The sequence below is a fragment of the Acinetobacter sp. ANC 5378 genome (assembly GCF_013004315.1).
In the GTDB taxonomy this organism is placed as follows: Bacteria; Pseudomonadota; Gammaproteobacteria; order Pseudomonadales; family Moraxellaceae; genus Acinetobacter.
In genome coordinates this window covers 1-57,671 of sequence record NZ_JABERK010000009.1, presented here as the reverse complement: position 1 = coordinate 57,671, position 57,671 = coordinate 1, and the positions used below count along the sequence as shown (strand labels likewise).

The window sequence follows — 57,671 nt, the reverse complement described above, 5'->3', positions numbered from 1 at the left end:
TCCATGAACATGCAGGCTGTATCATTACCCAGCGTGAAGTGGGCATTGATACCGACTCTTTCGAAGTTGCTTTGAAAAATACCCTGCGTCAAGCACCCGATGTCATCTTAATTGGTGAGATTCGTTCGCGCGAAACCATGGATTATGCAATTGCCTTTGCTGAAACCGGTCACTTGGTATTTGCCACCCTGCATGCCAACAACGCCAACCAGGCCATAGACCGTATTATTCACTTCTTTGATGCGGACCGTCATAACCAATTGTTTATGGATTTATCCCTCAATTTAAAAGCAGTGATTGCGCAGCAACTCATTCCTTCTGTTGATGGTCAGTCGCGTCGCGCTGCGATTGAGATTTTAATCAACTCGCCTTTAATTGCAGACCTGATCCGTAAAGGTGATGTACATGAAATTAAAGAGTTGATGAAGCGTTCACGTGAACTGGGTATGCAAACCTTTGACCAGGCTTTGTTTGACTTGTATAAAGCCAAACAAATTACCTATAAAGATGCATTAAAACATGCCGACTCACCTAACGACCTTCGTTTGCAAATCAAGTTGTCCGAAGAAGGTGGCGATCGCTTATTGCATGCAAGTGCGAACATCACTTTTGATGGCCAAGCTTAAAGGCAAAAAAAACAGGCTTCTTTTGTTATATCTAGTTAAAATTGTATAAAAACTAGAAATGTTAAAAAAACTTTATTTTTAACAGTTATTTATGACATGGTCTGGTTTTTATATGCTTATAAAAGTGTATATAAAAAAACTGACTGGTTTATTGCCAGTCAGTTTTTTTTAAATTTCTGCTAAAACTTTTTGGATAGCTGAAATAAATCCAGTTTTAAACAAAGTATGTCCATTTTCATCTTTAACAGCCCCCATTTGAGTAACTGTCCAACAGCGACTAATGATTTTTGTCTCATTAATAGCATCTTCTAAAGCTTCGATTTCTGTCTTAAGTAAAATACTATCTAAGGCTGGCAAGACTTCAACTCCTTGCTCGGCCTGTGGAGTATAAAGAAATTGATTAGGACGCATATCTACAATTATTTCTGTATTTTGTTTAAGAATACTATTCTCCGCCTTAAGCTTGTTCCTCTCCGCAATAATTTGGCCAAATACAGCTCTCATAGCAGGGTCAGCTAAACGTTTTAAAAGTTCCATATCAGCAGGTACTTTAAATTTTTTAGAGTAATCCTTTGGAATTTTTTTTACAGACCCATTCGCCTTAGTTGCCCAAGCATCAATCAAACGACGAAAATGTTCACCTGATTTATTACGAATACTAACTGTTCCTACGCCCCCATTAGCTTTAGATAATCTTCCAATTGTTGCAATAGAAAAGTCTTTCTTTCCTTCTTCAAATTGCCTTTTCAAAAGGTGATTCAATTTGTCTAATGAGCATTGTGTACGAGGGTTTTTATCTCTTTTAAGATCATCTAAAATCATTTCGATATCAACCAACATTCAAAAAAACTCCTTTTTCTGTTCGATGTGATAATGATTTAATTGAAATACCTTGGGAGAAATTATTTTTTGAGTGATCTAAAACACTCATACCAAAATCAAGCAATTTACTATCCTCCATAAATTGACCGAGTTCTAAATAGTTTGCTACTTGTTTAAAACCATCCAATTTATCTATGGGATTTGCTTGTGTAGCCATTTGGCGAATCATGGCATTTGCAGAAATCAACTGTTGGTATTCATCTAGCATTAATAAATGAGGTGTATAACCTTTACGTAGCATGATGCGACTTAAGTTTAAAGTTCGCTCTTGAATAACAGATGTTTTCTTTAAATCATCAAGCATATCAGGAAAAATTTCAGCATCTTCACATAGTAATGAAAGGTGTAATAACTCAGATGTGGTTTCCATAAGCCCATTTTGAAGCAATGTACTATGATAAAATTAATCCGTTAGGTCAGGTAGCCTAACTTAAATAAACTGTCTCCGACAAACCCGGTACGGTTCAGAGTGTTGTAGCTTAGATCTTGTAATTGAGTTTTTATAATTTATATATTTTTTACTAGTAATATTCATTTTAAATTATCTTTCAAGTAATAAAAAAGATCCCATCAAGGGATCTTTTTTATGATTTTATATATTATTTACTACTAGTAATAACAAAAGAAGCCTGTTTTTTTAACTACTTTCAAGTCAGTGTTATTTTTTACGTAATGCATCTTGGCATTCAGGTGCATCACAATAACCATAAAGATTTAAAGAGTGACCTGTCAAAGTAAAGCCATACTTTTCGGCCACTTCATGTTGCTGAGTCTCAATCACATCATTGGTAAACTCAACGACTTTGTTGCAATTCTGGCAAACAATATGATCATGGTGATCTTCTTGCATGATTTCGAAAACGGAATGATTATTTTCAAAATGATGACGTTGAATAATGCCTGCAGCTTCAAATTGTGTTAACACGCGATACACAGTTGCTAAACCGACATCTTCACCTTGTTCAAGTAAAGTTTTATAAATGTCTTCTGCGCTTAAATGGTGTTGTCTTGAATTTTCTAATAATTCCAATATTTTTATTCGTGGAAGCGTAACTTTAAGTCCAGCTTTGCGTAAATCTTGATTTGAAATAGGCATGTAAAAAGGTCTCTCAACAAATTTAAAGTTGGAATATGCAACAAAGTTTAGATGCAGTATGATCTATCCGTGGATCAAATGCATCATAATTAATTTGGGATAGTGTAGCAAAATGCAAAAAATCATGTTGACGTTATTCGTCACTTCACTGCTCGCAGGCTGTTCGACCTTGGGCGTTTATAAAGTTGATATTCCGCAAGGAACGCCATTAACTCAAGCACAAGCTTCAAAAATTCAGGTCGGTATGAGTCACCAACAAGTGCGCTTCTTGCTCGGTAGCCCTACAGTTTCAGATCCAATGAATCCTTTACGTTGGGACTACATCTACAACTATATACCAGGAACATATGCTAAAAAAGCCAACATTCCTGCAGCTCACGGTCAACATTTAAGAATTTACTTCGATCAAACAGGCACTGTCATAAAGATTGAAGGTTTGGAAACAATTCCAGAATCTCAACCCGGCTTACCAGGATCAAAAGAAGCGATTCTAAATGCGCCACCACTATAGCCGCTTTAAAATAAAAATAAACCCCTCATTGAGGGGTTTTTCTTATCACTTCAATTGTTTAAAGCGATTTCCGCGACAATAAAGTCCAACCGGATTTTCTGCAGCACGTTTTCGGCGAATATCCTTCGGATTAACCGTTAATGCGCGATAAATCTCGACACGATCACCGACTTGTAAGATTTGATTGGGATCTGGCAATCGCACCCCAAAAATCCCCAATGAAAGTGGTTCGGGTAACTGAATTTGTGCCCGAATCCCACTTTGTTCAATCGCATCTAAAGCAGTCATGCCTTGATGAAAAGGAACAGCAATATGAAACTGTTGATCCTGAGCCGCATATGCCACCCAAACCTGTGGTATCTCACTCATTAGAACCATTGTCCAATAATCGCAATCATTGCCAAGATGATCGATACAGGCAGAACCACACGCACTGCAATACGCCACAAGTTATAAAATAGCTCATGGCTAAAATTCATGGACTTGCGTAAATGACTAATTTTCATGATCCAGCCCGCAAAAATGGCATAAATCAAGCAAATCACTAAGCCCCAAAGCATAAGTACCGTATTAAAAATTGGACTCATGGCAGGAATTGCCCAAACCAATACAGCAGCCAAGATGACGATCCATTGAATCGCGATATTCAGTTGACGTTGCAGTAATTGTTCACGTGCCATATTGAGTAAAAGTGCAGATGTACTCACTACAGCAACCACAAATGCAAAAGTTGGAATTTGAGCATTGGCAGCAAAGAAGCCAAAAGCAACCACTGCGAATAATTGCGCAATCCAGATCGGTAAAGCTGTTTTGGTTGCAACATCTTGTTGATTAAGCGTCGGCAAACTACTTTGCCAGTACAAGCCCATCCCTAAACCGCTGGCAACCAGTGCCAATACGGTCGCACTGCCCCACTCGCTAAATTCAACTGGCGTCACTTGCCAAGCAGGCAAAGCCGTTCCCATCACATTCGCTAGAATTAAGGAAGCTAAAACACCCACAACACTTAGGATGACAATAATCATTCGAGGTGCAAATGAAAGTGCAATTGCAACAATCGCCAAGCCAACGAACAATAGATTTGGCGCAATGCCATTGAAGGCAAAATGACCCAACAACTGGCTTGCATTAGACAGCATGCCACCTGCCAAGAAAGGAATAAAGACAACCGCTAACCAACCGACGACGCGCCATTTTTGCGATGCATCTGCATCACGCGTCAAGCTAGACAATGCATTTAACGCTGTGGTTTTTGAGCGCTTCGCCAAGGCAATTTCTAAATAACAGATCGGTAATGCCAAAATAAGCATAGTACCTAACCATAACAACCAAAAATCAAGTTGGCGATCAACTTGAATCCCGACTATCGGTGCTAATGTGGCAATGATGATAAAAGATAAACAAAATGCCATCAGCGGTGATAGCCATCGTGACATAGCATTGTCCTGCATGATGCGTTCCTAAAAAAAGTCTATCGCTATTTTGCCTTTGTCATGGGGGAAAATCAAAAAGAAAAAGCAAACCATCAGGTTTGATGATTTGCCGCGCAAGATTATTATGACTTTTATTTGTTGTTATCTCGTTTATCTTTTTTATGAAAAGAAACGAGCAAACCAGTTTTTACCTTTTTTCTGTTCTTTTTCTTTAATAATACCCATCATATTTTCTTTTACTGCACCCACATAATCTGCATCATCGTGCTGAATATGGTTAATCAGCCATTTTGAAAGCACTTCATGCAATTCACCTTCAATGGCTTGTCCCATTTCAAAACGGTCACGGTATGATTCAATCTTTTTAATAAATAAATCATGTACACGTTTATGCGGTACACGGTATTTATAACCGGCTTCTTCTTGTAAAGACTCTTCAAAAGTAAAATGCGACTGAGTATAATCAATAATATTTTCAAGTATTTGTTTAATACGAGCACGATCCGTATGTTCTGCAACATCATCAATTTCATTGATATAATCAAGAATTCGTTTGTGCTGATCGTCAATCACATCGATACCAGTATTATATTCTGGAACCCATTTCATTTTCATTACGACCACCTATAAAATATATACGATTCATCACATAAACTCATAATATATTGATTTTTAACAAATAAAAATCAACCAAAACAGTTGGTTTTAAACAAAAAACCATATAGAAAACATAAACCAATGATATATAATGATTTTCAATACAAAACCAACCAAAAGAATAAAGTATTTTTTAACCAACATAACCACCAAATAGGATTATTAATGATCAAAAAAATCTTAAATAACGATTAAATTATTAAAAAAAATAAAATGCTTAATTTAAATTTTTAAGTAAAAATAAAATAGCTTGATATAATTTTAATTTTCACAATAAATATATTATAAAATTTTAGTATTATAAAAATACAGTTTAAAGTATATAAATTTTATTATCAGGTTAATCAAAGGAATTAATATTTAAAAACACTTCACCTATAAAGCAAAAATCTATAAAGATATTGAATAGAAAACCTTTATAGATTTACACATATTTAGCTTTTATTGACTAATATTGATCTGCTTTGGTGATTCTTTTTAATTCTGGATTTAATCTTTCACGCTCAAGCCGTTCTACATGGGTCAACTGTTTTCTAATGGGACGCCCATCCTGAAATAAAATCATCTCTCCAGGCTCAAAGGCTGTCCAGACTTCATTTTGCGTTAAAGGCTCTGTGGTAATCACGGCGACTCGATCTTCAGGTGTAGTCACCTGACTGAAATCAACTTCTACATCCAGATCGATCAATTGAGCCGGTTTAAATGGGTATTCTCGTACCAGCCAATGCAATTTGGTGATGGCATAAGTAAATAAAGCCTGTCCATTCGACAAGCAAAAATTAAATGTGCCATGTTCGGCAATTTTGGGCGAAACTTCAGCCAACAGATCAAAAATTTGATCCAACTTCGGTTCATGATAGCCAAATTTATGAACCAGCTGATCGAGTAAAAAACAAAAAGCGCGTTCACTGTCGGTATTTCCCACAGGGGTAAAACGACCGGATAAAGTGGGATCAAAACCATGCAAATCGCCATTATGGGCAAAAATCCACTGACGTCCCCACAGTTCACGACTGAATGGGTGCGAGTTTTCCAGATTAATTTTGCCTTGCGTCGCTTTACGAATATGGGCAATCACATTGCGTGACTTGATCGGATAGTTACGCACCAGTTCAGCAATCGGCGACTCAACTGCCGATTGGTTATCGACAAAAAGGCGGCAAGCTTTATCTTCAAAAAAAGCTATACCAAAACCATCACAATGGTCGGATGTAATGCCGGCACGTTGAGAAAAACCACGAAATGAGAAAGTCACATCCGTTGGTGTAGCACAATTCATTCCGAGCAACTGGCACATAGTCTTTATCAAACAGAAAATACATGATTTTTCTATTTTGCATGACTGGGCAGAACGTTGCAAATCTCAATTTACAATACCCATCACTATTTTATGCATTAGCTCAAGAATGATGCTCAAATACCTAATTTTATTAAAAATTCAATTAAGACAGTCTAAACAAGGCAATAAAAAAAGCCTCACAAGGAGGCTTTTAAAAAATGACTCATTTAATGTTTAGCGCGGTTGGTAATTAAAGTCCCTACACCATGATCTGTGAAGATTTCCAATAAGGTTGCATGTGGAACACGACCATCCACGATATGCGCGCTGACTACCCCACCTTTCACAGCATCCAGTGCACAACCCACTTTAGGAATCATGCCACCATAAATCACACCCGTTTCAATCAAACGATCAACTTCTTGAGTGGTTAAACCTGTCAGCAGATTTTTATTTTCGTCGAGAACGCCAGTAATGTTAGTCAGAAGAATAAGTTTTTCCGCACCTAAAGCTTCAGCCACTTTACCCGCAACTAAATCTGCATTGATGTTGTAAGTATTGCCTTCATCATCTACGCCAAGCGGTGCAATCACAGGAATGAAATCGCTGTTCGTGAACATTTCAAGTACGTCAGTTTTCACACCAACGACTTCACCCACTAGACCCAAATCAATCTGTGTTACTGTGCCGTCTTCAGCCGTTTTTTCCATCAACAGCTTTTGCGCGCGCAGCAAATTACCATCTTTACCGGTTAAACCAATGGCACGACCGCCATGCTTATTGATGAGATTAACGATAGATTTATTTACACTACCGCCTAAAACCATTTCAACCACTTCCATGGTTGCAGGGTCAGTCACACGCATTCCATCAATACGGTCAGATTCACGACCGAGTTGCTTCAAGAATGAGTCCACTTGCGGACCGCCACCATGCACCACGATTGGATTTAAACCGACAGTTTTCAACAATACAATGTCACGTGCGAACGAGCTTTCCAGCTCTGGATCGGTCATTGCGTTGCCACCATATTTCACTACTAGCGTCTTACCCGCAAAACGTTGAATGTACGGCAAAGCTTCAGTCAAAATTTGTGCTTTGTCGATGCCAGTATGCTGATGTGGCATTCGCCTCTCCTTATTGAGCATCTAAAATGTCTTGTGCGATTTTAGGATATCGGTCACTTAACATGGAAACAAATGTGTTTCGAATAGCGTTTAATCTTACAGGATTGTCCGCATCAAAGCGTACTGTAAAATACTCACCTGTATTCGATGCTCGAATAATGCCAAATCCATCTTCAAAATCAAGTCGTACACCATCAATTTTACTTAATTGTGCGCCCAAATCATGACTTTTAACTTCAACATCATGTAATACCGCTGCAGGTTCTTCACTATGGGTACTAATGTAGAGATCTTCAGTACAACTGCGCTCAGGATAAGCCTTCAATATTTGTGATAGGGTTAAATCCGGTTGTTGACTTAAATATTCGAGCACACGTAAGGCTGCATATAAACCATCATCATAGCCAAAACCACGCCCGTCATTAAAAACATAATGACCTGCATATTCTCCGCCAAAGATAGCTTTGCCTTTAGATTGCGACATATATGTCCGCAAAAAAGAACTGCCTGTACGAATCATTTTCGCCTGTCCACCTAAGCGATGAACGGTATTCCTCACCATGGTCGAACATTTCACATCGTAAACAACCTCATGACCTGGATGCATTTTCAAACACATTTCTGAAAATAAAGCCAGTAATCGATCTGCTGAAATAATCATGCCATGTTCATCAATTAACACGAGGCGATCACCATCACCATCCAGTGCAATCCCCATATCAGCTTGCTGTTCAAGCACGGTTTTTCGTAATTCAACAAGATGTTTTTCTTGTGATGGATCAGGCGCATGATCAGGAAAATCACCATTCGCATCACAGCGGATGGGTATAATCTCGCAACCTAATCTGTTTAACACCAATGCAGCACAGCGCCCTGCAGAACCATTTAGACCATCGAGTACCACTTTAAAAGGGCGCTTTAACTGGATATCTTGTAATAATGCCTGCTGATATTCGAGACAATATTGAACCACAACTTCATGCTGAACAGGTTGGATTACTAATTTTTGTAATGGATCAAAAGCATCACGGGCACTTGCACCGACTTGTTGAATCATTTCTGGACAAGGGGGTTCATTTTGGATAATCCACTTAATTCCATTATCTGTTTTAGGATTATGACTTGCCGTAAGCATGATCCCATTACCATCAAATTGACGAGCAATAAAATATAATAATGGTGTCGAACAACAACCGATGATGGCCGCATTCAATCCTTTTTCTTCACATACTTGTCTAATTATTTCTGCATATTCTGGACTGGTTAAACGCGCATCATAACCAATGGCAAGTTGAGTCTGTCCGACCTTGTGATATTGGGCAACCAATCCATAGGCAATCGCTTTTACAATTTCAGGTGTCAAAAGTGACACTTTTCCACGAATATCATAGGCACGAAAAATTTGTGCCGGAAATTTTTTATTTTTAAAATTCATGATGATTTCTTCTACTTAGAGTAGCCCATAAAGTGAAAATCTTATGGAATGCTTAATGAAGTCAGTATTCACAACTAGTGCATCATCTTAAAGGAGGAGATTAACATTTTAAATGCATTTCATATTTTTAAGCAATGGTAAAAAAATCTTACAAATAATTTTCAAAAAAGATGATATTTGATTGAAACATAAATCTTTTATTCAATTTTAAAACCAATACTCTTGAATATTTTTTATTTAAAAACCAGCTCTTTACAAAAATAAAACGAGAGTTTATTTGAAGGTAAAAGTAATCTTTCTAATTTAAATGTTGTAAATCTTGATTTTATGAATGCTTTTATTATTTATAAAGATGATTAAAGTTTCAAATATAAACATACTATAAAATAAAGAATAAAACCTGATAAAAAACAAATATTTAAGTTAATTTATCAGGTTGTAAATTCTTTAAACTCAATCTACAGTTTAGCCTTTACCCGTATGACCAAAACCGCCTGCACCACGTTCAGTTGCAACAAATTCTTCCACTTGTTCAAATTCAGCATGCACTACAGGAACAAGCACATATTGAGCCAAACGCTCACCTGGCTCTAAAGTAAAAGCGGTTTGGCTACGGTTCCAAACTGAGACCATCAACTCACCTTGGTAATCTGAATCGATTAAGCCCACCAGGTTACCAAGCACAATTCCGTGTTTATGACCTAAACCTGAACGCGGTAAAATTAAACCTGCAAAGTTTGTATCTTCAATATAAATCGCCAAACCGGTTTTAACCAATACCGTTTGACCTGGCTCAATTACAGTCGCTTCTTCTACACAAGCACGTAAGTCTAAACCTGCTGAACCCGAAGTCGCATAGGTCGGCAAAGGCCATTGGCTGCCTAAACGTGTATCGAGTACTTTAACTTGAACTTTCATCTGTTCTTTCCTAATTGCATGGTTTAAATAGTGTATTAACGCTTAATCAGCGCACGTAAATTTTCGAGATAATGCTGTGCCTGCAATTTTGGATCAATATTGCCTGCCAATTTTTTCTTGCGACCCAGCCAGTCCAAATCATCTTGAGGCAATTCATCGAGGAAACGACTTGGCGTCATTTGCTTCATTTGCCCCCCATTTTTACGCTGTTCAGCCAGCGTAATGGTTAGGCCTTGGCGTGCGCGAGTGATTCCCACGTACATCAAACGGCGTTCTTCCTCAATGGTTTCTGCGGCAATGGAGTTTTTATGCGGTAATAATTCTTCTTCCAAACCAATCAGATACACATAAGGAAATTCAAGACCTTTTGAAGCATGCAAGGTCAGTAAATTGACCTTATCGGTATCTTCTTCTTCCTTCTGCTGCTCGAGCATATCCAGCAACACCATTTTACGAATCACACTTTCAATGTTTTTCTCATCGACATCTTCAGCACGATTAATCAGACTTTGAATGCTACTGTACAAGACTTCAATGTTATCGATCTTGGTTTTTTCTTGCGCTGGTGTTGCCGCCTGCTCTTTGATGTAATCGATATAGCCAGCTTCAAGCATCATCTGACGAATGATCGGCACAGGCTCGTCATCTTCAAGCAAGTTACGGGTAAAGTTACCAATAAAATCGGCAAATTCTGCCAGTTGTGTGGTGGCCTTTTTTGGCATCACCATGGTCAAGCGCTGATCACCCGCCGCGGTTAATAACGACAAATGATTTTCTTGCGCGAATAATCCCAGCTTTTCTAAAGTCACCGGACCAATCGCACGTTTTGGCGTATTAATAATCCGTAGGAATGCACTGTCATCTTCTGGATTAATGATAATACGCAAATAACTCATGATGTCTTTGATTTCAGCACGGCCAAAGAATGACTGACCACCCGACAACTTGTACGGAATTTGCATTTGGCGCAGCTGTGTTTCTAAAACACGGGCCTGAAAATTACCGCGATATAAAATCGCATAATCTTTCCAGTTTTTACCATTCATCAATTTATGCGTGATGACATCTTTAACCACGCGTTCTGCTTCATCATCATCATTACGACAGGTAATGACACGAATCACTTCACCATGACCTTTATCTGACCAGAGCTTTTTATCAAAAATATGCGGATTGTTACCAATCACCGTATTGGCTGCTTTCAAAATACGACTGGTCGAACGATAATTTTGCTCGAGTTTAATCACTTTTAAATTCGGAAAGTCTTCTTTCAACAAGGCCATGTTTTCTGGCTTTGCACCACGCCATGCATAGATCGACTGGTCATCATCACCTACAGCGGTGAATTGTCCCATCACCCCAACCAGCAGTTTCACCAAAATATACTGTGCAGTATTGGTATCCTGATATTCGTCGACCAACAGATAACGAACACGGTTTTGCCATTTATCCCGAACTTCGGCATTTTCTTGTAATAAACGGGTCGGCATCACGATCAAGTCATCGAAATCCACTGCATTATAGGCACGCAAGTTGCGCTCATACAGTTGATACAAATGTGCAAATTGCACGTCTTCTGCCGTCTCGCAGGTGGTATGAGCTTGCTCGGGTGGAATCAGGTCATTTTTCCAGTCCGAAATCATTTTCATGGCTTTGGCAATCAGTTCTTTACTTTCTGCACCGGACAAATTATCACGATGCATTAAATCCATAAGGATGCGTTTGCAATCATCGGCATCCAAAATTGAAAAATTATTTTTTAATGGAGTATGTTTAATTTCTAAACGAAGTAAATTCAAACCAAAAGTATGGAAGGTCGAAACAGAAAGACCTTTGGCCTCTTCACGAGATAATAATTTTCCGACACGTTCTTTCATTTCACGTGCAGCTTTATTGGTAAAAGTCATGGCGGTAATGCGATGTGCAGGAATGCCACAGTTCTGAACCAAATGTGCGACTTTTCGCGTAATAACGGACGTTTTACCTGAACCTGCCCCTGCAAGTACTAACAAGGGTCCTTGAGTATATTTCATGGCTTCAAGTTGCTTGTCATTGAGCTGACTTGCCGACGACATAGTATTTCCTCGTTTTGATTCGAGCTAGATTATAGTCATCTCAGCCCAACTTTCATAACCTAAAATACAGATTTGACATTCATAAAAAGACCACCCGAAGGTGGTCTTTTCAATTCATCATGGACTTATGAAGAATTATTGAATCGCGTAAATGCTGATTTCTACACGGCGGTTTTGTTCACGGCCTTCAGCTGTCGCATTTGATGCGATTGGGTTCGCTGAACCTTGACCTTGTGCATTAATACGCGTACGTGCGACGCCCTGACCGGCAAGATAGTTGGCTACTGATTGAGCACGCGCTTGAGACAATGGAATGTTGATTGAGTCATTACCAGTGCTGTCTGTATAACCTGTTACAAGAATACCGCTCTTGTTGTCTTCAGTCAGTGTTTGCGCAACTTTGTTCAAAGTTGCGTAGAAGTTAGGTTTAATATTTGATTTGTTGGTATCAAAGGTAATGTTACCCGGCATAATCAGACCAACAGAACCATCTGGATTACGAGTCACGTCTACACCAGTACCGGCCATTTGTTGACGTAATTTTTTCTCTTTATTGTCTAGATATACACCTGTTGCACCGCCTAACACAGCACCGATTGCTGCTGCACGGTTGTTTTGTGCGCTAGTATTTGCATTACCTTTAGAAATACCATAACCAGCAGCTGCACCTACAAGTGCACCAATTGCTGTTTTGTCGTATTCCATACCACCGATGTTATTACCCGTTGTTGAACAACCTGATAACGCCATTGCCCCTACTACTGCTGAAATTGCTAGTGCACGCATTGCATGACTCCTTTTTGTGTTTTATCGTATAGTGGAATGATGAATTAAAAAAAATGGGCATACCATTGATTTTTTGTAAATAATAAAAGCTTTAGTTACATTTTGTAATACTTTATGCTTGTGAGCAAGCTATCTTTGACACAATTTCTACATAGTTGCATGAATAGACTTTTTTATTTCAAATTCTACAATTATATTAAATGGTGAAAAAACATTAGACGACTTCATCTTAGGACCGTTCTTATATGTCATCGCAAATCCAGAAACAATCCATATTAAAAAAAATATCTCGCGGATTAACTGTAGCATCAGTGATGAGCGGAAGTACTTTTTTTCATGGTCCTCCCGTGCTTGCATTGGGATTGACTAAATTAGTCAAAAAATCACGTAAAATTGATGAAACTAATATTCAAATTACCAATAGTTGGCTCGGTGTCAATAATTGGCTGATTGATCATGTGTTACCGCATTTAAAATGGGATATTAGTATTGATGACGATTTAGATCTGAGCATGCAGGGTCGTTACCTGATGACCTGTAATCATCAAAGTTGGGTCGATACCACTGTGAATCAATATTTTGGTTTAACCCGCATGCCCCTGACCCGTTTCTTTACCAAGTGGGAACTGATCTTTATTCCTTTCGTTGGACAAGCCTTTAAAATTTTAGGTTTTCCAATGATGAAACGTCATACCAAAGAACAAATTGCCAAGAATCCGGAGCTTAAAACACGTGATATGGAAGAATCACGCAAAGCCTGTGAACAATTATTGAGTCAACCTTTTACCTTGCTCAACTATTTAGAAGGCACGCGCTTTACTCCAAAAAAGCATGCAGCACAGCAATCACCGTATAAAAATCTACTCAAACCTAAAGCGGGCGGTTTAGCGTTGGCCTTAAATATTTTAGGTGACAAAATTGATGCCTTAGTGGATATGACCATTGTTTATCCGGATGGTGCTCCGGGCTATGGCGATTTTTGGTTGGGGGATGTTAATCGTATTGCAGTCAATCTGCGTAAAATAGAGATTCCAAGCTGGGTATTAGGCGGTAATTACGAAGATGATGCTGAATATCGTGAACACTTTCAGCAATGGGTGCATGAATTATGGACTGAGAAAGATCAACTGATTGAACGCATGAAACAAGACCTGGCTGCAAAAGCATAAATAGCATTTAAGGAAGATAATGAAGCAAGACGACAAAATAGCCAAGCCAACTTTTCATTTCGTGAAAAAAGACACTTGGGGCTGGAAAGTTGCACTGGGCTATGACATTTTTATGATGGTTCTGATCATCATCAACTTGTTCTGCTTAAGTGCCAATGCCATCCTGATGAGTGATTTTGGTGGCTGGTTATTTAGCTTCATTCATCTTCCTGAACTATTGCAGTTTTATCGGATAGAATTGCGTCCTTGGGTGATTATTACCGAAAGTTGGTTTACCAGTTTTCTGGTGATTGAATTGCTGATCCGTTGGGGAATTGCCATCATCGGGCAGTATCATAAACGCTGGTTTTTCTTTCCTTTTATTCATTGGTACGAAATTCTATCCATTATTCCGCAACTGCGTTTTTTGCGTTTATTACGTGCCGGATCCATTGCCTATAACCTGCATGAACATGGCTATAAAGTGATTCCTGACAGTTGGTATAAGCGCGCCAAATTTTATTATCATCTGCTGCTCGAAGAACTGACCAGTCGCATTGTGATTACCGTTTTAGACAGTATAAAACACGAACTTTCAACCAGTACCACGCATAAAAAACTGATTGAAGATTTGGTTGCGCATCACCGTGAAATGTTCGCCACTGCCTTGGCTGATATCTTGCAGGAATCATTGGGCAAAGAGTTACAAGTGCAAAGAATGACCATTGCAAAGAATGTCGGAAGTATTGTCAATCAGGCAATTGAAGATACGCCCGAACTCACACAATTATTACGTTTAATTCCGATTGTCGGTGGACGTATAGAGCAACAGATCCAAAGTATTGGGCAGCGTTTGGGTGAAAATATTACCCAAGGTCTGATTGAACCGTTCGCTCAAAATAATAAAAATAAAGAAAATCTGGCTTATTTAGAAATTTCAAATAAAATCAGTCAAATACAGTTTGAAAATAATACCCATGTTGAAAAACTGGTTGAGTCTGCCGTTTTTGAAAGCTTAGAGGCGATTCGCCAACAGGTTAAAGTAAAACAATGGCAACAAATGCTGGAACAACATGATCAAGTTAAAGAATGATCATCAGATAAAAATATTTAAAACGTCGCTAGAGAAATCATTCAATTTGTTCTAGGATTTGCTCTATTTACAACATCACTTCGACATAAAATAAATGAGTCAGAAGTCTTAAGGAATAATTATGGCTGATATACGGATAAAAGGCAGAATGGTCAATGCGATTCGCATTATCTTAGATACCAATGATCACGATGCAATCCGCCAGCAACTCGCGCCAATGCTACAAAAAGCATTTCCACCGGGTACATTAGTTGTGATTGAAAGTTCAGTTGAACAAGAACTTATTGCCTTAATTCAATTATTGATCAGCCTGGAAGTACAGCCTATGGCGGTGACTGAAGGTTTACTCGCTGATCAAGCTCGCGCAATTCAATTTCCTGTTCTGCCTTCAGACACTAAACCATTGCAACGTATTAAACCGACGAAAGAACAAGTGGTTGAAGTAGAACCTGAAGTTACTGGTGACGAAACTGAAAAATCAGAGGAAGTAGAGGCAAAACCTGCCCGTGTAGTGAGCCATGTGACATCTTATCACGATGAAATTTTGCGCACAGGTCAATGCCTTGTACAAAATCATGGCGATATTATTCTCAATGCAGGAATCAACAGTGGTTCTGAAGTCATTGCTTCAGGAAATATACATATTTATGGTAGCGCCCGTGGTAGAGTCATCGCCGGCGCAGGCGGGAACAGTGCAGCACGTATTTTCTGCCATTCCCTAGAAGCCGAACTGGTATCGATTGCGGGTACATATTGTGTAGCAGATGACATTCCACAGCATGTCCTCAAAAAAGCGGTACATATTTACTTGAATGATCAACAAGAACTTGTCTTTGAAGTTCTCGAGTTTTAATGTATAAATAAACACCATAAGTCCCATATCTAAAAGGGGATTTGAACCATAACAGGAGTGGATTCGGTGGCGAAAATTGTTGTCGTAACATCAGGCAAAGGTGGTGTAGGTAAAACTACGACTAGTGCATCTTTTGCAACAGGTTTAGCCCTTCGCGGCCACAAGACTGTTGTGATCGATTTTGACGTGGGTTTACGTAACCTAGATTTAATTATGGGTTGTGAACGTCGCGTTGTTTATGATTTTGTGAATGTATTAAATAATGAAGCTCGACTTCAACAAGCACTTATTCGCGATAAAGATATTGAGAACTTATATATCCTTCCTGCATCACAAACCCGTGACAAAGATGCCTTGACCGATGAAGGTGTGGCACGTGTAATGGATGAACTTTCGCAAGAATTCGATTACATTATCTGTGACTCACCTGCGGGTATTGAGCGCGGTGCAATCATGGCGATGTACCATGCAGATGAAGCGATCATCGTAACCAATCCTGAAATTTCTTCAGTACGTGACTCTGACCGTATTATTGGGATGCTCGACAGCAAAACCAAAAAAGTAGAACAAAACGAAGGTCGCATCCGTAAGCATTTGTGTATTACACGTTTCAATCCAGAACGTGCCGATAAACAAGAAATGTTAACGATTGATGATATTTCTAAAGATATCTTACGTGTACCTACACTCGGTGTCATTCCTGAGTGTCCAAGTGTTTTACAAGCGTCAAACGAAGGTAAACCTGTAATTCTCTTTACTGAAGAATCGGCGGGTCAGGCTTATGATGACCTTGTAGCACGCTTCTTGGGTGAAGAGCGTCCTTACCGTCATATCTCGGTAAAACCTAAGGGCTGGTTAGCACGATTATTTGGAGCGTAAAAAATGGCAGGATTCTGGAGTAAATTATTCAGCAACGATGATAAACCTTCAAGCGCACGAACTGCTAAAGACCGCTTAAAAGTAATTGTTGCCTCTGAGCAAGGTTTAGGTAAACGCTTAAGCCAAGACAAAATTGACCAAATGAAGAAAGAAATCATGCAGGTGGTCAATCGTTATGTTCGTGGTGTGGATGAACAGCATATTCAAATGTCGGTTCGTTCTGAAGCAAACATCGAAATGTTAGAAATGAATATCAATTTGCCTGAAGAGCGATAATCTGAATTCTGATTAGTCAAGCATATTGAATCAAGGCAAAATATGAGACCGGATTAGCAAAGCACTGCTTTCTCTAGTCCTCCATATTTTGCCTTTTTTATTCAGTTTACCAAGGAGTTTGCGATGGCATTATCTCAGCCAGCAACGTTCAATGAAGAATGGTCAGACGAGCGTGTATTTGCCTATTTAACACAGCTTCCTCCTGCAGGCGTGAATGCCGATTTTCATGTGCTTTATCACGCATTCAAACATATGCGTCCAAATGACTATGAGCGCTTATTGACTCAATTCGTTGCCGATGGTCGTGATATCAATGCAACCAATCCTGAAGGCCAACGTATTCATGATGTGATTGCTGAATATCCTCGCCAACGTGATGGATTTTTAGAAGTTTTGGCTAAGTTTGCATAATTTAAAAAACCATAGCTTATAAATAAAAAAGCCTGTCCGTTTTATTCAAACAGACAGGCTTTTTTATGACAAAATTATATCTGTATGTTAAGAAAGCAACATCATCAGCACAGGAAAAGTCACGGCAAAACATAAGGTTTGCAAGCTAATCACCCCCGCCATCAGTTGGCTATCGCCATGAAAATAGCGCGTTAAAATATAGGAGGCCGATGCCGTTGGCAAAGCAAAGAACACCACCAAAATAATCGTTTCAAACTGATTCAAATTCAGTGCATAACAAATCAAATAAGCCAAACTTGGCATTACGATTAAACGCCCTAAAGTATTCAACAATAATCTTGAATAATCGTATTTCAGTTCTGCAAACTGTAAAGCTGCCCCGACACAAATCAATCCCAAGGGTAGGCTCATACTGGCTAAAATTTTAAACAGTTGTTCCGAGCCAGAAAATAATGACAGTTGCAGCAGATTAAATACAATTCCAATTACACAGCCCAAAATTAGCGGATTTTTTATCAAAGAAAATAGAATCTGCGCAGGTTTTAAGCCCTGCCCTTGTGAAAAAGCCAGCACTGAAATCACATTCACCAAAGGAATCGCCAGTGCAATCATCATGGCAAACATTTGCATGCCCTGAGCGCCAAACAACAAGGACATAATGGATAAACCAATATAGGTATTAAAGCGGATCTGGCTTTGCACATATACGCCAAAACGCGCGATCGGAATATGAAAAAATGTCCGCACCACCCACAATGTTAAAGTACTTATTATAATGATAATAAACAGAGCCAATAACACCTGAGTAATCGTTGCAAGTTCTAATTTTATATAAGCAAGATTATTAAAAAGTAATACCGGAAATAAAATCAAATAATTCAGTTTTTCCGCGCCACGCCAAAAGTCGTCCGTTAAAAACTGTGTCCGTTTAAAGATATACCCCATGGCAATTAAAATAATTAATGGAAACAAGGCCATTACAACATTCATTATCTACCCTTCATCCCTAAATTGTATTTCCACTGCATGAGGTGAATCATCTTTATCATTTTCAATGAATATTCATCTAATGTTAAAAATATAGCTTTTTAACGTCCAGAAAAAGGCCTGCTTATGCAGGCCTTCAACTCAGTGAAAATTTAGACTAAAATGTCACGTTTACCGTTGGCACCCATGCCACTGACAATCCCATTTTCTTCCATCTGGTCAATGATTCGCGCAGCACGGTTATAACCGAGGCTAAACTTACGCTGTAACGACGAGGTGGAAGCTTTACGTGTTTCCAGAACAAAGGACACACATTGATCATACAAGGCATCACGATCCGAACCACCATCACCATCTTCAAAACCACGCGAAGTCGGTTCTTCATCATAAGGCGTTAGAATTTCATCAACATAATTCGGAGCGGCGCGTTCACGCCATGCATCACAGATATTATTGACTTCATCATCGGAAATGAATGCACCATGTACACGTTCAGGCTCAATTTTACCTGGACCAAGGAACAGCATGTCACCATGTCCCAACAGGTCTTCTGCACCACCGGCATCCAAAATGGTACGCGAGTCAATTTTACTGTTTACACGTAAAGCCACACGGGTTGGAATATTGGCTTTAATTAAACCGGTAATCACGTCAACCGATGGACGTTGTGTCGCAAGCAGTAAATGAATACCCGCAGCACGTGATTTTTGTGCCAAACGGGTAATCATTTCTTCAGCTTTTTTACCCACCTGCATGATCATGTCAGCAAATTCGTCGGCAACAATCACAATCGAAGGTAACGGCGTCAAGCGTGGCGCACGCTCTCCTACAACCGAGTCACTCGCTTTCCACGTTGGATCTATCAAGTCTTCACCATTGGCAATCGCTTCATCGACCTTGCGGTTATAGTCACTCAATTTACGAATTTTCAAATAAGACATCAGCTTATAGCGACGTTCCATTTCATTGACACACCAATTCAATGCATTGACTGCATCTTTCATGTCCGTCACGACTGGCGTAAGCAAATGAGGAATATCGTTATAGTTGGCAAGTTCCAGCTGTTTCGGGTCAATTAAAATTAGACGTAATTGATCTGGCGTATATTTCAACAACATCGATAAAATCATCGAGTTCACTGCCACTGACTTACCTGAACCAGTTGTCCCTGCGACCAGCATATGCGGTGCTTTACCCAAGTCAGCAATGACCGGATTACCCGAAATATCTTTACCCATCGCCATCGAAAGAATGCTATTTGGATCGGTAAAAGCAGGAATGGTTAACAACTCGATCAGACGCACCATTTCACGTGTGCTATTCGGCACTTCAATCCCTATATACGGTTTACCCGGAATCACTTCGACCACACGCACCGATGCCATCGACATTGAACGCGCCAAGTCACGTGAAATATTAGTCACTTTAGAGGCTTTAACACCTGGTGCCAAATCCAGCTCAAAACGCGTTACGACCGGCCCCGGTTGTGCTTCAATGACTTTGGCTTTGACGTTAAACTCTTGCAGTTTAATTTCGAGTAGTTCTGATAAACGGGCTAACTGTTCAGCAGTAAAGTTTACTTTTTTATTTGGATCGACTTTATCCAGTAAATCCAGTCCTGGTAGTGGTGACAAATCTTTACGACGTGCAGCCACTTGCATCGCCAGTGACATTGGACGACCTGATGCATCGGTTAATGGTGCATCAAAATCGAAATCATCTTCAATAGATTCATCAACTTCGACTGGTTTGCCTGCAGTTTCCTGCCAAACTTCACGAAACACATCTTTATTTGATGCAATTAAAGCTTTTTCATCTTCTGAAATAATCGGTTGCTGAATCTGGGTTTTTATTGCGCCACTGACAAATGCGGATGATTGTGCATAACTGCTCGTAGTACGCACAGGAGCAGGCTCTTCCACCTCATCAATTAGCAAATCATCCACCAACAGATCATCGAGTCCATCAAACTCGTCATCTAAAGCCGAATTCTTAGGTGTCGTATGTATCGATGGTGAAGCTGCCATTGCAGATGATGCGATTACAATTTTTTCTTCAACAGGTGATGGTGCTTGTTCAGTCTCTACATGATTAAATGGGGTATGCACATCCGTGGCTGTTTTGCCATTTGGAACTGCAGCAAGCAATTCATCAAAGATTTCGTCATCATCCCAATCCAGATTTTGTTTAGAAGTCTGGGGAGTCGTTGCTACAGGTTGCTCATCAACAAAGGCTTTAAAATGATCATGCGACGTATGCAGATCAGATTCTTCTGCAGCTTTTAATAAAGCGTCAATATCTTGTTTATGTTTTTGATTTTCATCTGAGTTTAAGGCACGCCAAACTTCACCTGTCGCTACTGCACGTCGAGTATTTTCTTCTAGGCGATGGGCTTTTTCTAAGACCTGTTCAAATTCAGCTTCATCTTCGGCATCAATAATCTGCTGCTGTGCATAGTGTTCTTCTTTTTCCACCATGTCATTGAACAAGCGCTCTGCAGCCTGATCTCGCACTACAGGCGATACATCTTGAACTTCACGATGTTCTGGAGCGGGTGATACGCTTTCTACTACAGCTTTTTGTTTAGTACTCGCAACGGTTTTTTTGACTTCAGGCGTTGTACGATCAAATGCAGACTCGGTTTCCGGGACATTTTTATAAAACAAGTCTTGTAAATAAGCAGGTGTGGCTTTGAGTGTAACCCAGGTTTTATTCCACTTCACACCAAATGACAGGGTAAATAAAACCACCCAAAATACAACAAGAAAAACGGTTGCGCCATAAATGGTTAAAATTTGAGACAGACTTTCACCCAATTCATAACCAATAATACCGCCGGATGCATTGTCTAGAGTATCGGCAGGAACTTGCCAAAACAAATACAATAAACTCGCTGTCGCCAGTAAAATAAAGAACTGTGCAGCATAGCGGAAAGGCTTATTCAAAAAGCTATACGGCCACCAGACTTGAATCGCCTCAACGAATAAAAAGATTGGAATGAGTAAACTTGCCCAGCCTAAAAAACCGAACAGTAAATCAGCGATCCATGCCCCTGCAACACCACTGGCATTTGAAACCTGTTGAGTATCACTGGAAATATGCATCCAGCCTGGATCAAAAGGCGTATAAGTCACTGTTGCAAGGAATAAATAAATTCCAAAAGAGACTAAAAATAATGTCATTATTAAGCGCTGTGCATAAGCACTCGACACCGCAGTCATATACTGTCCTGTAACCAATTTTTCATTCATGTTTTTGTAAGAAACTAAGACAAAATAGTTTCGCAATTAAACTCGATATTATGCACCTGTTCCAAGGAAAAAGATGCAATATTATGTAGAGGCTGTTGATACAAATCCTATGAATTGAGTATCTAGCACAGTATCCTTATTGTATATAGCTCAAATCGATTTCAATGATTAATAATATCGACATCGAACTCACACAACTGTTATCGAGTTTCACGTATAATTTCACAAATTTCTAAATAAAAAAAGGATGCCGCGAATGAGCGCTCGTCACTCACGTTTGATTATTCTAGGTTCAGGCCCTGCTGGTTATAGCGCAGCTGTATATGCTGCACGTGCCAACTTAAAGCCAACGCTAATTGCCGGTTTACAATTGGGTGGTCAATTGACCACGACAACTGAAGTCGACAACTGGCCGGGTGACCCTGAAGGTCTAACAGGTCCTGCACTCATGGAACGTATGCAAGCGCATGCTGAACGCTTTGGTACTGACATTGTCTATGACCATATCAACGAAGTTGATTTAAGCGTTCGTCCATTCGTTCTAAAAGGCGATATGGAAGAGTTCACTTGTGATGCATTAATCATTGCAACAGGTGCAACTGCCCAATACTTAGGTCTTGAATCTGAAGCTGCATTCATGGGTCAAGGTGTTAGCGCATGTGCAACCTGTGACGGTTTCTTCTACAAGAACCAAAAAGTTATGGTTGTCGGCGGTGGTAATACTGCGGTTGAAGAAGCACTTTACCTATCCAATATTGCTTCACACGTGACTTTGGTTCACCGTCGTGATTCATTACGTTCTGAAAAAATTCTGCAAGATCATCTTTTCGAGAAAGAGAAAGAAGGTAAAATCAGCATCATCTGGAATCATCAAGTGGATGAAGTTCTCGGTGACAGCAAGTCAGGTGTAACTGCAGTTCGTCTGCAATCGACTCAAGATAGCTCTAAACAAGATGTAGAAGTCACCGGCTTATTTGTTGCGATTGGTCACAAACCGAATAGCGGCATGTTTGAAGGTCAGTTGAACCTACGTGATGGCTATATTCAGGTTCAAAGCGGTACTGCCGGCAATGCAACTGCTGCATCTGTTCCGGGTGTATTTGCTGCAGGTGATATCGCGGATAGTGTTTACCGTCAAGCGATTACTTCGGCAGGTTCAGGCTGTATGGCAGCCCTTGATGCTGAAAAATATCTTGATGCTTTAGGTGGATAATTTTCTCTAAACAAAAAAAACCGTCCTTGTTTGGGCGGTTTTTTTTGTATGATAAAAATCATAAATGCTTATCGCTCGTTGCTCTTCTCGTTCAGGCTGAATCCCATGCATCCATTAGCACCCTCAGAATTCATTTTCCCCGATCCCATCGAAGCTGATCCCGATGATCAGGGGCTGATTTGCATAGGTGCCGACCTCTCCCCTTCTACGCTTTTTGAAGCCTATACCCACGGTCTGTTTCCATGGTTTAGTGAGGGGGAACCTATCTGTTGGTGGAGTCCTGAACCGCGTTGCATTATTCGCCCCCAAGATTACCACCCGAGTAAATCTTTAGTGCGCAATATGAAAAAGTTTGATTATAAAATCACGATTAATCATGCTTTTGAACAAGTGATTCGTTCCTGCTCCCTACCTCGGAGTTATGCAGAAGATACCTGGATTTCTGAAGATATTATTGATGGATATTGCCAATTATTTGATGCAGGATATGGATATAGCATTGAAGTTTGGGATGAAGGTAAAATTGTCGGTGGTTTGTATGGCGTGACCATTGGACATGGCTGTTTTGGTGAGTCGATGTTTAGCACCCAAACCGATGTTTCAAAAATGGCTTTTTATACCTTAATGCTACTTGGACAGGAAAATCATCTACCTTGGGTGGACTGTCAATTGGTTAATGATCACCTTTTAAGCTTGGGTGCTTGTACACTTTCTCGCCAAGCGTATCTTAATTCGTTACAAGATGTTGTGAAACAGCCCTCAATAGATTGGAAAAAATATCAAGAGGGTGTATTTTCAAGTAAAACAATAGCGCAACACGCACGATTAATTGAATGAAAATAACAGAGGGATCTTGCCATGAATTCATATCACCCAAAGTCCCTATTGAATGATTTACAGTATTATATTACGCCGCCGCATAGCTGTAGTTACCTAGAAAATAAATCAGCGCGGATGGTCTTTTTAGATCCTGCCCATCGAATTGATGTGGTCAGTTTATCTGAACTTTCTCGTCTCGGTTTTCGTCGCAGTGGCGATTTTGTTTACCGTCCTGAATGTCATTTGTGCCGCCAATGCCTATCCTGTCGTGTCCCCGTCACTGAATTTCATATGAACAGTACGCAGAAAAAGGCCTGGAAACGTAATCAGGACCTGACTGTTAAAATCACGCGCACTGCGGATGCATCTGACATTCATTATGCTTTGTATGAACGCTATATCAATGAACGTCATGCCGATGGCGATATGTTCCCACCGAGCTTAGATCAATTCGAAAAATTTTTAGTGCATAGCTGCACCGACAGTTTTTTCTTGGAATTCTGGAAAGACGACAAGCTGATTAGCGTTTCGAGTTGTGATCCTTTAGATGATGGGGTTTCTGCAGTTTATACTTTTTTTGATCCTGATGAAAATCGACGTTCACTAGGCGTATTCGCGGTACTTAAGCAAATTGAACATGCTAAAGCTTTAGCTTTACCTTATGTTTATTTAGGCTATTGGGTGCCCCATTCCAATAAAATGAATTATAAATCTCAATATGTACCTTTAGAGCTATTGATTGATGGGCAATGGCGACGTTTAAACCGCCTGCTCACTCCAGAAGAAATTCAACAATTGGGAAACTCCCTGATGACCACCTTGCCCTCTGGATGGAATAACCCAATTATCAAATAACATTACTTATGATTTAAAAAGTTGTGAAAAATCATCACTGCATGATTTCACCATAATAATGGCATGCTCGCGAGAGCCGTCTGGCTTTGGATAATAATTTTTACGTAAATCAATTTGATGAAAACCGGCTTTTTCATAGAGTGCAATTGCAGCTTGATTGCTTTCCCGCACTTCCAAGAAAATTTGCAGCGGATTATTTTTCAATTGCGCAATTGAATCTTCAAGAAGTTGATAACCTAAGCCTTTACCCTGCTGACTCGGATCAATTGCCATCAGTAGTAGATTGGCTTCATCTAACACCGGTTGCAAGATACAAAAACCCACCACCTGTCCTTGCTGCTCAATCACGGTACTCAGATAATAATCAATTGATTCCTCAAACTGCTTTGCCGTCCATGGATGGCTTTGTACTAATTTTTCAATGTTCGCGACTGTTTGTACATCCGCTTTTTGCATCAAACGAATCATCTTCGTTCATCTTTTAAATAACAGAAGCTTCGCATTATAGGAACTTTAGATAAAAAATCGAGTAAAAAAAAAGGGCAATCTGGATTGCCCAAAGAGTCAAGGCATCTTAAAAACCTAATTTAGCTTTCCAAGTCTCTAGCAAACTGACGGTATCTAAATCATTTGGATGAAAACCCGGTTTAAAATAAGCCAACATTTCCTTACCCATACCCGTAATAATCCCTTTGGATGGGCTATAGGCATACTCATAAATGCTTTTGATTGAGTCAAAATTCAACTGTTGATCTTGTCGCAATAGACGCAATAAGAAATAATTTTGTACAAAGAACAACGTTGTCATAGCAGTCACAAGTGAACTGGTACGTAACAGATAAGACTTTAAGCCTTTACCAAATACGCCTTCAAATACATCATAAGCTACCGCTTTATGCTCGTTTTCTTCAATAGCATGCCATAACCACATGGTTTTCATGGTTTCATCTTGCATCAATTCCTGAATATTCTGATTGGTCAGCAATTGTGATGCAATGGTCGCTGTAAAATGCTCAAGTGCGGTGGTTGCGGTTAAATCGACCATTTCCTGGGTAATGCCAAACGGTTTACCGACGAATGCAAATACTTTACGTGCAGTTTGAATCACGGTGTCAGTATATTTATCCAGCGTATCAACATCATGTCCATAACGTTGTGCAGCTGCATTAAAACCCACATGCTCTTGAGTATGCATGGCTTCTTGCCCAATAAAAGCACTAATTTCTTTTTGTAATTCCTGATTTTCTTTAATCGCTGGATGATTGCGAACGACCCGAACACTATCAATAAAAAACTTTTCACCCGCTGGAAACAAAGCAGAAAGCGCAGTCATAAAATGCGTCAATCCCACTGAATCATTCATCCAGTATTCTGGCACGTTATTGAAATCGAAATTCATTCGACGAACAGGAAAGCTTGCCCCTGCTCGATTGGTGATATTGACCTTAGCATTCATGACTCTTACTCCTATCTAGCAAAATGATGCTGCTACATTCACTTATGTTTGTTTTTCTTCATTCTTATATTACGTATTTAAAAACTTGCTATAAGTGCAGATAAGGTCAGGAAAATATCAGTTAAGGACATGAGGAGAAAAAAATAATGATAAGTAAAATTATTTTTTTCTACGCAAGGTAATAAAACACTGTTTTATTTCGACGCAAGAGAAATAAATAATAACAATGCTTTTTCGATGCCAGAGAAAAGAACAATAAGTAAAATCATTTTTTCGATGCAAGGGAATAAAGCACTGCTTTATTTCGACGTAAGAGAAAAAGATAATGAGTGCAATCATTTTTATGACACAGGAAACCCATATAAAAAATCATCATGCATAAAAAAAGCGCTCCAAAGGAGCGCTTTTTTCAAACAATCAATACTTATGCAGTTACTTTAGCAACAACACCAGCACCAACTGTACGACCACCTTCACGGATCGCAAAACGTAGACCTGGGTCCATTGCGATTGGGTGGATCAATTCTACTGACATTTCAACGTTGTCACCAGGCATAACCATTTCCACGCCTTCTTGTAATTGGATTGCGCCAGTTACGTCAGTTGTACGGAAATAGAATTGTGGACGGTAACCGTTAAGGAATGGAGTATGACGACCACCCTCTTCTTTAGAAAGTACGTATACTTCTGCGTCGAATTTAGTATGCGGCTTGATTGTACCTGGTTTAGCAAGTACTTGACCACGTTGAACGTCTTCACGTTTAGTACCACGTAGAAGAACACCACAGTTCTCGCCAGCACGACCTTCGTCAAGCAATTTACGGAACATTTCTACGCCAGTTACAGTTGTTTTAACTGTATCTTTAATACCAACAATTTCAACTTCTTCGCCAACTTTAACGATACCCGCTTCAACACGGCCTGTTACTACAGTACCACGACCTGAAATTGAGAATACGTCTTCGATTGGCATCAAGAATGCTTTGTCGATCGCACGTTCTGGTTCAGGAATGTAAGAATCAAGTGCAGCAACCAATTCGATTACAGCAGATTCGCCATACTGACCTTGGTCACCATTAAGTGCAGCAAGCGCTGAACCACGGATGATTGGAGTGTCATCACCTGGGAAGTCATAAGTAGAAAGAAGTTCACGAACTTCCATTTCTACCAATTCAAGCAATTCTTCGTCATCAACAAGGTCACACTTGTTAAGGAATACAAGAATGTAAGGTACACCAACCTGACGAGAAAGAAGGATGTGTTCACGAGTCTGTGGCATAGGACCATCAGTCGCAGCACATACAAGGATCGCGCCGTCCATTTGAGCAGCACCAGTGATCATGTTTTTAACATAATCGGCGTGACCTGGACAGTCTACGTGTGCGTAGTGACGAGTTGGAGAATCGTATTCTACGTGTGAAGTATTAATGGTAATACCACGTGCTTTTTCTTCTGGTGCAGAGTCAATTGCTGCGTAATCTTTCGCTTCACCGCCGTAAGTTTTTGCACAGATTGTTGCAATTGCAGCAGTTAAAGTTGTTTTACCATGGTCGACGTGACCAATTGTACCCACGTTTACGTGTGGTTTATTACGTTCGAACTTAGCCTTAGCCATGAGATCTTCCTTTTTAAACTGCTTATGGAGGGAAAACTCCATAAGCGATTTTGGTTTTTAACTATGAATTAGTTTGGGGCTTATAGTAATCGAAAGATTACTCGTCGTCACCTTTTTTACCGCCAGACTGGAACTTAGTAATGATGCCTTCAGCCACGTTACGTGGAGTTTCAGCATATTTAGCAAATTCCATAGAGTAAGTCGCACGACCTTGAGACATAGAACGCATAGAAGTTGCGTAACCAAACATCTCAGCCAATGGAACTTCAGCGCGAATTGCTTTAGTACCACCAGGAAGATCGTCCATACCCTGAACCATACCACGACGACGGTTTAAGTCACCCATGATATCGCCCATGTAGTCTTCTGGAGTTTCTACTTCAACTTTCATGATTGGTTCAAGAAGGATAGGATCCGCTTTCATGAAACCATCACGGAAGGCATAAGAACCCGCCATTTTGAACGATAATTCGTCAGAATCGACATCATGGTAAGAACCATCGAATAATGTCGCTTTGATACCCACAACAGGGTAACCAGCCAATACACCATTCTTCATACGTTCTTGAATACCTTTATCAACCGCACCGAAGAATTCTTTAGGTACAACACCACCTACAACTTCTTCAACGAATTGGTATTCTTTACCAGCTTCTTCAACATCCATAGGTTCTAAACGAACATATACATGACCGAATTTACCTTTACCACCTGTTTGACGTACGAATTTACCTTCTTGCTCAACAGATTTTTTAATCGTTTCGCGGTAAGCAACCATTGGTTTACCAATGTTCGCTTCAACGTTAAATTCACGTTTCATACGGTCAACAAGGATGTCAAGGTGAAGCTCACCCATACCTGCAATAATCGTTTGACCAGATTCTTCGTCTGTGCGAACACGGAACGATGGATCTTCTTTAGCCAAACGACCAAGTGCGATAGACATTTTCTCTTGGTCAGCTTTAGTCTTAGGCTCTACAGCTAAAGAAATTACTGGCTCAGGGAATTCCATACGCTCTAGAGTAATGATGTTTTTCTCATCACAAAGAGTATCACCAGTAGTAACGTCTTTAAGACCTACACATGCAGCGATATCACCCGCGCGGATTTCTTCAACGTCTTGACGTTCGTTCGCGTGCATTTGCACGATACGACCAATACGTTCACGTTTAGATTTCACTGGGTTGTATACTGGATCGCCTTGTTTAAGCACACCAGAATAAACACGTACGAAAGTTAAGTTACCTACGAACTTGTCATTCATGATTTTGAATGCAAGCGCAGAGAACGGTGCTTCGTCAGATGCTTCACGAATCGCTTTAGTTTCAGCTTTGTCGTCAAGAATACCTTCGATAGGCTTAACTTCAGTCGGCGATGGTAAGAAATCAATAACAGCATCCAACATACGTTGAACACCTTTGTTTTTGAATGCTGTACCACAAAGCATTGGTTGGATTTCACAAGCCAAAGTTTGAGCACGAATACCAGCAACGATTTGTTCTTTAGTCAAATCGCCATTGTTCAGGTATTCATCCATCAATTCTTCAGATGCTTCAGCCGCAGCTTCAACCAAGTTTGTACGCCACTCTTCAGCAGTTGCTTGAAGTTCAGCCGGGATTTCACCGTATTCAAACTGCATACCTTGAGAAGCTTCATCCCAAATGATCTGTTTCATTTCGATCAAGTCGATAACGCCAGTGAAGTTTTCTTCAGCGCCAACAGGGATTACAACTGGTACAGGGTGTGCACCAAGACGTGTTTTCATTTGTTCAACAACACGGAAGAAGTTTGCACCAGTACGGTCCATCTTGTTCACGAATGCTAAACGAGGCACTTTATATTTGTTTGCTTGACGCCATACAGTTTCTGACTGAGGTTGTACACCACCTACAGCACAGTAAACCATACATGCACCGTCAAGAACACGCATAGAACGCTCAACTTCGATTGTGAAGTCAACGTGTCCCGGGGTATCAATTACGTTGATACGGTGTTCTGGGAACTGCTTAGCCATACCAGACCAGAAACAAGTTGTAGCAGCTGAAGTGATGGTAATACCACGTTCTTGCTCTTGTTCCATCCAGTCCATTGTTGCTGCACCATCATGTACTTCACCAATTTTGTGAGATACACCTGTGTAGAACAAAATACGTTCTGAAGTCGTGGTTTTACCAGCATCAATATGAGCAGAAATACCAATGTTACGATAACGAGAAATTGGGGTTTGACGAGCCATGATTTCTTGCATTCCTAAATTTGTTGTTTAAAACAGGACGCTTTAAGCTGCTAAGCAGCTTAAAGCGTTTTGAAGACAGATCAGTGAAAACCGACCTGTCATCATCCTGATTAAGGTCTTTAAACCTATTAGAAACGGTAGTGAGAGAATGCTTTGTTGGCTTCAGCCATACGATGCACATCTTCACGTTTCTTAATCGCTGAACCTTTACCTTCAGCTGCATCAAGCAACTCACCAGCAAGACGTAAAGCCATAGTTTTTTCAGAACGCTTAGCAGCAGCGTCTACTAACCAGCGCATAGCTAAGGCAGTACGACGGGATGGGCGTACTTCCATAGGCACTTGATAAGTAGCACCACCAACACGGCGTGCTTTTACTTCGACCATAGGACGAACTTTTTCAAGAGTAGTCTCGAAAAATTCAACTGGGTCTACTTTAGATTTTTCTTGAACGCGGTCTAAAGCACCGTAAACGATACTTTCAGCAATAGATTTTTTACCATCTTGCATTACGTGGTTCATGAATTTAGCGATTGTTTGGCTGCCGAACTTAGGATCCGGAAGGATTTCACGGGCAGCGACTACGCGACGTCTTGGCATTTTAATACACCTATAAATATGACACTTCAGGTTTATCCAGCATGAGTACAAAGTGTCATGTACTGTTCGCTGGCCTTACTACACGTCGCTTGAATTTCACAAAATTAAATGCAGAAATCAGACAAGCGAGACGATAAAGGATTGCGGTTCTACGTTCTTAAGAAACTAATCTCGAAAGATTATTTCTTAGGACGTTTAGTACCGTATTTAGAACGAGACTGGTTACGATCTTTAACACCAGCGCAGTCTAAAGAACCACGAACGGTATGGTAACGTACACCTGGTAAGTCTTTAACACGACCACCACGGATAAGAACAACACTGTGCTCTTGTAGGTTATGGCCTTCACCACCGATGTAGCTTGATACTTCAAAACCTGAAGTTAAGCGAACACGGCAAACTTTACGCATTGCTGAGTTAGGTTTTTTAGGTGTAGTAGTGTAAACACGTGTACAAACACCACGACGTTGTGGACAAGCCTTCAACGCAGGAACTTTTGATTTTTCAATCAAAGTCGTACGACCCTTACGGATCAACTGATTTGTTGTTGCCATTTGGCAATTCTCCCGTTAATAAAAAGCCTCAAAAAAATACTACTTTTCGAGGGCAGACAATTGTAAGCGAAGATAGAAAAATGGTCAATATTCGAGACAATATCAAATATTAACCATTTCCTTATATTTAGGGCGTTTGAAAGCATTTGCTAAGCTGGGGTTTACCTTTTAGGATTTCTTTTTTGTAACTTTTTTATTTATAGGCGCAGATTCCTGATTTTCTTTAGATTCTGCAGTAGAAGGCTGAGCAACAATTTGCCCATTCACCGCCTGCTCTTCCTGTGAATATTCATCCAATTCAGATTCATCCGGGGTGATTGCCGGTTTTTGTGGCTCAACCTGTTCATGTGGTTCAACCATTTGCCCAGCTAAATATCCCAAGCCCTGTTCAACTCGTTCATCCTTTCGGTTTTCATCAACTTTAGGCGCTTCTATTTTCTTTTTGATTGTGACATTAGAGATGGTTTTATTATCAGGGACTTGAATATCCTGATCCAGTTTAATTTCACCCGGTTTCACATCCACTTTAGATAAATGTTCTAATAATTTGGGAGTTGCTTGAGCCAATAAAGCCAAAGATTTTTCATAAGCCGCAATCGGGGATAACTCTACCCCTTGATGTTGTTGCAAGTAACTTCGGGCGTGGGAAAAGATTTGTTGCGCTTTCTGGTTAACGTCTTCAACCAGTTTCCAACTATACGCCGCACCAATACCCGCTCCTGCGACTGGTGTCAATTTACTGATGATGGAAATTTTGGGAATATGATTCAACCAATCCCATTTCATTTCACCATTTTCATTACTTAACCACTTTTTAAGCACTGTAACATCGTTACTTGAACCCAACATTTCTTGAAACTGACTCATATCTTGTGTTTTCAACATACTGGAGAATGCTTTTAGCGCCAGCAATACACTCTGTTTTTCCGCAATCTGGCCTAAATCAATTTGTTTAAACACAAACTGAACAATATCTTGTTCTGTTTCTTTATTCAGCTCAAAACCATATGCACGTCCAACCTGATAAATCATGCGCAAGGACATAATCAAAGACAACGGCACATCAATCGCCGAACCCACCACGCCTGTCGCACCGGTTACAGCACCCTGTATAGAAGCAATCCATTTATTCTGTTCTGCCAAGGCTTGGCTAATTCGCTTTGACCGATCTACGTCTTGGGTCAGTTCTTGTAAATCTTTTGCACCTGCCTGATCAAGCACGGCATCAACTGAACTTATATTTGAGGTAAATTGATTTAACTGCTCAAAAAAATAATCTGATAATTTATCTGAAAATTGCGGGGAAACGAAATTGGCAACCCGAGTCACTTTACCATACTGATGACCGAGTAATTGTTTCGATACACCGGGTAAATACTCGCGTAGCATTTGTTGAGGATTATCATATTTTTGGGCTTTAAAAACATTTGATTGACCAGCACTCCCATCCATCACTTGCCCATTTCTTGATGGCTGCATGGCCCTAGTCACAGCATTCGGAGCGGCATGATTCAGCACACCCATTCCAGCTGCACTGATCTTTTTAGCCACTCCAAAGGCATTTGAGAAGAATCCATGTGAATGTTTATTATTGATATCAGTCATTCTTTACCCTCATTTTCAATTCTTACAATTGTTGATAAATACTAGGCACAGTCTAAGTTTATCTCAATATTAATGTGTATCTTTTAGTTAATTAAACCGGGTAATTTTCACAAATACACACAGAGGGAAATAGGCATAATATTTGCCATAAGAATTCAAAAATCTTTCTGCTATTATGAATGTAATTGAAATACATGAGTAAGGCACTGGGTTTTGCTTAAGGCAAACAATTCATTCAGCTGCATTTGCTCAAACCACTACCATATAAGGGATCTGTAGATGAAACGTGTTGTAATCACTGGCATGGGCATTAACTCATGTATTGGTAATTCTTTAGAAGAAGTAACAAATTCTTTGCAAAACGGTATTTCTGGAACACGTTTTAACCCAACTTATGCTGAACTCAACTTTAAAAGTCACGTAAGTGCAGCAGCAGAACAAAACTTTGACAATATCGACCGTAAACTAAAACGCTTTATGGGCGTTTGTGCGATGTATGCATACAACTCAGCCCTTGCTGCAGTCGAACATGCGGGTTTACAGGTTGAAGATTTAGCGGGCAACCCACGTTACGGTATTACCGGTGGTTCAGGTGGTGGTTCAACTGCTTCTGTTATTGAAATGAACGAATTATTGCAAACCAAAGGCGCACGTAAAGTTGGCCCTTTCTTTGTTCCTCGTAACATGACCAACACGATTACAGCAAACGTTGGCGTTGCATTCAAATTACAAGGTGTGGCGCATACCATTACCAGCGCATGTGCAACATCTGCTGATGCGATTGGTTATGCTTACAACCTGATCCAGTTGGGCAAACAGGATTTAATGCTTGCTGGTGGCGGTGAAGAAGATCACTGGTCACAAAGCTTGTTGTTTGATGCCATGGGTGCACTTTGCTCTAAATACAATGACACGCCTGAAACAGCTTCTCGCCCATATTCTGCTGACCGTGACGGTTTTGTGATTGCGGGTGGTGGCGGTTTCGTGGTGCTTGAATCACTTGAACATGCACAAGCTCGTGGCGCGAACATCTTAGCTGAAGTTGTTGGTTATGCTGCAAACAGTGATGGTGCAGACATGGTTGCGCCAAGTGGTGAAGGTGCAACACGCTGTGTGCTTATGGCTTTAGAAGAAGCAAAACAGCACGGTGTAGATAAAATTGACTATGTAAACACACATGGTACATCTACCCCTGCGGGTGACGTGACTGAACTTAAAGCGATGGAACGTGCATTCGGTGAAGGTCAAGTTCCTCCATTAAGTTCAACCAAGTCGATGACCGGTCACAGCTTAGGTGCAGCGGGTGTACAAGAAGCCATTTATTCAGTATTGATGATGCAAAATGACTTTATTGCGCCAAACATCAACGTGACTGAACTGGATGAAGGCGCAAAACCATTTGATATCGTGCTTGAAAAACGTGACACAAAATTGAATACTGTGATGAGTAACAGTTTCGGTTTTGGCGGTGTAAATGCCTGTCTTGTTTTCAAAAAATGGGAAGGCTAAGCTAAGAATTGTTGATCATTCGGAAACGGATGATCAACTTCTGCCACACTGCCCTTAAAAGGGTGAATAGATGGATGCTCCTTCTAATGCTTTCTTGTGGGTAAAAGCATTACATATTATTGCTGTAGTTTGCTGGTTCGCCGCTTTGTTCTACTTGCCACGTTTATATGTTTATCATGCGATGAGTGAGGATGCCACAAGTCATCAACGTTTCCAGATTATGGAACGCAAGTTGTATCGCGGCATCATGTGGCCGGCAATGCTTGCCACCCTTATCACGGCGCACTTCTTGGTAGATTGGGGTGATGCAACTCGGCATTACCATGAAGCACTCTGGTTTTACCTGAAAGTTGGATTGGTCGGTTTACTGGTGATTTACCATTTAGTCTGTGGTTATTACCGTAAAAAACTGATGTTCGATGCACATTACAAATCACACAAGTTTTGGCGTTACTTTAATGAAATGCCCACGCTGATTCTATTTGCAGTGGTCATTTTAGTGGTGGTTAAACCTACCTTCTAATCCAAATGAAAAAAATAAAAATCCCCGATCAGTCGGGGATTTTTATGTCCGAGATTCTAGATTTTTACACAGCTATCCTGTTTTAGATTTAACTCAGGCAATTTATGTTTGGGATATGGCAGTTCTATACACAACTTCCCCTCTTTCTGAAAATAACGTTACTTATATCTTGAAGCTTTAATTGCTTTATTTTCACTCAAACTTAAATATAATATATTAAAAATCAAAATACTATAAAAAATGAAATTCAGCTCACTTATATACAGCAAAAAGAGATTATTCTGGAAAATTCAGAACGTATTCTTTTTCTTAGTAAAAGAAAAACAAGATCATGAAAAATAAAAGGTCAGCTATGCAAGAATTTCCATCAGCAGAACTTAAAACAGCGACGATGCCAGAAAATCAAAAATTGTATTTGGATGCCGTCAAAAACTTTAAAAAATTGCATGACCCAAAGATCAAGTTTTATCAAAAAATTAAATCTATCTTTCATTGGGTTATTGCTATTGGAGCTCTTTATATTTTGTGGAATTCTAATGATCCACAAAGGAATATTTTTTTGCTCTTCCTTTTGTTATTCACCTTAAATGAAATTAAAGGCTTACGAATTTGGCTATATGTTCGAAAAACAAGAAACCTATATGGTGAAAAATATCTAAAAACATTCGGTAAGATCACTCAAGTTTCAAAATATGATGCAAAGTTAAAACAGCTTGAAATTGAGTTTGAGTTTTATGGTTTAGAAAATCAGTCCCATAAAAAGAAATTTAATATTGCCTATCCCGATTTCTTAAGTTTTCAACCCCTAGATATTAAATCTGAATTACTCGTAGGCCAATCGGTTGAAGTGTGTCTTACTCCTGATTTTGCATTACTGCTACAAATACGGGCTTATCATAAAAATCCTGATGAACTACCAATTCTAACTCATCACTTTCATAATCATCCGCTATGGCAACGGCATGAAAACTACCTATTACACCCAAGTTATTTTTATCCTGAATCTATGTTGTCGATTTATTTTTTCCGCGATGAATATACAGGGGATTTTCAGCTTGTATTTAAAGGTTTAGATCAAGACTTTAGTGTCTATTCAACTTCACCGAATTTGGAACAAATCGAAAATTATATTTTCGCATCCTATTCAGATTTCTTTATGAAACATGATGGATTGCAGCCTGCTTACAATAAATACCGACAGCTAAAGTTTAGCAATGAACCAACCCATGTTGAACTCTGGAAGACTCCAACCACCCCAATATCGAATCAAGAGATTCAGGCATTTATAAACCAGAATAAAAGACGTGCATTGTTATGGATGATTTCTTGTTTGCTTATCATCCTTTTATCATCTATCACAGTTTCAGTCTTCGCTAGTCTTAGCTTATCTCTTCTCTGCCTTGGTATATATTCAATTTATTTTGAATATGCTTCTCATCAAAGTAAGTTTTATCAGCGATGCGTACCCCAGCTTTAATCAATTGAATAATTCTTTCGTTTTTTTAGAAAATAGATGGAGGAAGATTCACAAATCATTCTGATCACAATAAAAAATCCCCGATCAGTCGGGGATTTTTTATTGTTAAAGCTTTATGCCTCTACACTTTCTACACTACGCTTTCGTATACGTGGCAAATACAATACACGATAAGTCACCGCCAGAATTAACAGCCACAATGGACTGATCGTCAGGGCACGCAAGGTATCGGCTTCCAGACTTAAAATAATCAAAGTAAAGAACAAGAATATTAGTACCACATAGGACATCCAGATTCCGCCCGGCATTTTAAAGGTTGACTTGGCATGCAGCTCCGGACGCAGTTTACGGTAACGGATATAGCACACCATGATGATGCTCCAGATACTGATAAACAAAATCACGCACAGCGAACTTGCTAAAGTAAAAGCCTCAACCGTATTCGGCACAAAGTATTGCAGTGCTGCACCCGCCATAATAAAGGCACAAGAGAACAATAAACCTTTTGCAGGCACGGCACGCTTGGACAACTGCGCCAACTTTTGGGGTGCCTGCCCTTCTCGAGCCAAACCGAACAGCATGCGCGATGTTGAAAACACACCACTATTCATGGATGACATGACCGATGACAGCACCACCAGATTCATGATAATGGCTGCTACACCAATGCCTGCATGCATAAACAGCGACACAAACGGGCTTTGATCCGCAGGAATCTGGTTCCACGGTGTTACTGACATCACGATGAATAGCGACAAAACATAGAACAAAATAATCCGGGTGGGAATGGCGTTGATTGCTTTAGGCAGGTTCTTTTCTGGGTCTTGGGTTTCTGCTGCCATGGTTCCAATCAGTTCCACACCCACAAAAGCGAATAAGGCAATCTGAAAACCCGCCAGGAATCCGCTGCCGCCTTGCGGGAACATGCCACCATGTGACCAGACATTGCTAAAGCTGGCAAATGAACCACTTGGTGCATGAAAATGGTTAAACACCATAAAACCACCAATACCAATCAGCCCGAGAATGGCCAAAATCTTGATAAGGGCAAACCAGAATTCAATTTCACCAAACAGACGCACGGCAAGCATATTAATGCCGAGCACCAGCAACACACAGGCCACGCTAATCATGGCCTGTCCGGATGGGGTAAAGGCCATACCTTCAGGCAGCCAGAAGCCTAAATAGTTGATAATGGCGGCCAGATCCGCGATGCCAACCAGTACCCAACCGAGCCAGTACGACCAGCCAATATAGTAGCCTGCACCTGGGCCAATCAGGTCATGCGCCATGTCGATAAAGGATTTGTAATGCAGATTAGACAGTAAAATTTCACCCAATGCTCGCATCAGGAAAAAGAACATGGTACCAATGATCATGTAGATCAATAAAATTGAAGGCCCAGCCAGGGAGATGGTTTTGCCTGAGCCCATAAACAGGCCTGTTCCAATCGCGCCACCAATGGCAATGAGTTGCAGGTGACGGTTGGACAGTTTTCGTTGTAATTCATGCGAGGATGCCTGGGCATCGTCTGCTCGTGGTCTAGTGGTCATAACTGAACATCCTTTTAACATACGATTGCGTGTAAACCATGTGCTTTACATTGCCAGTCATCCCAACCAGCAACATTTACACGCTAGGCAACAAAGCAGTCGCAACCGCTTTGCTGCCATATGGGGAGATTTTTACATTAAGGCTGTGCCGCCGTTACAGCAATTTCAATCAACCAGTCCGGATTGACTAGATCGGCCTGAATGGTGGCACGTGAAGGAGGAGTACAACCTTTCATCCAGTCAATCCAAATGGCATTGACAGTTGAAAAGTCAGCGAGATTTTTAATATAAAGCTGTGCAGACAGCAGCCGGGATTTATCCGTTCCAGCCAAAGCCAGCAGTTCATCAATCGTGGCTAAAATTTCACGGGTTTGGCCGGCCACATCATTATCGGTATTTTTCGGCACCTGTCCAGAAAGATAGACCACCTGATTAAATACCGTCACAGCGCTCATGACATCATTACTGTTGAATTTTTGAATGTTGTCAGCTGACATATACATTTCCTTATATGAATGGTTTGATTTTTGAAGATTTAATCTTGAACAAAATTGACTCTGGCCGTGACTGCACACATCAGCTCATAGCCAATGGTGCCTGAACCTGCTGCGACCTCATCAATACTCAGCACAACGCCTTGGGAGGATTTCCCCCATAACACCACCTCACTACCCACATCCGCATCAGGAATAGTGGTTAAATCGACTGCCAGCATATCCATACTGACGCGGCCGATTAAATGGCTGCGCTGGCCATTCACCAATACTGGCGTTCCAGTTTTGCTCAGACGCTGATAGCCATCGGCATAACCGCAAGCTACGATGCCAATACGCATCTCCTGTTCAGCAACAAACCTCGAGCCATAACCCACGCTATCACCCGCTTTAAGCTGTTGAACAGCAATGATTTCACTGCGTAGGCTCATCGCAGGCTGCAAATTCCAGTCATCAATTGTATGTGCAGGGAAATCGGGAGAACTGCCGTACAGCATGATGCCGCTACGGATCACATCTGAATTTAAATCTGCATGGCGAAGAATGGCAGCACTGTTACATACGGAACGTGCGCCCGGTAAATCATGTGTGATGGCATCGAAGATTTGACACTGATGTTCAATACCAGAACGGCCCAAATGTTCACCATCTGCATCCGAGAAATGCATCATGTGAGTGATGCTTTGAACATTATTCAGTTGAGATAAGCGTTGCCAGATATCACGATAATATTCAGCCACAAAACCTAAACGGTTCATGCCGCTGTTCATTTTTAAATACACATCAAACTGCGCTGCTCTGGGGAATCGGGCCAACCATTCAATTTGATATTGACTATGAAGGGTAAAACTCAAATTCAGCTCATCACAGTCAAACAGGTCTTGCTCGGAAAAAATGCCTTCAAGCAATAAGATGGGTCCTTTCCAGCCTAAGGCACGAATACGTCTGGCTTCGGCAATATCTAACAGTGCAAAACCGTCTGCCTGCTTAAATGCCTCATACACGCGCTCAATGCCGTGACCATAGGCATTGGCTTTCACTACCGCAAAGACCTGGCTTTGCGGCATTTTTTGACGTGCAATAGAGAGATTATGCTGCAGTGACTGGCGATGAATCACTGCAGTTATAGGACGTGGCATGTTTCTTCTTCCTTGAATCTATATGTCCGAATATGTCTTAGGCAGCTGAAGGATAACGCTGTATCGACAAGCCTTCGGTACTGATGCCCGGTTGATGATTCATCACCAAGTCACTGATGAGCTTGCCTGAACCGCAGGCCATGGTCCATCCCAGCGTGCCGTGACCGGTGTTAAGGAACAGGTTTTTGAAACGCGTTGCGCCGATAATCGGGGTAGAGTCCGGTGTCATTGGACGCAAACCGGTCCAGAATGTGGCTTCTGCAAGGTTTCCACCTGGGAATAAATCTTTGGTGACCATTTCCAAAGTTGCACGGCGATCCTGATTCAAGCCATGATTAAAACCACTCAGTTCAGCCATGCCACCGACACGGATACGCTGATCAAAACGGGTAATCGCAATCTTGTAAGTCTCATCCAGCACTGTAGACTGCGGTGCAGATGCAGGGTCGATAATTGGAATGGTGAGTGAATAGCCTTTCACCGGATAAACCGGCAAATTCAGGTTCAGTGGTTTTAAGAAATCACGTGAATAACTGCCAAAGGCCAAAACATAACGGTCTGCGGTGAGGACTTGTCCATTTACCACCACACCTTTGATGTCATCACCTTCAACCACCAGTTTTTCAACGTTTTGGTTGAACTTAAACTCTACACCCAGCTCTTTGGCCAAGTTTGCCAGTGCATTGGTAAATAGGTAGCAGTCGCCGGTTTCATCATTTGGCAAATGCAGGCCACCGACCAGTTTATCTTTGGCAAATTCCAAGGCAGGTTCCACTTTGGCCAGATCATCTTTGAGCAGGAGTTCATGCTCCACACCACATTCTTTTAACACCTGAATGTCACGTTGAACCATGTCCAATTGCGCTTCATTACGAAAAACTTGCAATGTGCCTTTAGAACGGTTTTCATAGTGAATGCCGGTCTCTTTGCGCAGCTCTCTGAGGCAGTCACGGCTATATTCCGCTACCCGGGTCATGCGCTCTTTATTAATTGCATAACTGTGTGGATTGCAGTTCTTCAGCATCTGTGCCATCCAGTTCAGCTGCCACATGCTGCCGTCGATATTAATCGCTAAAGGAGCATGATGCTGGAACATCCACTTGACAGCTTTAAATGGAATACCGGGTGCTGCCCATGGCGTCGAATAACCCGGTGAAACCTGACCTGCATTGGCAAAACTGGTTTCTTCAGCAGGACCCGCTTGACGGTCCAGGACAGTAACGGTTGCTCCCTGTTGTGCGAGGTAATACGCACTTGCAACCCCGATTACACCACTACCTAAGACAATTACACGCATTGCTTATCCCTAACGCATATTAGTTTATTTAACTAGTATATTTTTTGATTGATAGTTTATTTCACTGTTTTAAGCACTATAATCTAGGCAATTTGATAGTTTTGTCGCGAAAAAATTCTAAAAAAAGGAAAATCATAATGCGTAAATTGGATCGTATAGATCAGCAGATTCTAGATATTTTGCAGCGCGATGGACGGATTGCCATCAGCGAATTGGCATCTCGGGTCAACCTGTCCACCACCCCCTGTTCGGAACGGGTCAAACGCCTGGAACGCGATGGCATCATCATGGGCTATTACGCGCGGCTGAACCCGCAACTGGTCGATCGCAACTTGCTGGTATTTTTAGAAATCAAACTATCGGCCAAATCAGGCGATGTGTTTGATCAGGTTGCACGCGATTTGGTGGAAATTCCTGAAGTTTTGGAATGTCATCTGATTTCGGGTGAGTTTGATTATCTGGTAAAAGCACGCTTAAAGGAAATGAGTGCCTATCGACGTCTTTTGGGTGATCTGCTGAAAAAGCTTCCCTCCTCCGCTTCCTCACACAGTTATATTGTCATGGAAGAAGTGAAGGAAAGTTTTTATCTGGACCTACGTTAACAGTCCCAAAAGCTTGATTCAGGGGAGATACTAAAGGAACTAATTGCTTGTATTGAGTGATCAAAAAAATTGAAGCAGATCGGAAAATTTGGCTATCCGTGCTTTAGGTTTTGCCTGAGTAAGCTCTACATCAGAACCATAACCATAGTCCACTGCGATGGTGTCTATACCATTGCTGCGAGCACCAAAAATATCATGCTCACGGTCACCCACCATCACACATTCAGCTGGATCTAACTTTTCCTTTTCAAGGATATAGGCAATCAAATCGCCCTTGTTGGTACGCTCACCATTCAGCTCGCTGCCATAAGCATATGTAAAATATTGCAGCAGATCAAAATGTTCTAAAATCTGCTTGGCATAGATTTGAGGTTTTGCCGTAGCCAAATACAAACGGAAACCTTTTTGCTGCAAGGTTTGCAAAGTTGCAGCTACATCTTCAAAAACATGATTTTCATACAAGCCGGTCACAGCAAAACGTTCCCGATAGCCCATCAAGGCCTGTTCAGCCAAAACATCATCCACCGGCACATTTAAAATTTTCGCCAAAGATGCCTGCAAAGGTGGACCAATAATCCAGTCAATATTGACATCATCGGCAATGGGATGACCAATTTTATTTAAACCGTAACGCGCACTGGTGGTAATACCCAATTTTGGATCAGTTAATGTTCCATCTAAATCAATCAAAATATTTTTAATCACAGACTGACCCTTCAACTTAAATTTTTACTTAACAAATACTATCGAGACTTGGCTCAAAGTTGCCTATACTAACGTAAATTTAGTGATTTAAGGACATCATTGTGCGCCCTACTGTACTTTGCTTTTCTGGTTTAGATCCATCGGGTGGAGCTGGCTTGCAGGCAGATATTGAAGCGATTGGTCAAAGTGGTGCACATGCAGCAATTGCCTGTACTGCCCTCACCATTCAAAACTCGCAACAAGTCTTTGGCTTTGAAGCGACATCAAAAGAATTATTGATGGCTCAGGCCAATGCAGTGGTGGGTGATTTACCGATTAAATGCGTGAAATCAGGCATGTTAGGCACTACAGATAATATTGCAGCTTTAGCAGAATTTTTACGCGAACATCCTGAATATCTCTATGTGCTCGATCCAGTACTGGTTGCCAATAGCGGGGGTTCACTGGGCAATCAAGAAACACTGGTCAAAGCTTTTGTCGAACTGATTCCACTTGCCACAGTTTTGACACCTAATACAGTAGAGCTTCGTGCATTAACCGGTATTGAAGATATTGACCAGGCCACTGCAAAACTCTTTGAAATGGGTGCTCAAGCCGTTTTAGTCAAAGGCGGACATGAAGATACGCCGGACTATATCCGCAATGCTTTATATATGGATGGTAAATTAGTTTCTGAAACCAGATGTCCACGCCTTGAAGGTGAATACCATGGTTCAGGTTGCTCATTGGCCAGTTTTATTGCAGGTCGTTTGGCACAAGGTGATGATTTAAAACAAGCCGTGAATCATGCAGAAACCTGGCTGTTTGGAGTACTTAAAAAAGCAGAAACTCCGGTGCCCAATGGGCAGAAAATTCCTAAGCGCTTCTAAAAAATATTATGTTGATAAACCTGATCATCAACTGACTTTATGTCGTATGAGATCAGGTTTTTTTTTGCACTCATTTTAGTCGCTAAAATCTGGGTTTTATGGTGCTCCTAAAAAATAAAGCATGTATAAATACATGCTTTATGATGCACATCATTTGAAACTAGGCAATCAGTTCTTTGATTTTGGTCGTAGAGCCATTATTTTTGACTGACTCTATGCCTTTCTCACGTGATTGCTCACTTGAATAAAATTGACTGCGACCAATAATCTGATAATTCGCAGCTTTTAAGTTGAAATAAGGCTTACCATTTTTCGCTTGCAGGCGCTCATAACGGCTATCATCTAGACTATTTCTCTGAACCGATTCAATGCCAACCTGTGCAGAAGCTTTTGCCTTATATAATTCACTGCTCAGAATCACTTCCCCATTTCCAGCTTTTAACACAAAGCAATATTGCCCATCATTTACTTGACTAATTTCATACCATCCCGCCATATAAAAACCCCTTTATTATTTTTAAATTTATAAAAACATCTTATTTTTAGTTTTGAAAACATATGGTTGCTTTATAAAATATAAATAATTTTTAGCTTTTTAATGTGGCTGTTTTGTAATCATCAACATCTCTATCTAGATGGAATAAATGTGCGTTTTTTACAAAGGTAAATTTGGCTTAAATTTATGCAATAAAAAATAAAGATCAAGAGAATAAGAGGAGACCTAGTCTCTTGATCACTATTCAGATCTAGATAACTTTCTTAGAATAAGTGGCTTTCTGCATTTCCAAAATTTCCACACAAATCTGTAAGCTCGTTTGGCTTTGTTTGGGCAAATGCTGCTCGAGTGTGGTTAATAACAATTGTGAAATTTCCTGTTGTAATTCCACACTGCGTCCAGTCAATAAAGAGACTTTGGCATGTACATAAGCTTGTGACGCATCCCCAAAACCAATGACATAATCATGCTGGCAAATGGCACGACTTTTCACATCATTCGCAGAGCCTACATATGCGCCTTCTACTAAGGCTTTGTTCAATGCAAGCAGGATAGGTTTGGTTTCCAGATTTTCAATATTGTCTGAATATTCCAGATGGATGTGTGGCATAACAAAAATTCTTTCAGATGATTGCGGTTGTTATACCATGTCATTTACTCAATCATAAAGGCAATGAATCAATGTTTAATCAACAGTGCCGCTGTTTATAAAAGAAAGAATCAGAATGACCACACCCTTTGCATAAAACTGAATCTAGAAATATCTATCCACAAAAATAACGGTTCTCAAACTAATTCTAGCCTGATAAAAAAGCCCTAGCATTTCAGCTAGAGCTTTCTGATTTTTAATCTGTGTGAATTAAGCTTTTTTCACAAATTCAGATTTTAATTTCATTGCACCAAACCCATCAACTTTACAATCAAGATCATGACCATCACTTGAGTCAGGTAATAAACGAATGTTTTTCGCTTTGGTTCCCACTTTAATCACAGATGAAGAACCTTTAATTTTCAAATCTTTAATCAGGGTAACAGTATCGCCATCGGCAAGGACATTGCCATTTGAGTCTTTAATAATCGTTGCTGCTTCAGCGCTGCTTTCGCCCTCTTTCCACTCATAAGAGCATTCTGGACAAATCAGTAAATCGCCATCTTCATAAGCATATTCTGAATTACATTTTGGGCAATTTGGCAAAGACATAAAAAACCTCAAAAACTCTACTATAGCATTTTACGAGTCAATCTCTCGCTTAAACCCCTATTTATTTCATGGAATAAAAGTAGGCAAGATTAATTTTAATTCTCTTCTAAAACCTGTTTGAGTACAATCACATGGTTATAGTCTTTACTTTTTGCAGCGGTAATTAAAGTGACTTGTTCCTGTTTAGCCATCTCTCTAATTTGCTGCAGCATCTTCGCTTGCTCAACAAGTTCCGCTCTATAGCACTGTTGAAAGACCTCCCAATGTTCGGGATCGTGCGCGTACCATTTTCGAAGTTCAGTCGATGGCGTAATTTCCTTGGGCCATAGATCAATTTTAGCCTCTTCCTTTTTGATGCCTCTGGGCCAAAGTCGATCGACTAGAATCCGTTTGCCATCTGAGGGTAAAACTTCAGCATAGGCACGTTTGATTTGAATCTGCATCGCATTCATTGCATTCACTTCTATTGATCCGGTATTTCAGGAGTAACCAATAAAGTGAGCAGTTGCAATGATTCCTGCCATCCCAAATAACAGGCTTCTACTGGTATCACATCTGGTATCCCGGATTGGGTGATATAAACTTCGGTTCCTACAGAAACAGGGTTGAATTGAATAGTGACTTCAATTTGACCCGGTAAGTTCGGATCATCAAATTGGTCGGTATAACGTAACAATTGGTTAGGAATAATTTCATGATAAGTTCCAGCAAACGACTGGCTTGAACTGGTAGAAAAATTACTAAAGGACATTTTATAGGTGCCACCCACTTTCGCATCTAAATGATGAACTTTTGCGGTAAAACCATGCGGTGCCATCCATTTCACCAAGGCATCAGGATCAATAAAGGCTTTAAATACCCGTTCTGGTGGTGCGCTAAATACACGGTGAAGTTTGACAGTATTAGGCATTTCTTGTTCCTTGCTTTTTGTTGTTTTATTTCTTCAGTCTAAGGCTGTTGGTCTATAATTATGTATGGCTTTGGTATGGGTCTGATTATTTTTTTCATAAATGAGCATGTGAAATTCACAATTTTTTTATCATTAAAAAGATACGGATGAACGTGTTTAGCTGACCAACCCGCTTTAGCCTGTATAATTCCAAGCGATAACATTCGTCAGCTTGATAAACCTTGAGTAGGCTCTGCCTGTTGCAACTTTGCAATTTCTTCTAACTTTTGTGCCTGCGCCCTGTCATTACTTAACGTCTGAATTAAATCTTCTGCAAGCTGGTTCAATAAAACCAAATCATCTTCACTCATATGCCGAATCTGTTTATCCAAAATACATAAACTGCCTAATACCAAGCCTTGCTTATTGCGCAAAGGTACACCAGCATAAAACTTGATTTTATTTTTATTCAACTCGGGGTTGTGGCTAAAACGTGGATCTCGGTCTATATCCTCAATAATCAGTGCTTCATTTTGATGAACCAAATGGGTACAAATGGATTCTTCCCGAGGAATGCCCGCTTCTATCGGATTCTGATTTTCATCCGCCAGCGGGCTGGCTGGGGTATTCACCCATATTTCATCGACCAAGGAAATTTGCGCATACTTCACATTAAATGCCTGGCAGGCTTCTTCAATATATTGCTGATAGATTAATAAAGTTTCAGGTTGAAGTAATTGCAATTCGTGCAAAGCAGCCAAACGTTCTGGTTCATTTTCAGCAAGCAATTCACGTGCGGGGTTTTCACCTTGTTGTAGCATCAAGGCATCAATACTCAGCATCAATTCATTCACCGTGGATACTACAGCATCCGGTTGAAAACGGTTTTGAATCTCATCCCGTAGTTCATCGCTGACATTGCCCCATGTGGCAAAAATAATTTTTGTATTCGGCAGGCGTTTGCGGATGCGATGATTCAACAAGCGAATTTGTGCCAAAGGCTGCTGATGAAATATAGAAATGCATATCACCTGAACATCTTCTGATAATGACTCAAACACATCTATTTTTGATTGAATCAATACTTCACTATGACTTTGCGCTGCAATTTTTCTTAGGCTTAAACCATGTGCCAACATGGAAGATGTCAGCACATCAATTTCCCAACGTGCTCCCAGGCACACCACTTGTATTGGATCTCCTGTCTTTGGACTCGGATACTTGTGTTGAAAATCATGATTAAACAACTTCAAGCCTTGATGCATTCTTAAACGATGTTCCGCGCTTGCTTCAGTACTATGCCCTTGTGAAAATAAACGAATGGCTGGGATGGCGACATCATCATAAAAGCTATTTACCTTACGAACCACAACTTCCTCACTGGGCTTTTTCGGTAATTTTTGTTCAATATAATCCTCTGCAACTTCAAGGGCATCATCTACATCATCAGCAACCAAGCGCTGGTAAAACCGTTCCGGTGGCGTGAGTACAGGTTCACTACCAATCAGGATTTTAATAAATCCCAATGCCGGAATATAATTGGACAATACCAATAAACACGCCGTCAATGGGGTTGAGAGAATCAGTCCAGCAGGCCCCCATAGCGTGGTCCAGAATGTCGCCGCAAGAATAATCGCCAAAGTGGAAAGACCGGTACTTTCTCCATATAACCACGGTTCAATCACATTGTTACTAATCAATTCCAGTAACAGAATCAGCCCAATCGTCCAGAGCACCATATTCCAGCCTGGATCGACTGCAAATACCAAGGTAATGGGAAATAAGGCCGAGATCATTGGACCGACATAAGGTAGAAAGCGCATTCCTATCGCTACAATTCCCCACATCATGGCAGCAGGCACGCCAATCAGCCATAAGCCCAATGCCATGGGAAGACCATAAGTCACATTTACCAACAACTGCATCCGCAAATAGGTTCCAATCCGATCTGCGGCCTCATCCAGTGCATCTGTACCGACATTTAAATTACCACCCAGCAATTTCAACAAACGGTCATGCAAATCCTTGCGACTCAGTAAAATCAGCACTACAAACAGAAAAACAATCCCTATTGTCGCTAAGGGATGAAGAATTTTCGCACCCCACTGTATTGCAGTTTCAGTGGTGCTGGATTCCTGCCCCACCACCTCTACCTGTTGCACACCCTCTTTTTTCTCAGTTGGGGTAACCTGCTGTATCGAACTTTCAACCGTATCGATGGTCCTGATAGCACCGTCCCATACACTGGGTCCAGAAGTAAAACTTTTTAGCGAATCGAGTTTTTGTTTAATGGTGTCCTGATATTGCGGCAACTCCTGGCTTAAATTCCCCAGTTGATAACCGAGATAAGTTGCAGCCCCACCCAAGACACTTAAGGCAAATAGCACCACAAGTGCAATCGATGGCAGTTGCGGTAAGCCCCATTTTTTTAAGCGTGATACTAAAGGTTCAAGTAAAAATGCTAGTAGCACCGACAGCGCCAAAGGAATCAGAATATCTTTTCCAAAATACAGGGCTAAAATAATCAGTACAGCAATCACAAATCCCGCCATTACACGTAAAACATGCTTGGTCTGAGCTTCATCATTTACTGGAGGGGATGGAGATTCCGAATTTAGAGTTTTTTCCTTATTCACGTTAATATCCTTATTATTTTTACCCTTCTCTGTATATTTAAGATTTTATGTGCTGAAATTCTACAGAGTTACTGTAAGTAAAATCCTTATTAGCCTCATACCCTTTTCAGTTCAAGCCCATTATGTTTTATTTTTTGCCAAATATTAGGACATTAAAAAACCCTAACCGTTTGCACCGTCAGGGTTTTCTGGTATTTCATTCAACAGGACTTAGTATGACTTCAGCTCTACTAGAATCCAGACACTATTTTTAGATTATTATTCAATCATTTGAATTAACTTTGAAGTTCATCTTCCATGTCTTCATCGTCATAGACATATGCCATACAACCCCAGCCATCGTATTCACCGCCGTGTTGTTCAGCAATTTTAGTGAACCATTCTTCAATATCGACGATGTCTGAATAGTCAGGTTCCATATACACATAAATAGTGATAATCCACTCTAGTGTATCGGCCTCTTCATCTTCAAACAGGCTGATTTTTTGTTCTTCTTTCAGCAAATAAAGCGCACATTTTTCAGCTTGCTCTTGTGTTTGAAAAGCAATCGAAAATTCAATTTCATGCGCTTCCGTCAGATCATCACCATCTTCAGCCATTTGCCAAAGTACGTTACCATTTTCGTCATCTGGGAATTGTTCAAAATCGCGTGTCATGGAGAGTTTCCTTATCATAATCATTTAAATCTATATCATTGTACGCAGATTAGCTCAAGTTTGTTTCAGTTTGGCGATTTAAAAGATCCATTCTCTTGCTCATTCATTAAAGTATATTTTTATTTTATCCACTCAAAACTATACCCTTCATTAGCCTTCCATCATGTGCACTTGCATTTGAGTTTGCTGTTCTTGTTGGTTTTCTTTGAACTCCAAAACCAATGCTGCAAACTTCAATTCTTCTAAACGCAAGCTTAAAAATGACTCATGAATCCGTGCATAACTAAATGCCGCACCATAATGATTGATCAGAATAAAATCATCTTGAAGCGATTGAATAAGCTCACCCAAATTGTCATGCCGTAAGCGTGATAAATATAAGTCAGCTTTACTGTTAAAAACATGGGTCACCAAAGCAATAGCTGAAAGACGGCGCTTTTCTTCAACATAATCACAATCACCAACACTATGATGATCAATGGCATTTTTTATTTTACGACGAACTTCTTCTAAATGAAGTGCTGAATCTATATGGTCATATCAGTCGATCAATTCATCCAAGAGTGTATGAGCAGGAAATAAATACTCAGTGCCATAACCATTAATTTTATGTTCTAGTGCTCGCGAAATGGCGGTTAAATTTTGCTGTTGCATGGCCTGATTATAGAAACCATGTAATTGTTCTCGGGCTTCTATTTCCAGTTTCTGCTTGCTATTTTTTTCATAACTGTCCAGATAATGCCTCACTTTCTCAATATAAGCTTTCATACCCAATAGCAATGACTCTGCTTCAATTTTGGTCGCTTCCACAAAGTTCTCAACTTGGTTTTGTCGTTCGGCTACATACTGTTCAATGTTTAAAATATGTTGAAACTGGCTGAGTTTTTCAACCTTATTCCTTAAAATTCCCGCCTCTGCACGAAGCCTATTTAATTCATGATACAGCTCATCATTTTTTTGTTCATATGCAGCCAAATTTTTTCGTGCGTGATCCAGATTGGCTTGTAAAGACTCCAGATTAGCCCGTTTGTCTTTGACCAGTTTCATTGCACGATAAAGCAGTACTGCTAAAATAATTATTGTTATGACAGCTATGACTGATAGGTAAATCATTATTATTATTCCAAAAGCTCCACTTTCTACACTAGTCATTTTCCGGTCGATTTTCAATCGCCAAAACTAGGGATATTATTTCTATTTGTATCCCATAAACTTGATAAATAAATATAAAAAAAACTATATTTTTCAAATTATTAATTATTTAACAATATTTTAAATTTTCTTATTTTTTATCCCTAACTTCAGCTCGTATAGATGCTGCTCATTCCAACCGATGCACCCTAAATCAATATACACTTCGTATCATGCAGCGTTGTATTTTCATACCTAAATCAAAACGGCACCTTACCTTTAATTTCAACATTCGCCCCCGTGAATGGTTGCTTAAATGCCAAATAACTTGCATGTAAAGCCATACGTTTTAATGGACTTTGGTAGGGTTCTGGGTGATACAACTTATCACCAGTAATCGGATGTCCAATATATTGCATATGCACCCGGAGTTGATGCGAACGTCCAGTAATAGGTGTAAGCAATACACGGGTAATATCCTCAGCTTCAAAATAATTCAAAGCTTGATACAGGGTTTTGGCAGCTTTTCCCAACTCAAAATGCACTATTTGACGCGGACGATTTTCCCAATCGGTTATCAGTGGAACTTCGACACTTCCCTCATCTTCAAGCTTGCCTTGTACCAAAGCGATATAGTTTTTCTTTACCGTCCGCGCCTGGAACATTTTACTCACCGCCACTTCTGCATCACGGTGTTTGGCAAACATCAGAATACCCGAAGTTGCCATATCTAAACGATGGGTGATTTTGGCATGGGGATATTTTTCCAAAACACGCAAATAGGCACTGTCATGGTGTTCAGGCAAACGTCCCGGAACGGACAACAACCCTGCAGGTTTTTCTATTACCACCAGATCTTCATCTTCATAAATGATAGAAAGTGCTTCTTGTGGCGGCATATAAACAAAGTTGTCGTTGATAGGCATGAGGATACAGCGTTGGGGAGAATGGGCGAAAATAACAAGCTCAGATTAGAGTGTCAATTAATATAGGCGAACCTATCGCTTTAATCCGCAAGATAATAATCGACCGTTGAAACCACACGTACTTTTTTCAAATACGGCGTATTGCTGTCCCGATCTTCAATACTAAACAGCCCCTGATTGGCTGATTTAATTTTTCCTAAACTGCTTTTAGAATCTGCGGCGAATTTTTCTGCAACACTGCGTGCATTTTCGGTGGCTTGCTCAATCATGGCAGGTTTGATGTCATTGAGTTTGGTATATAAATATTCGGTTGTTTGCCCAGAATCATCTCCGCCAAAGGCAATACCTTTTTTACCCAAAGCCACCAGGCGACTTTGTGCAGCACGTACTGCATCTATTTTGTGGGTATACACAGTTATGGTTTGATTTGCGGTATAGCGTAGTGCGACATTTTCATTCCCCCCATATTGCTGGGCATATTTATCCGTAATACTTGGTGAAGCTGTGGTAATTTCCTCAGCAGTAAAACCTTCACTTTTTAAAAATGCCTGAATTTGCTGGGTGTTTATTTCCATGCTGTCGTACAACTGCGTCAGGTCTTGACTGGCAGAGCTAAAGCGAATCGGCCAAACCGCAACGTCGGCTTTCACTTCACGTTCAGACAAACCCTTGACCGAAACAATGCGTTCATATTGTTTAATTTTAAGTGCGCTACTGCCTAAAATCCATCCCGCAATAACCATCCCCAAGCAGATAAAAATGCCTAAAATAAGTGCCGGTTTGAGCTGATTCATCTGACTAAACTCCTTTTAGTTATGACTTTAATTTAGATTTTTCAGTTTTTATATGTAATGCAACATTATGAAAATATTGATTAAATTATTGTGATAGTAGTGCATTTTACTTTGTATTTAAGATTTTAAGATGGTTTTTAAATTTTAACTTTTATCCATAAAATATAAAGTAATTAGAGGCACTAAATTAAACAGTAAAATGCCAATTTTATAGACTGCCATCCCTCCATAATGAATTGCATCGAAGGTCGTATCTGACAGATTGAACCATTTCCCATGTACTTGTTTAATCCAGTCACGGGCAAAAATAATCGCCAAAAACCAGATCATTAATATGATGTAATTGATCAGTACGGAAGAAAGTAAAAAACGAAACCAAAAATCGAGATTCATATTGATTCTCTGCGTGGTAGCTTATGATTTCTAAAATAACAGATTTGATATACTGAAATGAGTTGCTGATTTGTATCTACATTTTTCGGTTTAAAATCTATTGTATGATTATGATTTTTAATTTATTTTTATATTTTTATTGTTTTTTATTCGGTAGAGAATTTTTTAGGGTGTTAGGGAAAACATATTGTTTAACTTCAACAATTATAGCTTTGTAAGCGATAACCTTATGCCTATAAACTCGTGATCTATAGCGTCCTAAGCCGAATCGAGACCTTTTGGGTAAGTACTACACTCACGTTATACGCAACTGGTAGCAATCTACTCTTTTCGATCCCTGTCACACCCTTGAGATATAATTTACCAAGTTAGGCTCGGGATTATTTCCCTAAGAAAAGCCAATTTAAATATTTTCTGGAAATTATTTTCTTAAAAATTAATATTTACGAAATATTTAATCATAAGGTTATAAATTATCGCTTTTTATTGCGATTTATTCATATTTTTAGATAATTTTTACTTTCTCAATTTGCATTTCCCCATTCTTCCTTTGGCAGAGTCATACGCTTTATTTTTGTATGTTTAGCAATTGGTACACATGAGAATCTTCATGTTCCCATATACATGCCAATGACCGTTAAGAATTAAAGAAAGTGTCTTGAACTGCACCAGCAATAAACCACCATGCGCTGATGGCGACCATACCACACATCATATTGGCCAGTATTTTATTGCTTTTGCTGAGCTGGGAATTGTAGATTTTTAAGTTAATGAGATAAGCCAGTCCACCCAATCCACCGCCAATTAAGCCGCCAAATAGCACCAAGATAAAAGGCCAACCTGCAATTAAATGCACATATTTTGGTGTTTTTTCAATTTCCATTATTTCGCTGGCTTGTTCCATTTTAATTCTCCCTGCTGCTTTGTTAAATGTATTTTCCCCTTTGCTACGAGCATTTACCCTTGAGTCGATGCTCGCCACTCGGGCGTATTTATCAAGCAATATTTAAGCCATGAAATTGAGTTCTGCTATTTCATATAAAGTTGATGAACATTTTGATTGATATAAGCATTTAAGCCGTCGCCATACTGTGCCAGTTGTTTCATGTTTTCAACATGTTGATAGCCTTCACTGGCATAACTATAAGTATAGATTTTTGATTTTTTCTTGAATTGAACCCGAATAAATTCATTGCCGAGTTCATAATTGGCAACACCAGAGTCATGATTGAGATCAAGATAATGTTGCAACTGAACAGTCCTAAACACTATAAATTTAGGATTTTAGATGGGGGTAATTTGATTAATTCTCAAACAAACATCAGCTATAAATGGCTATGCTTAAGTAACAAAAAAGCCCTATCGAGTAATAGGGCTTTTATCTAAAACAGGGATCTCTGTTTTATGAATGTCGCTTAGGCAATGTTATTTTTAAATTCAGTGCCAAGGCATTTGGTACACGGGGGTAAACGGTCTGTACCAATTTCTAAGTAAACGCGATGTCCGCATTGAACACAAAAATAGAAACCTATTCCGGGTTTTTCGCCAGCAGTAACCATCTTTGTTCTCCATGTGTTTTTAGAAATGGTGCATCCAGTATAACCCTCTTATGATGATTGTCTATTGTCCATTTCGACAGATGATGGTGGCAGATAGGCAAAGAAAATATATACACATCAGATAACTACTTTTTATAAATATTTGCATATAAAAACTGCATATAATGAAAAACAAAAAGACACGACGTTAATATTTCAGCAATTTCATACTTAGACGGTAAATTTTCTATTATGAGCATATTCATTCCGTAATCTTCTTAATCTGCTTAAATTTCCCATCATAGAATCTGGAATTTTTTCCTGTTGTTTAATACTCAAAAACATTAGCAATAAAATACTTAGTTGATGTCCATAAGTAGCATTATTAGTTAAAAATTCTTCAACTTTTTTTACCCTAGCAAACTCTTTTAAAAACTCATCCATTATTCGATATATTATGTTTTCAATCGCAACATTTGCAGGCATAAAAACAGATAAATAATTACCATGTATATATTCTTCAAAAGCCTCCAATAAATTCAATAAAGTATTATCAAAATCATTCGGTACGAACCAACTTACAAGAACACTCACTGTTGTTGTCATCAACTGTTCGCTTTTATCAAAAGGTCTTGGATAAAGTAAAACCTTATTTTTTTTAAATCTTAATGTTGATGTATTACCATGCATTTCTATTGGAAATAAATTACCACCTTGAAGCGTATAATTAATAAATAGAATTCGTGCATTTGATGGAATTCCATAATTTTCGAAATCTAATTTTTTAGGGGTATTAGGCTCTATGACAAAATTAAAAATACTATTTTTACATCCAACATAAATCTAATGCGGCATTCTCCATAAAATTATCAAAGATCCCTTTCTTCACTACATCAAACCAATTAATATTTTTTTGACATGTCGGGCAGTCTGTAGGTTTATGTTGCATAAAATCTACAAAAATCGAAGATTCAAAATTTAGAAAATCGTTGCAATAAACACATGTAACAAATGGTGCAATAAAACCCTGCATTTAAAGGAAACTCAAAAAATCAAAAATGTACATTAAAGTATTTTATTGAATAACATCAATCACTTTAATTCTAATCCCTCCTTTTTAAAAGGAGGGATTTTCCCTTTGCTCCATATATGTCTCAAGGTCAAGGGATGTTTTCTAAACATTCCCTTCTAAAAAATCCTGTGCAAAACGCTGCAACACACCACCTGCTTCATATACATCTCCTTCTTCTTCCGTATCTAAAGACAGGTACAGCCATTTTTTAATTACAGTTTTGCTCAAAATTATGCGCTACTTGGAATCTAAATTTAAAGCAGAGTAAAGCTAAACTTAGTTCCTTCAATTACTTTGGAAATTACAAAATCAGGATTAATTTCCCTGAATTTATTTTCATTGATCAATTTTGCTAAATAATCATCTTCTACCGTAGGATGTAAACCTAAGCACCAAAGTGAACGCCCCGTAGTTGTACTTGAATCTCTAACTTTTTCATATTTTTCAATATCTTTAAGCATATAACGAATACAGTTCGAAGCATTTTCATGTTGCTTTATTTCTAATGGAATTGAGCTTTGTTTATATTTTTGACGAATTAGAAAATCAATTGAGCAGATATCTTTATCTTTAGACATTCTCTTATCTAATTCGTATCTTTTTTCTCTTTCGATCTCAGAAACATTAGGGTGGTTAAATAAAAATAACGCAAACTCAACTTGCAGCCATATTTCCCATCCCTTTATCTGATTGTCTAAAAATTGATTAAGTTTATAAACTATATCTTCTTGTTTAAAAAACTCTTGAGCCAACGTTGTTAAAAATTCTAAATCTTCTTTAAGCATTTTCATTTTAATCTATCTATAAAAAACCCCACTTCACAGTAGGGTTTTTTTCAAACAATATCAATAACTTTTAGAACAAAGTTTAAGCCACTTGCCCTTCTAAAAAGTCCTGTGCAAAGCGTTGTAATACACCACCCGCTTCATATACAGAAACTTCTTCTTCGGTATCTAAACGGCAAGTTACAGGCACTTCAACAATCTGTTCCTTACCATCATCTGTAGCACGTTCAATCACTAAAGTTAAAGTCGAACGTGGCGCAATATTACCAATCACGCTATATAGCTCTGTACCATCTAACTTTAATGTTTTGCGGTCTGTACCCGGTTTAAACTCAAGCGGCAACACGCCCATACCGACCAGGTTGGTACGGTGAATACGCTCAAAGCCTTCAGCAACAATCGCTTCCACACCAGCTAAACGCACACCTTTCGCAGCCCAGTCACGGCTAGAACCCTGACCATAATCCTTACCTGCAATAACAATCAAAGGCTGTTTACGGTTCATGTAAGTTTCAATCGCTTCCCACATACGCATCACTTCGCCTTCAGGCTCTACACGCGCTTTCGAACCTTGCTTCACCGTACCATCTGAACGACGCACCATTTCATTAAACAGTTTCGGGTTTGCCAAGGTCGCACGCTGTGCAGTTAAGTGGTCACCACGATGAGTTGCGTAAGAGTTAAAGTCTTCCTCAGGCACACCCATTTTCGCCAAATATTCACCTGAAGCGCTGTCCAACACAATCGCATTCGATGGAGATAAATGGTCGGTGGTGATGTTGTCACCTAAAATCGCAAGCGGGCGCATATTGCTTAAAGTACGCGGTGCAGCCAATGCCCCTTCCCAATATGGCGGACGGCGAATATAAGTACTTTGCGGACGCCAGTCATACAGTGGGCTTACCGATTTTTCTCGCTCACCCAAATCAAACATTGGAATGTAAACTTTACGGAACTGTTCAGGCTTCACTGATTTTTGAACCAATGCATCAATTTCAGCATCCGATGGCCAGATGTCTTTTAAGTAAATTGGATTACCATCTTTATCATTGCCAAGTGAATCTTTTTCGATGTCAAAACGAATTGTACCGGCAATCGCATAAGCAACCACTAACGGCGGAGATGCCAAGAATGCCTGTTTTGCATAAGGATGGATACGACCATCGAAGTTACGGTTACCTGAAAGTACCGCAGTTGCGTACAAATCACGGTCAATAATTTCTTGCTGAATTTTTGGATCAAGCGCGCCAGACATCCCGTTACAGGTAGTGCAGGCATACGCCACAATACCAAAGCCGAGTTTTTCTAAATCGTGCAATACACCTGCTTCTTCAAGGTAAAGTGCTGCTGTTTTAGAACCCGGTGCAAAAGATGATTTCACCCAAGGCTTACGGGTTAAACCTAGCTCATTGGCTTTACGAGCCAACAAACCTGCTGCAACAGTATTACGCGGATTTGAAGTATTGGTACATGAAGTAATGGCCGCGATAATCACCGCGCCATCCGGCATTAAACCATCGGTACGGTGTTCAACCACACCGGCAATGCCTTTTTCTTTCAGGTCAGCAGTCGATACACGCGCATGCGGATTTGATGGACCTGCAATATTACGGGTCACGGTCGACAAGTCGAAACGTAACACACGTGGATATTCTGCTTGTTTCATGTCCGATGCCCAAAGACCAATTTCTTTGGCATAAGTTTCAACCAGTTTCACCTGATCTGCTTCACGACCGGTTAAGGTGAGATAATCAATGGTGTTCTGGTCAATGTAGAACATCGCAGCCGTTGCGCCATATTCAGGGGTCATGTTGGAAATCGTTGCACGATCACCTACCGACATGCTGTCCGCACCTTCACCAAAGAATTCAAGATACGCACCCACCACACGTTCTTTACGCAAGAATTCAGTTAAAGCCAATACGATATCAGTTGCAGTAATGCCTGCCTGACGCTGACCAACCAGTTCCACACCAATAATGTCCGGCAGACGCATCCACGATGCACGACCCAACATGACATTTTCAGCTTCCAGGCCACCCACACCAATTGAAATCACGCCCAATGCATCGGTATGTGGTGTATGCGAGTCTGTACCCACACAGGTATCCGGGAAGGCAATGCCATCACGGTTCTGAATTACCGGTGACATTTTCTCCAGATTGATCTGGTGCATGATGCCGTTACCGGCTGGAATCACATCAACATTTTCAAACGCCGTCTTGGTCCATTCAATAAAATGGAAACGGTCTTCATTACGGCGGTCTTCAATAGCACGGTTTTTCTCAAACGCATCAGGATCGGAACCGCC

Annotated in this window: 60 protein-coding genes and 1 pseudogene (1 of these 61 running past the window's edge); 16 read left to right on the top strand and 45 right to left on the bottom strand. The window is 40.0% G+C overall.

Translation table 11 applies throughout. The features are described from left to right. Positions 1-626, top strand: partial view of a PilT/PilU family type 4a pilus ATPase gene (locus HLH16_RS02335; RefSeq protein ID WP_171528082.1) — the 3' portion only. It extends 496 nt beyond the left edge of the window; 626 of the gene's 1,122 nt are visible here — the last part of the coding sequence; the start codon falls outside the window, past its left edge; it ends in the stop codon at positions 624-626. 168 nt (positions 627-794) lie between these two features. Here HLH16_RS02335 and gmtX read toward each other — a convergent pair whose 3' ends face one another. The 3 genes from gmtX to fur form a co-directional block, all read right to left on the bottom strand. Beyond that, on the bottom strand, positions 795-1,466 hold the full coding sequence (gmtX, locus tag HLH16_RS02330) for a gamma-mobile-trio protein GmtX (protein ID WP_171528081.1): 672 nt from the start codon (positions 1,464-1,466) through the stop codon (positions 795-797). Beyond that, on the bottom strand, positions 1,456-1,878 hold the full coding sequence (locus HLH16_RS02325) for a hypothetical protein (RefSeq protein WP_171528080.1): 423 nt from the start codon (positions 1,876-1,878) through the stop codon (positions 1,456-1,458). The genes gmtX and HLH16_RS02325 overlap by 11 nt, the downstream gene beginning before the upstream one ends. A gap of 288 nt (positions 1,879-2,166) precedes the next feature. Next, complete coding sequence (gene fur / locus HLH16_RS02320; RefSeq protein ID WP_067723906.1) at positions 2,167-2,604, bottom strand: ferric iron uptake transcriptional regulator; 438 nt, start codon at positions 2,602-2,604, stop codon at positions 2,167-2,169. 112 nt (positions 2,605-2,716) lie between these two features. Between fur and HLH16_RS02315 the strand changes: the two genes are divergently transcribed. Further along, positions 2,717-3,115 (top strand): outer membrane protein assembly factor BamE, encoded by a 399-nt coding sequence (locus HLH16_RS02315; protein WP_171528079.1) that lies wholly within the window; start codon positions 2,717-2,719, stop codon positions 3,113-3,115. A 45-nt stretch (positions 3,116-3,160) separates the two neighbouring features. Here HLH16_RS02315 and HLH16_RS02310 read toward each other — a convergent pair whose 3' ends face one another. The 9 genes from HLH16_RS02310 to HLH16_RS02270 form a co-directional block, all read right to left on the bottom strand. Then, positions 3,161-3,484 (bottom strand): RnfH family protein, encoded by a 324-nt coding sequence (locus tag HLH16_RS02310; protein WP_131291540.1) that lies wholly within the window; start codon positions 3,482-3,484, stop codon positions 3,161-3,163. Continuing rightward, the gene (locus tag HLH16_RS02305; RefSeq protein ID WP_171528078.1) at positions 3,484-4,566 is read right to left on the bottom strand and encodes an SLC5/6 family protein; all 1,083 of its coding nucleotides are present in this window, start codon (positions 4,564-4,566) and stop codon (positions 3,484-3,486) included. The genes HLH16_RS02310 and HLH16_RS02305 overlap by 1 nt, the downstream gene beginning before the upstream one ends. A gap of 141 nt (positions 4,567-4,707) precedes the next feature. After that, positions 4,708-5,163 (bottom strand): bacteriohemerythrin, encoded by a 456-nt coding sequence (locus tag HLH16_RS02300; RefSeq protein WP_131291544.1) that lies wholly within the window; start codon positions 5,161-5,163, stop codon positions 4,708-4,710. Positions 5,164-5,653: 490 nt separating this feature from the next. Then, a complete protein-coding gene (locus tag HLH16_RS02295; RefSeq protein WP_131291546.1) occupies positions 5,654-6,502 on the bottom strand; it encodes a class II glutamine amidotransferase in 849 nt (282 codons plus the stop codon). A gap of 209 nt (positions 6,503-6,711) precedes the next feature. Further along, positions 6,712-7,611 carry an acetylglutamate kinase gene (gene argB, locus HLH16_RS02290; RefSeq protein ID WP_131291548.1) on the bottom strand — a complete coding sequence of 300 codons (900 nt, stop codon included), beginning with the start codon at positions 7,609-7,611 and terminating at the stop codon, positions 6,712-6,714. A 10-nt stretch (positions 7,612-7,621) separates the two neighbouring features. Beyond that, a complete protein-coding gene (locus tag HLH16_RS02285) occupies positions 7,622-9,046 on the bottom strand; it encodes a phosphomannomutase/phosphoglucomutase (protein ID WP_171528077.1) in 1,425 nt (474 codons plus the stop codon). 465 nt (positions 9,047-9,511) lie between these two features. After that, positions 9,512-9,964: a dUTP diphosphatase gene (dut, locus tag HLH16_RS02280; RefSeq protein WP_171528076.1), complete on the bottom strand. Its 453-nt coding sequence runs from the start codon at positions 9,962-9,964 to the stop codon at positions 9,512-9,514. Positions 9,965-9,999: 35 nt separating this feature from the next. Further along, positions 10,000-12,039: a DNA helicase Rep gene (rep, locus tag HLH16_RS02275; RefSeq protein WP_171528075.1), complete on the bottom strand. Its 2,040-nt coding sequence runs from the start codon at positions 12,037-12,039 to the stop codon at positions 10,000-10,002. A gap of 135 nt (positions 12,040-12,174) precedes the next feature. Next, a complete protein-coding gene (locus HLH16_RS02270) occupies positions 12,175-12,825 on the bottom strand; it encodes a YiaD family glycine zipper/OmpA-like lipoprotein (RefSeq protein ID WP_131291556.1) in 651 nt (216 codons plus the stop codon). A gap of 245 nt (positions 12,826-13,070) precedes the next feature. Here HLH16_RS02270 and yihG point away from each other — a divergent pair, with 245 nt between their 5' ends. From yihG to HLH16_RS02240, 6 genes are all read left to right on the top strand, one after another. Further along, entirely contained in the window at positions 13,071-13,994 is a 924-nt protein-coding gene (yihG, locus tag HLH16_RS02265) for a 1-acylglycerol-3-phosphate O-acyltransferase, YihG family (protein ID WP_171528074.1), read from the top strand. Positions 13,995-14,013: 19 nt separating this feature from the next. Next, complete coding sequence (locus HLH16_RS02260) at positions 14,014-15,066, top strand: preprotein translocase subunit SecA (RefSeq protein WP_171528073.1); 1,053 nt, start codon at positions 14,014-14,016, stop codon at positions 15,064-15,066. A 121-nt stretch (positions 15,067-15,187) separates the two neighbouring features. After that, positions 15,188-15,919: a septum site-determining protein MinC gene (gene minC / locus HLH16_RS02255; RefSeq protein WP_171528072.1), complete on the top strand. Its 732-nt coding sequence runs from the start codon at positions 15,188-15,190 to the stop codon at positions 15,917-15,919. Positions 15,920-15,985: 66 nt separating this feature from the next. Further along, positions 15,986-16,798, top strand: a complete 813-nt coding sequence (gene minD, locus HLH16_RS02250) for a septum site-determining protein MinD (protein ID WP_067723892.1) — start codon at positions 15,986-15,988, stop codon at positions 16,796-16,798. A gap of 3 nt (positions 16,799-16,801) precedes the next feature. Further along, entirely contained in the window at positions 16,802-17,074 is a 273-nt protein-coding gene (gene minE / locus HLH16_RS02245) for a cell division topological specificity factor MinE (protein ID WP_067723891.1), read from the top strand. 123 nt (positions 17,075-17,197) lie between these two features. Continuing rightward, positions 17,198-17,485 (top strand): PA4642 family protein, encoded by a 288-nt coding sequence (locus tag HLH16_RS02240; RefSeq protein WP_171528071.1) that lies wholly within the window; start codon positions 17,198-17,200, stop codon positions 17,483-17,485. 87 nt (positions 17,486-17,572) lie between these two features. Here the strand turns inward: HLH16_RS02240 and HLH16_RS02235 are convergent, their stop codons facing one another. Further along, on the bottom strand, positions 17,573-18,478 hold the full coding sequence (locus HLH16_RS02235) for an AEC family transporter (RefSeq protein ID WP_350643831.1): 906 nt from the start codon (positions 18,476-18,478) through the stop codon (positions 17,573-17,575). Between the two features lie 146 nt (positions 18,479-18,624). Next, complete coding sequence (locus HLH16_RS02230; RefSeq protein ID WP_171528069.1) at positions 18,625-21,693, bottom strand: DNA translocase FtsK; 3,069 nt, start codon at positions 21,691-21,693, stop codon at positions 18,625-18,627. A gap of 286 nt (positions 21,694-21,979) precedes the next feature. Between HLH16_RS02230 and trxB the strand changes: the two genes are divergently transcribed. The 3 genes from trxB (at position 21,980) to HLH16_RS02215 (ending at position 24,610) form a co-directional block, all read left to right on the top strand. Then, entirely contained in the window at positions 21,980-22,936 is a 957-nt protein-coding gene (gene trxB / locus HLH16_RS02225) for a thioredoxin-disulfide reductase (RefSeq protein WP_171528068.1), read from the top strand. 105 nt (positions 22,937-23,041) lie between these two features. Continuing rightward, a complete protein-coding gene (gene aat / locus HLH16_RS02220) occupies positions 23,042-23,773 on the top strand; it encodes a leucyl/phenylalanyl-tRNA--protein transferase (protein WP_171528067.1) in 732 nt (243 codons plus the stop codon). A 21-nt stretch (positions 23,774-23,794) separates the two neighbouring features. Further along, positions 23,795-24,610: an arginyltransferase gene (locus tag HLH16_RS02215; protein WP_171528066.1), complete on the top strand. Its 816-nt coding sequence runs from the start codon at positions 23,795-23,797 to the stop codon at positions 24,608-24,610. A gap of 6 nt (positions 24,611-24,616) precedes the next feature. Here the strand turns inward: HLH16_RS02215 and rimI are convergent, their stop codons facing one another. From rimI to HLH16_RS02180, 7 genes are all read right to left on the bottom strand, one after another. Next, entirely contained in the window at positions 24,617-25,078 is a 462-nt protein-coding gene (rimI, locus tag HLH16_RS02210) for a ribosomal protein S18-alanine N-acetyltransferase (RefSeq protein ID WP_171528065.1), read from the bottom strand. 106 nt (positions 25,079-25,184) lie between these two features. Next, the gene (locus tag HLH16_RS02205; protein ID WP_171528064.1) at positions 25,185-26,066 is read right to left on the bottom strand and encodes a metal-dependent hydrolase; all 882 of its coding nucleotides are present in this window, start codon (positions 26,064-26,066) and stop codon (positions 25,185-25,187) included. A gap of 424 nt (positions 26,067-26,490) precedes the next feature. Further along, a complete protein-coding gene (tuf, locus tag HLH16_RS02200) occupies positions 26,491-27,681 on the bottom strand; it encodes an elongation factor Tu (RefSeq protein ID WP_131291179.1) in 1,191 nt (396 codons plus the stop codon). A 97-nt stretch (positions 27,682-27,778) separates the two neighbouring features. After that, positions 27,779-29,917, bottom strand: coding sequence for an elongation factor G (gene fusA / locus HLH16_RS02195; protein ID WP_131291180.1), 2,139 nt, complete (start codon positions 29,915-29,917; stop codon positions 27,779-27,781). 128 nt (positions 29,918-30,045) lie between these two features. Then, positions 30,046-30,516: a 30S ribosomal protein S7 gene (gene rpsG / locus HLH16_RS02190; protein ID WP_004648014.1), complete on the bottom strand. Its 471-nt coding sequence runs from the start codon at positions 30,514-30,516 to the stop codon at positions 30,046-30,048. A gap of 179 nt (positions 30,517-30,695) precedes the next feature. Further along, positions 30,696-31,070 (bottom strand): 30S ribosomal protein S12, encoded by a 375-nt coding sequence (gene rpsL / locus HLH16_RS02185; protein ID WP_004648013.1) that lies wholly within the window; start codon positions 31,068-31,070, stop codon positions 30,696-30,698. A gap of 168 nt (positions 31,071-31,238) precedes the next feature. After that, a complete protein-coding gene (locus HLH16_RS02180) occupies positions 31,239-32,675 on the bottom strand; it encodes an EcsC family protein (protein ID WP_171528063.1) in 1,437 nt (478 codons plus the stop codon). 279 nt (positions 32,676-32,954) lie between these two features. On the opposite strand from HLH16_RS02180, the gene HLH16_RS02175 reads away from it, so the two are divergent. The 3 genes from HLH16_RS02175 to HLH16_RS02165 all read left to right on the top strand — a co-directional run bounded on the left by HLH16_RS02175 (position 32,955) and on the right by HLH16_RS02165 (position 36,184). Next, positions 32,955-34,184 carry a beta-ketoacyl synthase N-terminal-like domain-containing protein gene (locus HLH16_RS02175; RefSeq protein ID WP_131291184.1) on the top strand — a complete coding sequence of 410 codons (1,230 nt, stop codon included), beginning with the start codon at positions 32,955-32,957 and terminating at the stop codon, positions 34,182-34,184. Positions 34,185-34,254: 70 nt separating this feature from the next. Next, a complete protein-coding gene (locus HLH16_RS02170; RefSeq protein ID WP_171528062.1) occupies positions 34,255-34,707 on the top strand; it encodes a CopD family protein in 453 nt (150 codons plus the stop codon). A gap of 352 nt (positions 34,708-35,059) precedes the next feature. Then, positions 35,060-36,184, top strand: a complete 1,125-nt coding sequence (locus tag HLH16_RS02165; RefSeq protein ID WP_171528061.1) for a hypothetical protein — start codon at positions 35,060-35,062, stop codon at positions 36,182-36,184. Positions 36,185-36,297: 113 nt separating this feature from the next. On the opposite strand, the gene HLH16_RS02160 is transcribed toward HLH16_RS02165, so the two are convergent. The 4 genes from HLH16_RS02160 to HLH16_RS02145 all read right to left on the bottom strand — a co-directional run bounded on the left by HLH16_RS02160 (position 36,298) and on the right by HLH16_RS02145 (position 40,667). After that, positions 36,298-37,737: an amino acid permease gene (locus tag HLH16_RS02160; protein ID WP_171528060.1), complete on the bottom strand. Its 1,440-nt coding sequence runs from the start codon at positions 37,735-37,737 to the stop codon at positions 36,298-36,300. Positions 37,738-37,874: 137 nt separating this feature from the next. Continuing rightward, positions 37,875-38,234, bottom strand: a complete 360-nt coding sequence (locus HLH16_RS02155; RefSeq protein WP_214646594.1) for a RidA family protein — start codon at positions 38,232-38,234, stop codon at positions 37,875-37,877. 38 nt (positions 38,235-38,272) lie between these two features. Next, positions 38,273-39,370: an alanine racemase gene (gene alr / locus HLH16_RS02150; RefSeq protein ID WP_171528059.1), complete on the bottom strand. Its 1,098-nt coding sequence runs from the start codon at positions 39,368-39,370 to the stop codon at positions 38,273-38,275. A gap of 37 nt (positions 39,371-39,407) precedes the next feature. Then, positions 39,408-40,667: a D-amino acid dehydrogenase gene (locus HLH16_RS02145; protein ID WP_171528058.1), complete on the bottom strand. Its 1,260-nt coding sequence runs from the start codon at positions 40,665-40,667 to the stop codon at positions 39,408-39,410. Between the two features lie 137 nt (positions 40,668-40,804). Here HLH16_RS02145 and HLH16_RS02140 point away from each other — a divergent pair, with 137 nt between their 5' ends. Then, entirely contained in the window at positions 40,805-41,269 is a 465-nt protein-coding gene (locus tag HLH16_RS02140) for an Lrp/AsnC ligand binding domain-containing protein (RefSeq protein ID WP_086197651.1), read from the top strand. Between the two features lie 60 nt (positions 41,270-41,329). Here the strand turns inward: HLH16_RS02140 and HLH16_RS02135 are convergent, their stop codons facing one another. Continuing rightward, entirely contained in the window at positions 41,330-41,974 is a 645-nt protein-coding gene (locus HLH16_RS02135) for an HAD-IA family hydrolase (protein WP_171528057.1), read from the bottom strand. 101 nt (positions 41,975-42,075) lie between these two features. Between HLH16_RS02135 and HLH16_RS02130 the strand changes: the two genes are divergently transcribed. Further along, positions 42,076-42,843, top strand: a complete 768-nt coding sequence (locus HLH16_RS02130; RefSeq protein WP_171528056.1) for a hydroxymethylpyrimidine/phosphomethylpyrimidine kinase — start codon at positions 42,076-42,078, stop codon at positions 42,841-42,843. Between the two features lie 160 nt (positions 42,844-43,003). Here the strand turns inward: HLH16_RS02130 and HLH16_RS02125 are convergent, their stop codons facing one another. From HLH16_RS02125 to acnD, 19 genes and pseudogenes are all read right to left on the bottom strand, one after another. After that, positions 43,004-43,339 (bottom strand): YegP family protein, encoded by a 336-nt coding sequence (locus HLH16_RS02125; RefSeq protein WP_171528055.1) that lies wholly within the window; start codon positions 43,337-43,339, stop codon positions 43,004-43,006. 250 nt (positions 43,340-43,589) lie between these two features. After that, a complete protein-coding gene (locus tag HLH16_RS02120; protein WP_171528054.1) occupies positions 43,590-43,949 on the bottom strand; it encodes a 5-carboxymethyl-2-hydroxymuconate Delta-isomerase in 360 nt (119 codons plus the stop codon). A gap of 249 nt (positions 43,950-44,198) precedes the next feature. After that, entirely contained in the window at positions 44,199-44,540 is a 342-nt protein-coding gene (locus tag HLH16_RS02115) for a zinc ribbon domain-containing protein YjdM (RefSeq protein ID WP_086194609.1), read from the bottom strand. Positions 44,541-44,635: 95 nt separating this feature from the next. After that, a complete protein-coding gene (locus HLH16_RS02110) occupies positions 44,636-44,983 on the bottom strand; it encodes a DUF488 domain-containing protein (RefSeq protein WP_171528099.1) in 348 nt (115 codons plus the stop codon). 20 nt (positions 44,984-45,003) lie between these two features. Further along, on the bottom strand, positions 45,004-45,450 hold the full coding sequence (locus tag HLH16_RS02105; RefSeq protein ID WP_171528053.1) for an SRPBCC family protein: 447 nt from the start codon (positions 45,448-45,450) through the stop codon (positions 45,004-45,006). A gap of 206 nt (positions 45,451-45,656) precedes the next feature. Next, entirely contained in the window at positions 45,657-48,065 is a 2,409-nt protein-coding gene (locus HLH16_RS02100) for an AI-2E family transporter (RefSeq protein ID WP_350643830.1), read from the bottom strand. A 275-nt stretch (positions 48,066-48,340) separates the two neighbouring features. Next, positions 48,341-48,721: a ribonuclease E inhibitor RraB gene (locus HLH16_RS02095; RefSeq protein ID WP_171528052.1), complete on the bottom strand. Its 381-nt coding sequence runs from the start codon at positions 48,719-48,721 to the stop codon at positions 48,341-48,343. 150 nt (positions 48,722-48,871) lie between these two features. Beyond that, entirely contained in the window at positions 48,872-49,252 is a 381-nt protein-coding gene (locus tag HLH16_RS02090; protein ID WP_502707630.1) for an SNIPE associated domain-containing protein, read from the bottom strand. A gap of 9 nt (positions 49,253-49,261) precedes the next feature. Continuing rightward, complete coding sequence (locus HLH16_RS02085; RefSeq protein ID WP_171528050.1) at positions 49,262-49,873, bottom strand: hypothetical protein; 612 nt, start codon at positions 49,871-49,873, stop codon at positions 49,262-49,264. Positions 49,874-50,112: 239 nt separating this feature from the next. After that, complete coding sequence (locus HLH16_RS02080; RefSeq protein ID WP_171528049.1) at positions 50,113-50,778, bottom strand: RluA family pseudouridine synthase; 666 nt, start codon at positions 50,776-50,778, stop codon at positions 50,113-50,115. A gap of 80 nt (positions 50,779-50,858) precedes the next feature. Then, entirely contained in the window at positions 50,859-51,572 is a 714-nt protein-coding gene (locus HLH16_RS02075) for an SIMPL domain-containing protein (RefSeq protein WP_171528048.1), read from the bottom strand. A gap of 144 nt (positions 51,573-51,716) precedes the next feature. Continuing rightward, on the bottom strand, positions 51,717-51,965 hold the full coding sequence (locus tag HLH16_RS02070; RefSeq protein ID WP_171528047.1) for a DUF6868 family protein: 249 nt from the start codon (positions 51,963-51,965) through the stop codon (positions 51,717-51,719). 637 nt (positions 51,966-52,602) lie between these two features. Continuing rightward, a complete protein-coding gene (locus HLH16_RS02065; RefSeq protein ID WP_171528046.1) occupies positions 52,603-52,869 on the bottom strand; it encodes a hypothetical protein in 267 nt (88 codons plus the stop codon). Between the two features lie 125 nt (positions 52,870-52,994). Continuing rightward, on the bottom strand, positions 52,995-53,216 hold the full coding sequence (locus HLH16_RS02060) for a hypothetical protein (protein WP_171528045.1): 222 nt from the start codon (positions 53,214-53,216) through the stop codon (positions 52,995-52,997). Between the two features lie 164 nt (positions 53,217-53,380). Further along, positions 53,381-53,551 carry a zinc ribbon-containing protein gene (locus tag HLH16_RS15610; protein WP_350643128.1) on the bottom strand — a complete coding sequence of 57 codons (171 nt, stop codon included), beginning with the start codon at positions 53,549-53,551 and terminating at the stop codon, positions 53,381-53,383. Between the two features lie 183 nt (positions 53,552-53,734). After that, the gene (locus tag HLH16_RS15685) at positions 53,735-54,193 is read right to left on the bottom strand and encodes a hypothetical protein (protein ID WP_250850212.1); all 459 of its coding nucleotides are present in this window, start codon (positions 54,191-54,193) and stop codon (positions 53,735-53,737) included. Positions 54,194-54,677: 484 nt separating this feature from the next. Beyond that, positions 54,678-54,764, bottom strand: a pseudogene (locus HLH16_RS15830) (hypothetical protein); the annotation flags it as partial. A 65-nt stretch (positions 54,765-54,829) separates the two neighbouring features. Further along, the gene (locus tag HLH16_RS02045) at positions 54,830-55,366 is read right to left on the bottom strand and encodes a hypothetical protein (RefSeq protein ID WP_214646592.1); all 537 of its coding nucleotides are present in this window, start codon (positions 55,364-55,366) and stop codon (positions 54,830-54,832) included. 76 nt (positions 55,367-55,442) lie between these two features. After that, positions 55,443-57,671: Fe/S-dependent 2-methylisocitrate dehydratase AcnD (gene acnD, locus HLH16_RS02040; protein ID WP_171528044.1), on the bottom strand; the 2,229-nt coding region annotated here is incomplete at its 5' end.

Bases quoted from the DNA above. Each gene is read 5' to 3' on its own strand.
- HLH16_RS02170 (WP_171528062.1), top strand. From the start codon at position 34,255: ATGGATGCTCCTTCTAATGCTTTCTTGTGGGTAAAAGCATTACATATT.
- HLH16_RS02105 (WP_171528053.1), bottom strand. From the start codon at position 45,450: ATGCCTAATACTGTCAAACTTCACCGTGTATTTAGCGCACCACCAGAA.
- HLH16_RS02305 (WP_171528078.1), bottom strand. From the start codon at position 4,566: ATGCAGGACAATGCTATGTCACGATGGCTATCACCGCTGATGGCATTT.
- HLH16_RS02300 (WP_131291544.1), bottom strand. From the start codon at position 5,163: ATGAAAATGAAATGGGTTCCAGAATATAATACTGGTATCGATGTGATT.
- fur (WP_067723906.1), bottom strand. From the start codon at position 2,604: ATGCCTATTTCAAATCAAGATTTACGCAAAGCTGGACTTAAAGTTACG.
- HLH16_RS02085 (WP_171528050.1), bottom strand. From the start codon at position 49,873: ATGACTAGTGTAGAAAGTGGAGCTTTTGGAATAATAATAATGATTTAC.
- HLH16_RS02080 (WP_171528049.1), bottom strand. From the start codon at position 50,778: ATGCCTATCAACGACAACTTTGTTTATATGCCGCCACAAGAAGCACTT.
- HLH16_RS02045 (WP_214646592.1), bottom strand. From the start codon at position 55,366: ATGAAAATGCTTAAAGAAGATTTAGAATTTTTAACAACGTTGGCTCAA.
- aat (WP_171528067.1), top strand. From the start codon at position 23,042: ATGCATCCATTAGCACCCTCAGAATTCATTTTCCCCGATCCCATCGAA.
- HLH16_RS02140 (WP_086197651.1), top strand. From the start codon at position 40,805: ATGCGTAAATTGGATCGTATAGATCAGCAGATTCTAGATATTTTGCAG.
- HLH16_RS02215 (WP_171528066.1), top strand. From the start codon at position 23,795: ATGAATTCATATCACCCAAAGTCCCTATTGAATGATTTACAGTATTAT.
- HLH16_RS02295 (WP_131291546.1), bottom strand. From the start codon at position 6,502: ATGTGCCAGTTGCTCGGAATGAATTGTGCTACACCAACGGATGTGACT.
- gmtX (WP_171528081.1), bottom strand. From the start codon at position 1,466: ATGTTGGTTGATATCGAAATGATTTTAGATGATCTTAAAAGAGATAAA.
- HLH16_RS02310 (WP_131291540.1), bottom strand. From the start codon at position 3,484: ATGAGTGAGATACCACAGGTTTGGGTGGCATATGCGGCTCAGGATCAA.
- HLH16_RS02120 (WP_171528054.1), bottom strand. From the start codon at position 43,949: ATGCCACACATCCATCTGGAATATTCAGACAATATTGAAAATCTGGAA.
- rpsG (WP_004648014.1), bottom strand. From the start codon at position 30,516: ATGCCAAGACGTCGCGTAGTCGCTGCCCGTGAAATCCTTCCGGATCCT.
- HLH16_RS02070 (WP_171528047.1), bottom strand. From the start codon at position 51,965: ATGAATCTCGATTTTTGGTTTCGTTTTTTACTTTCTTCCGTACTGATC.
- alr (WP_171528059.1), bottom strand. From the start codon at position 39,370: ATGCCACGTCCTATAACTGCAGTGATTCATCGCCAGTCACTGCAGCAT.
- minC (WP_171528072.1), top strand. From the start codon at position 15,188: ATGGCTGATATACGGATAAAAGGCAGAATGGTCAATGCGATTCGCATT.
- HLH16_RS02125 (WP_171528055.1), bottom strand. From the start codon at position 43,339: ATGGCGGGATGGTATGAAATTAGTCAAGTAAATGATGGGCAATATTGC.
- HLH16_RS02115 (WP_086194609.1), bottom strand. From the start codon at position 44,540: ATGTCTTTGCCAAATTGCCCAAAATGTAATTCAGAATATGCTTATGAA.
- HLH16_RS02065 (WP_171528046.1), bottom strand. From the start codon at position 52,869: ATGGAACAAGCCAGCGAAATAATGGAAATTGAAAAAACACCAAAATAT.
- HLH16_RS02165 (WP_171528061.1), top strand. From the start codon at position 35,060: ATGCAAGAATTTCCATCAGCAGAACTTAAAACAGCGACGATGCCAGAA.
- HLH16_RS02180 (WP_171528063.1), bottom strand. From the start codon at position 32,675: ATGACTGATATCAATAATAAACATTCACATGGATTCTTCTCAAATGCC.
- HLH16_RS02285 (WP_171528077.1), bottom strand. From the start codon at position 9,046: ATGAATTTTAAAAATAAAAAATTTCCGGCACAAATTTTTCGTGCCTAT.
- HLH16_RS15685 (WP_250850212.1), bottom strand. From the start codon at position 54,193: ATGCATGGTAATACATCAACATTAAGATTTAAAAAAAATAAGGTTTTA.
- HLH16_RS02095 (WP_171528052.1), bottom strand. From the start codon at position 48,721: ATGACACGCGATTTTGAACAATTCCCAGATGACGAAAATGGTAACGTA.
- HLH16_RS02315 (WP_171528079.1), top strand. From the start codon at position 2,717: ATGCAAAAAATCATGTTGACGTTATTCGTCACTTCACTGCTCGCAGGC.
- HLH16_RS02230 (WP_171528069.1), bottom strand. From the start codon at position 21,693: ATGACTGCGGTGTCGAGTGCTTATGCACAGCGCTTAATAATGACATTA.
- rep (WP_171528075.1), bottom strand. From the start codon at position 12,039: ATGTCGTCGGCAAGTCAGCTCAATGACAAGCAACTTGAAGCCATGAAA.
- HLH16_RS02175 (WP_131291184.1), top strand. From the start codon at position 32,955: ATGAAACGTGTTGTAATCACTGGCATGGGCATTAACTCATGTATTGGT.
- rimI (WP_171528065.1), bottom strand. From the start codon at position 25,078: ATGATTCGTTTGATGCAAAAAGCGGATGTACAAACAGTCGCGAACATT.
- HLH16_RS02325 (WP_171528080.1), bottom strand. From the start codon at position 1,878: ATGGAAACCACATCTGAGTTATTACACCTTTCATTACTATGTGAAGAT.
- HLH16_RS02205 (WP_171528064.1), bottom strand. From the start codon at position 26,066: ATGAATGCTAAGGTCAATATCACCAATCGAGCAGGGGCAAGCTTTCCT.
- HLH16_RS02110 (WP_171528099.1), bottom strand. From the start codon at position 44,983: ATGCAGATTCAAATCAAACGTGCCTATGCTGAAGTTTTACCCTCAGAT.
- trxB (WP_171528068.1), top strand. From the start codon at position 21,980: ATGAGCGCTCGTCACTCACGTTTGATTATTCTAGGTTCAGGCCCTGCT.
- HLH16_RS02270 (WP_131291556.1), bottom strand. From the start codon at position 12,825: ATGCGTGCACTAGCAATTTCAGCAGTAGTAGGGGCAATGGCGTTATCA.
- HLH16_RS02260 (WP_171528073.1), top strand. From the start codon at position 14,014: ATGAAGCAAGACGACAAAATAGCCAAGCCAACTTTTCATTTCGTGAAA.
- HLH16_RS02240 (WP_171528071.1), top strand. From the start codon at position 17,198: ATGGCATTATCTCAGCCAGCAACGTTCAATGAAGAATGGTCAGACGAG.
- fusA (WP_131291180.1), bottom strand. From the start codon at position 29,917: ATGGCTCGTCAAACCCCAATTTCTCGTTATCGTAACATTGGTATTTCT.
- HLH16_RS02160 (WP_171528060.1), bottom strand. From the start codon at position 37,737: ATGACCACTAGACCACGAGCAGACGATGCCCAGGCATCCTCGCATGAA.
- minE (WP_067723891.1), top strand. From the start codon at position 16,802: ATGGCAGGATTCTGGAGTAAATTATTCAGCAACGATGATAAACCTTCA.
- HLH16_RS02145 (WP_171528058.1), bottom strand. From the start codon at position 40,667: ATGCGTGTAATTGTCTTAGGTAGTGGTGTAATCGGGGTTGCAAGTGCG.
- tuf (WP_131291179.1), bottom strand. From the start codon at position 27,681: ATGGCTAAGGCTAAGTTCGAACGTAATAAACCACACGTAAACGTGGGT.
- HLH16_RS02155 (WP_214646594.1), bottom strand. From the start codon at position 38,234: ATGTCAGCTGACAACATTCAAAAATTCAACAGTAATGATGTCATGAGC.
- argB (WP_131291548.1), bottom strand. From the start codon at position 7,611: ATGCCACATCAGCATACTGGCATCGACAAAGCACAAATTTTGACTGAA.
- HLH16_RS02075 (WP_171528048.1), bottom strand. From the start codon at position 51,572: ATGAATCAGCTCAAACCGGCACTTATTTTAGGCATTTTTATCTGCTTG.
- rpsL (WP_004648013.1), bottom strand. From the start codon at position 31,070: ATGGCAACAACAAATCAGTTGATCCGTAAGGGTCGTACGACTTTGATT.
- dut (WP_171528076.1), bottom strand. From the start codon at position 9,964: ATGAAAGTTCAAGTTAAAGTACTCGATACACGTTTAGGCAGCCAATGG.
- yihG (WP_171528074.1), top strand. From the start codon at position 13,071: ATGTCATCGCAAATCCAGAAACAATCCATATTAAAAAAAATATCTCGC.